This window comes from Streptomyces sp. NPDC033180, assembly GCF_055577645.1.
In genome coordinates this window covers 766095-823765 of record NZ_JBVIPU010000001.1, presented here as the reverse complement: position 1 = coordinate 823765, position 57671 = coordinate 766095, and the positions used below count along the sequence as shown (strand labels likewise).

At 70.5% G+C, this 57671-nt stretch carries 41 protein-coding genes and 1 pseudogene (2 of these 42 cut by a window edge); 19 read left to right on the top strand and 23 right to left on the bottom strand.

What is annotated here, in order from left to right:
• Positions 1–441: the final stretch of a non-ribosomal peptide synthetase gene (locus tag ACZ5WE_RS03755; protein ID WP_467687812.1), read on the top strand. 1326 nt of this gene lie to the left of the window's left edge; the window shows 441 of its 1767 coding nt (coding positions 1327–1767); its start codon lies off the left edge, out of view; its stop codon occupies positions 439–441.
• Between the two features lie 7 nt (positions 442–448).
• On the opposite strand, the gene ACZ5WE_RS03750 is transcribed toward ACZ5WE_RS03755, so the two are convergent.
• From ACZ5WE_RS03750 to ACZ5WE_RS03725, 6 genes are all read right to left on the bottom strand, one after another.
• Entirely contained in the window at positions 449–1660 is a 1212-nt protein-coding gene (locus tag ACZ5WE_RS03750; protein WP_467687814.1) for a cytochrome P450, read from the bottom strand.
• A gap of 163 nt (positions 1661–1823) precedes the next feature.
• Positions 1824–2315, bottom strand: coding sequence for a winged helix-turn-helix transcriptional regulator (locus ACZ5WE_RS03745; RefSeq protein WP_467687816.1), 492 nt, complete (start codon positions 2313–2315; stop codon positions 1824–1826).
• Positions 2312–2794 (bottom strand): flavin reductase family protein, encoded by a 483-nt coding sequence (locus ACZ5WE_RS03740; RefSeq protein ID WP_467687818.1) that lies wholly within the window; start codon positions 2792–2794, stop codon positions 2312–2314. The genes ACZ5WE_RS03745 and ACZ5WE_RS03740 overlap by 4 nt, the downstream gene beginning before the upstream one ends.
• A 72-nt stretch (positions 2795–2866) precedes the next feature.
• Positions 2867–4120, bottom strand: a complete 1254-nt coding sequence (locus tag ACZ5WE_RS03735) for a pyridoxal phosphate-dependent aminotransferase (protein ID WP_467687820.1) — start codon at positions 4118–4120, stop codon at positions 2867–2869.
• A gap of 41 nt (positions 4121–4161) precedes the next feature.
• Positions 4162–4908, bottom strand: coding sequence for an SDR family NAD(P)-dependent oxidoreductase (locus ACZ5WE_RS03730; RefSeq protein ID WP_467687822.1), 747 nt, complete (start codon positions 4906–4908; stop codon positions 4162–4164).
• Positions 4905–5672 (bottom strand): thioesterase II family protein, encoded by a 768-nt coding sequence (locus tag ACZ5WE_RS03725; RefSeq protein ID WP_467687823.1) that lies wholly within the window; start codon positions 5670–5672, stop codon positions 4905–4907. Before ACZ5WE_RS03725 ends, ACZ5WE_RS03730 begins: the two co-directional genes overlap by 4 nt.
• 119 nt (positions 5673–5791) lie before the next feature.
• On the opposite strand from ACZ5WE_RS03725, the gene ACZ5WE_RS03720 reads away from it, so the two are divergent.
• From ACZ5WE_RS03720 to ACZ5WE_RS03680, 9 genes are read left to right on the top strand one after another with little or no spacing between them, the layout of a single operon-like run.
• Positions 5792–7405, top strand: a complete 1614-nt coding sequence (locus ACZ5WE_RS03720; protein ID WP_467687825.1) for a (2,3-dihydroxybenzoyl)adenylate synthase — start codon at positions 5792–5794, stop codon at positions 7403–7405.
• Positions 7402–8100: a tryptophan 2,3-dioxygenase family protein gene (locus ACZ5WE_RS03715; RefSeq protein ID WP_467687827.1), complete on the top strand. Its 699-nt coding sequence runs from the start codon at positions 7402–7404 to the stop codon at positions 8098–8100. Before ACZ5WE_RS03720 ends, ACZ5WE_RS03715 begins: the two co-directional genes overlap by 4 nt.
• 42 nt (positions 8101–8142) lie before the next feature.
• Positions 8143–9753, top strand: coding sequence for a tryptophan halogenase family protein (locus ACZ5WE_RS03710; protein ID WP_467687829.1), 1611 nt, complete (start codon positions 8143–8145; stop codon positions 9751–9753).
• 12 nt (positions 9754–9765) lie between these two features.
• Positions 9766–14253: a non-ribosomal peptide synthetase gene (locus ACZ5WE_RS03705; RefSeq protein ID WP_467687830.1), complete on the top strand. Its 4488-nt coding sequence runs from the start codon at positions 9766–9768 to the stop codon at positions 14251–14253.
• The gene (locus ACZ5WE_RS03700) at positions 14250–18572 is read left to right on the top strand and encodes a non-ribosomal peptide synthetase (RefSeq protein ID WP_467687832.1); all 4323 of its coding nucleotides are present in this window, start codon (positions 14250–14252) and stop codon (positions 18570–18572) included. Before ACZ5WE_RS03705 ends, ACZ5WE_RS03700 begins: the two co-directional genes overlap by 4 nt.
• The gene (locus ACZ5WE_RS03695; RefSeq protein ID WP_467687834.1) at positions 18569–19585 is read left to right on the top strand and encodes a Gfo/Idh/MocA family oxidoreductase; all 1017 of its coding nucleotides are present in this window, start codon (positions 18569–18571) and stop codon (positions 19583–19585) included. The genes ACZ5WE_RS03700 and ACZ5WE_RS03695 overlap by 4 nt, the downstream gene beginning before the upstream one ends.
• 53 nt (positions 19586–19638) lie before the next feature.
• Positions 19639–21429 carry an ABC transporter ATP-binding protein gene (locus ACZ5WE_RS03690; RefSeq protein WP_467687836.1) on the top strand — a complete coding sequence of 597 codons (1791 nt, stop codon included), beginning with the start codon at positions 19639–19641 and terminating at the stop codon, positions 21427–21429.
• Entirely contained in the window at positions 21426–23141 is a 1716-nt protein-coding gene (locus ACZ5WE_RS03685; RefSeq protein WP_467687838.1) for an ABC transporter ATP-binding protein, read from the top strand. Before ACZ5WE_RS03690 ends, ACZ5WE_RS03685 begins: the two co-directional genes overlap by 4 nt.
• A gap of 6 nt (positions 23142–23147) precedes the next feature.
• A complete protein-coding gene (locus ACZ5WE_RS03680) occupies positions 23148–23948 on the top strand; it encodes a thioesterase II family protein (protein WP_467687840.1) in 801 nt (266 codons plus the stop codon).
• Between the two features lie 10 nt (positions 23949–23958).
• Here the strand turns inward: ACZ5WE_RS03680 and ACZ5WE_RS03675 are convergent, their stop codons facing one another.
• Positions 23959–24642 carry a TetR/AcrR family transcriptional regulator gene (locus ACZ5WE_RS03675; protein ID WP_467687841.1) on the bottom strand — a complete coding sequence of 228 codons (684 nt, stop codon included), beginning with the start codon at positions 24640–24642 and terminating at the stop codon, positions 23959–23961.
• 166 nt (positions 24643–24808) lie between these two features.
• On the opposite strand from ACZ5WE_RS03675, the gene asnB reads away from it, so the two are divergent.
• Entirely contained in the window at positions 24809–26653 is a 1845-nt protein-coding gene (gene asnB / locus ACZ5WE_RS03670) for an asparagine synthase (glutamine-hydrolyzing) (protein ID WP_467687843.1), read from the top strand.
• Positions 26654–26727: 74 nt separating this feature from the next.
• On the opposite strand, the gene ACZ5WE_RS03665 is transcribed toward asnB, so the two are convergent.
• A complete protein-coding gene (locus ACZ5WE_RS03665) occupies positions 26728–28038 on the bottom strand; it encodes a cation:proton antiporter domain-containing protein (protein WP_467687845.1) in 1311 nt (436 codons plus the stop codon).
• Between the two features lie 162 nt (positions 28039–28200).
• On the bottom strand, positions 28201–28806 hold the full coding sequence (locus tag ACZ5WE_RS03660) for a response regulator transcription factor (protein WP_467687847.1): 606 nt from the start codon (positions 28804–28806) through the stop codon (positions 28201–28203).
• A 601-nt stretch (positions 28807–29407) separates the two neighbouring features.
• Here ACZ5WE_RS03660 and ACZ5WE_RS03655 point away from each other — a divergent pair.
• Positions 29408–29641 (top strand): hypothetical protein, encoded by a 234-nt coding sequence (locus ACZ5WE_RS03655; protein ID WP_467687849.1) that lies wholly within the window; start codon positions 29408–29410, stop codon positions 29639–29641.
• A gap of 43 nt (positions 29642–29684) precedes the next feature.
• Here the strand turns inward: ACZ5WE_RS03655 and ACZ5WE_RS03650 are convergent, their stop codons facing one another.
• On the bottom strand, positions 29685–31283 hold the full coding sequence (locus ACZ5WE_RS03650) for a GAF domain-containing protein (RefSeq protein ID WP_467687851.1): 1599 nt from the start codon (positions 31281–31283) through the stop codon (positions 29685–29687).
• Positions 31284–31478: 195 nt separating this feature from the next.
• Positions 31479–32516, bottom strand: coding sequence for a rod shape-determining protein MreB (gene mreB, locus ACZ5WE_RS03645; protein ID WP_467687853.1), 1038 nt, complete (start codon positions 32514–32516; stop codon positions 31479–31481).
• 250 nt (positions 32517–32766) lie between these two features.
• On the opposite strand from mreB, the gene ACZ5WE_RS03640 reads away from it, so the two are divergent.
• The 3 genes and pseudogenes from ACZ5WE_RS03640 to ACZ5WE_RS03630 all read left to right on the top strand — a co-directional run.
• The gene (locus tag ACZ5WE_RS03640) at positions 32767–34029 is read left to right on the top strand and encodes an MFS transporter (RefSeq protein ID WP_467687910.1); all 1263 of its coding nucleotides are present in this window, start codon (positions 32767–32769) and stop codon (positions 34027–34029) included.
• Positions 34030–34545: 516 nt separating this feature from the next.
• Positions 34546–38268: a S8 family serine peptidase gene (locus ACZ5WE_RS03635; RefSeq protein WP_467687855.1), complete on the top strand. Its 3723-nt coding sequence runs from the start codon at positions 34546–34548 to the stop codon at positions 38266–38268.
• A gap of 332 nt (positions 38269–38600) precedes the next feature.
• Positions 38601–38858 (top strand): annotated as a pseudogene (locus tag ACZ5WE_RS03630) (DUF488 domain-containing protein); the annotation flags it as partial.
• On the opposite strand, the gene ACZ5WE_RS03625 reads toward ACZ5WE_RS03630, so the two are convergent.
• The gene (locus ACZ5WE_RS03625) at positions 38851–40545 is read right to left on the bottom strand and encodes a serine/threonine-protein kinase (protein WP_467690899.1); all 1695 of its coding nucleotides are present in this window, start codon (positions 40543–40545) and stop codon (positions 38851–38853) included. The pseudogene ACZ5WE_RS03630 and the gene ACZ5WE_RS03625 overlap by 8 nt on opposite strands.
• A 220-nt stretch (positions 40546–40765) precedes the next feature.
• On the opposite strand from ACZ5WE_RS03625, the gene ACZ5WE_RS03620 reads away from it, so the two are divergent.
• Entirely contained in the window at positions 40766–41062 is a 297-nt protein-coding gene (locus tag ACZ5WE_RS03620; RefSeq protein WP_467690898.1) for a hypothetical protein, read from the top strand.
• 142 nt (positions 41063–41204) lie between these two features.
• Here the strand turns inward: ACZ5WE_RS03620 and ACZ5WE_RS03615 are convergent, their stop codons facing one another.
• Positions 41205–42353, bottom strand: coding sequence for an epoxide hydrolase family protein (locus ACZ5WE_RS03615; RefSeq protein ID WP_467690896.1), 1149 nt, complete (start codon positions 42351–42353; stop codon positions 41205–41207).
• Between the two features lie 63 nt (positions 42354–42416).
• Here ACZ5WE_RS03615 and ACZ5WE_RS03610 point away from each other — a divergent pair, with 63 nt between their 5' ends.
• The 3 genes from ACZ5WE_RS03610 (at position 42417) to ACZ5WE_RS03600 (ending at position 46011) form a co-directional block, all read left to right on the top strand.
• A complete protein-coding gene (locus ACZ5WE_RS03610; RefSeq protein ID WP_467690895.1) occupies positions 42417–43397 on the top strand; it encodes a helix-turn-helix transcriptional regulator in 981 nt (326 codons plus the stop codon).
• Between the two features lie 204 nt (positions 43398–43601).
• Complete coding sequence (locus ACZ5WE_RS03605; protein ID WP_467690894.1) at positions 43602–44486, top strand: ATP-grasp domain-containing protein; 885 nt, start codon at positions 43602–43604, stop codon at positions 44484–44486.
• A gap of 316 nt (positions 44487–44802) precedes the next feature.
• On the top strand, positions 44803–46011 hold the full coding sequence (locus ACZ5WE_RS03600) for a Cmx/CmrA family chloramphenicol efflux MFS transporter (protein ID WP_467690892.1): 1209 nt from the start codon (positions 44803–44805) through the stop codon (positions 46009–46011).
• Here ACZ5WE_RS03600 and ACZ5WE_RS03595 read toward each other — a convergent pair.
• The 10 genes from ACZ5WE_RS03595 to pgfA form a co-directional block, all read right to left on the bottom strand.
• Positions 45939–46562 (bottom strand): hypothetical protein, encoded by a 624-nt coding sequence (locus ACZ5WE_RS03595; RefSeq protein ID WP_467690891.1) that lies wholly within the window; start codon positions 46560–46562, stop codon positions 45939–45941. The genes ACZ5WE_RS03600 and ACZ5WE_RS03595 overlap by 73 nt on opposite strands.
• The gene (locus tag ACZ5WE_RS03590) at positions 46543–47397 is read right to left on the bottom strand and encodes an FkbM family methyltransferase (protein ID WP_467690890.1); all 855 of its coding nucleotides are present in this window, start codon (positions 47395–47397) and stop codon (positions 46543–46545) included. The genes ACZ5WE_RS03595 and ACZ5WE_RS03590 overlap by 20 nt, the downstream gene beginning before the upstream one ends.
• Complete coding sequence (locus tag ACZ5WE_RS03585; RefSeq protein WP_160504877.1) at positions 47394–47621, bottom strand: Trm112 family protein; 228 nt, start codon at positions 47619–47621, stop codon at positions 47394–47396. The genes ACZ5WE_RS03590 and ACZ5WE_RS03585 overlap by 4 nt, the downstream gene beginning before the upstream one ends.
• Complete coding sequence (locus ACZ5WE_RS03580) at positions 47621–48526, bottom strand: hypothetical protein (protein ID WP_467690889.1); 906 nt, start codon at positions 48524–48526, stop codon at positions 47621–47623. Before ACZ5WE_RS03580 ends, ACZ5WE_RS03585 begins: the two co-directional genes overlap by 1 nt.
• A 15-nt stretch (positions 48527–48541) precedes the next feature.
• The gene (locus ACZ5WE_RS03575; RefSeq protein WP_467690888.1) at positions 48542–49300 is read right to left on the bottom strand and encodes a class I SAM-dependent methyltransferase; all 759 of its coding nucleotides are present in this window, start codon (positions 49298–49300) and stop codon (positions 48542–48544) included.
• The gene (locus ACZ5WE_RS03570; RefSeq protein ID WP_467690887.1) at positions 49297–50943 is read right to left on the bottom strand and encodes a condensation protein; all 1647 of its coding nucleotides are present in this window, start codon (positions 50941–50943) and stop codon (positions 49297–49299) included. The genes ACZ5WE_RS03575 and ACZ5WE_RS03570 overlap by 4 nt, the downstream gene beginning before the upstream one ends.
• Positions 50940–55469, bottom strand: a complete 4530-nt coding sequence (locus tag ACZ5WE_RS03565) for an alpha-(1->3)-arabinofuranosyltransferase domain-containing protein (protein ID WP_467690885.1) — start codon at positions 55467–55469, stop codon at positions 50940–50942. The genes ACZ5WE_RS03570 and ACZ5WE_RS03565 overlap by 4 nt, the downstream gene beginning before the upstream one ends.
• Positions 55466–56185 (bottom strand): class I SAM-dependent methyltransferase, encoded by a 720-nt coding sequence (locus ACZ5WE_RS03560; RefSeq protein WP_467690884.1) that lies wholly within the window; start codon positions 56183–56185, stop codon positions 55466–55468. The genes ACZ5WE_RS03565 and ACZ5WE_RS03560 overlap by 4 nt, the downstream gene beginning before the upstream one ends.
• Positions 56182–57348: a glycosyltransferase family 4 protein gene (locus tag ACZ5WE_RS03555; RefSeq protein ID WP_467690883.1), complete on the bottom strand. Its 1167-nt coding sequence runs from the start codon at positions 57346–57348 to the stop codon at positions 56182–56184. The genes ACZ5WE_RS03560 and ACZ5WE_RS03555 overlap by 4 nt, the downstream gene beginning before the upstream one ends.
• Before the next feature lie 219 nt (positions 57349–57567).
• On the bottom strand, positions 57568–57671 hold the end of the coding sequence (gene pgfA / locus ACZ5WE_RS03550; protein WP_467690881.1) for a cell envelope lipid trafficking protein PgfA. Its footprint extends 940 nt past the window's final position; the window shows 104 of its 1044 coding nt (coding positions 941–1044); its start codon lies off the right edge, out of view — the gene reads right to left on this strand; the stop codon is at positions 57568–57570.

The window sequence follows — 57671 nt, the reverse complement described above, 5'->3', positions numbered from 1 at the left end:
TACGTCAAGCCCTCGGAGCGTCACGAGGTGACGGAGGAGCAGCTGCGCGAGCATGCTCGCGGCGCCCTCCCCGAGCACATGGTCCCGTCGGCCATCGTCCTGCTCGACCGGTTCCCGACCCTGCTGAACGGGAAGATCGATCGCAGGGAACTCGAGGATCGGGCGGCGCGCACCGCGCCCGACACCGAGGCGCCCGTCGCTGCGGGGGAGGGGGGATCGTACGAGCAGATCCTCTGCGCCATGGTGAGGGAGACGCTGAAGGTCGGTGAAGTGACACCCGAGGACAACTTCTTCGATCTGGGCGGCTACTCGGTGCTCGCCGCGAAGCTGGTCAGGCGGGTGCGCAAGGAGCTCGGGGTGGTCGTGCCGATGCGGGACATGCTCGCGGCCGAGAGCATCGCGGAGCTGGCGAAGATCATGGAGCGGGCCGAGCGCGCCTGATCCGGCGTCAGCGGCCTTCGAAGCGGACCGGCAGGTCGTCGTAGCCGTTGAGGAAGTTCGAATAGATCGGCCGGGGCGTGCCGCACAGCTCCATCCGGTCGACGTGGGCCACCAGGGCGGTCAGCAGCATCCTCAACTCCGCGCGGGCGAGGAACGCACCCAGGCAGTAGTGCGGGCCGTGGCCGAACGAGAGGTGCTTGTTGGGCGAGCGGGACAGCGTGAACCGGCGCGGCTCGTCGAAGACCGCCTCGTCGTTGTTGGCGGAGACGGTCCACAGCGTGACGATGTCGCCGGCGCGTACCTCGTTGCCGTTGATCTCCATGTCCCGTACGGCGGTGCGGGCCAGGTGGAAGGAAGGCGTCGACCAGCGAAGGACCTCCTCCACGGCCGACTCGACGGAGACCTCGCCCGTTCGCAGGGCCTGCCACTGGCCGGGATTGTCGATCAGGGCGCGTACCGCGCAGATCGCCGAGACCCGGGACGTCTCGTCGCCACCGAGGATCAGGCTGTAGCAGTTGACCGCGAGTTCCTCGTCGGTGAGCGGGCGGCCCTCGATCTCGGCGGCGGCGAGCAGGCTGATGACGTCGGAGCCGGGGTCGTCCCGGCGCTCCTGCGCCAGATCCATGAAATAGAGCACGATCTCGTTGCGGGCGCCGAGCGCGTCGAGCTCATCGTGCTCGGCGTGGACCGACGAGAGCGCCATCTTGTTCCATCGCAACAGGTCACCCCGGTCCGCCGCGGGAATGGACAGCAGATCGCAGATCGTGTTCATCGGGATCTGGTCGGCGATCTCCGCGGCGAAGTCGAACGAGCCGCGGCCGACGACCGCGGACACGAGTTCACTCGTACGCCGCCCGACCTTCTCGACGACCTCGCCGAGGACCCGCGGCGTGAACGAACTGAACATGAGATTGCGCAGGGGCCGGTGGCGCGGAGCGTCCGTGACCGCCACCATGCTCCCGCCGGCGGAGTCGTCGCCGCGCAGGACGACGTCCAGGACGTTTCCCCGAGAGGAGATCAGGGACTCGTCGGTGTACAGCCGTTGCACGTCGGCGTACCGGGACACCACCCAGAATCCCGGGTTGCGGGCCGTGGGCTCGTGCCAGTAGACGGGGTTCTGGTCCCGCACTCCACGCCAGAACTCGTGAACGTCGTTCTCCACGAACGTGGCCGGATCAGTGAGGTCCAGCGAACGTGCACCGAGATCGGTCCGGCTCATGTCTGACGATTCCTTCCCGCTGGGTGGAGCGGCTGGTGGAGTGGCTGGGGGAGTGGAGTGGGAGCCGCGCCCGCCGGCCGCACGCCGACGGCGTGCGGCCGACAGGGATGAACCACCGGCCCGCAGGGGATGCCGGGCGTGGCCGGACCGGTGGTCGTACATGTCACCGCCTCGCCGGGACCTCCGGATAGCGGGCGATGACCGGTTCGCTGGCCTTCGGGCCCCGGGCGAAGACGTAGTCGGCGGTGTCGAGCCGGTGGCCGGTCACCCGGTCGACCACGACCGGGTCCACCGCCACACCCGTCTCCTTGTCGACCAGGACGACGCTGCGGTCCTCCGGTTCCAGCCGGTGGTTTCCGAAGGCCGCCATGACCAGGAGGAGCGGGCGCAGCGAGCGGCCCAGATCGGTGGGCCGGTACGTCAGGTCACCGGGCTCGGCAGGCTCGGCAGCGTCGTCGATCTCGAGAAGGCCCTTGGCCGTCAGCACGGCGATCCGGTCCGCCAGGACGTCGGCGGGGGTCTGCAGGTTCCGGCGGATCGATGCGAGCCGGGTGTGGCCGTCGAGGACCTCGTGCAGGATCTCCAACGTCCACCACTGGTCGATCAGTTCGGCCGTGCGGGCCAGCGGGCAGTCATGGATGCGCGCCCGGGTCACCGTCCGCACCCCTCGTCCGTGGGAGCCGGCAGCGACCAGTACCGCCGCATTCCGTACAGCAGCGGGTTCACCGGCCGGGTCGCGTGGGTCGCCACCTGGAGCACCTGCCCGAAGACCACGACATGGTCCCCGACCGGCAGCGTCTCGGTGACGCGGCAGTCCGCGATGGTGTGGGCCTCCTCGATCAGGTGCGGGACGCCGGACTCCGGGTCCCGGACCCATCCGACCTTCTCGAACCGGTCCGGCGCCCCGGAGGAGAACAGCTGCGCCACCGGCTCGGCCTGATCGTGCAGGAGGTTGACGGCGAACGCCGACGTTTTCAGGAGCGCCGCCAGCGTCGGGCTCTGCGCACGCAGGCAGACCAGCAGGGTGGGTGGTTCGAGCGAGACACCGCACAACGAGGAGCAGGTCATGCCCCACGGCTCGTCATCGGGTCCCACGGTCGTCACGATCGTGACGCCTGCCAGGTGCGCCGTCATGAGGGAACGAAAGGTCGCCGGATCGACCATCTCCCGCGTTGCTGTGCCGGCCAGGGAATCCGTCACGTCCTGTCACCCCCTCTTTTCGGCGACGCACTCCTCGACGAACTCCACGATCCGCCGCACGCCGGTCTCCAGTGCCGCCGGATCGACGCAGAACGCGATCCGGACCAGGTGCCGCGCCCAGGGCGCGTAGTCGTGGGAACGGATGCGGCCCTTGTCGTCGACATCGGGGCGCATGGCGAAGCCGTTGCCCGCCACCACCGCGACGCCCTTGCGTTCGAGGAGCCGCATCGCGAACGTCTCGGCGTCCAGGCCGGACCTGGTCACGTCGAGCATCGCGTACCAGCCGCCCGCGGGCAGCTCGCTCAGCAGTCCGGCCTTGATCAGCGGCGGCAGTGCCACGTCCCGATTGCGCTGCACCAGCTTGCGGTTGGTCGCCGTCGAGTCCGCCCGGCCGTTCAACGCGGCGATGCCCGCGTGCTGCACCGGCGTCGACGTGCCGATGATGCCGGCCTCCTGGACGACCTTCATGACGTCGGCGGCGCGATCGGTGGCCGGCGCCACGTAGCCCAGCCGGTAGCCGGTCATCGCGAAGCCCTTGGAGAAGGTGAAGACGCTGTGCACGATGCGCTCGGCGACCGGGACGTCCCGCTCGAAGGAGGCGACCGAGATGTGCTCGCCCTCGTAGCAGAAGTGCTCGTAGGCCTCGTCGCTGATGACCTGCCAGTTGTTCCTGCGGGCCAGGTCCAGCAGGGTGCGGATCTCGTCGCCGTCGAGGACGGCGCCGGTCGGGTTGGCCGGCGAGTTGATCAGAAGGACCCGGGTGCGGGGCGTCGCGGCGGCCGCGATCCTGTCGGGATCGGGCCGGAAACCGGGGCCGAGCGGGTACAGGACGGGGCGGAAGCCCGCGAGCAGGCTCTGCTGCAGGTGGACCGGCCAGTGCAGCTCCGGCAGCAGGATCTCGGCGCCGGGCTCGGAGAGCGAATGCAGGAGGCCGGTCAGGCCCTGGGCCGAACCGGGTGAGATCAGAAGCCTGTTGACATCACTGTCCAACGCGTTGTCCGTACGCAGCTTCTCGGCCGCCGCCTCCCGCAGAGCGGTCAGGCCCTCGACACCGGTGTACTTGGTGTCGCCGCGCCGCACGGCATCCACGAAGGCCTGGGCGACATCGTCGGACGGATGGAAATACGGGTCGCCGACGTGCAGCTTCACCACGTCGACGCCGGTCTCCTTCTCCAGCTTCTCCGCCGCCCAGAAGATGCTGACCAGGCACGACGAAGGAATGGAGCCGGCGACGGACAAGTTCTCTGGACTCACGCTCATACCCCTTTGTTCTGCGAGAGTGTGCTGGGCTTGCGGGTCGCTCATGCCGTACGCCCACCGTCGACGGGCATCAGGGCACCGGTGACCCAGCCCGACACCTCCGAGTCGAGCAGCAGGCAGACCCACCGGCCGATCTCCCTGTCCTCCCCGAACCGCCCCATCGGGGTCGACTCGAGCAGGCCCGCCCGCAGCCGTTCGGCCCCCGCCGCGTCCAGGCCGGTCTCGTCCCACATCGGCGTCAGGACCGGTCCGGGCAGGATGGCGTTCACCCGTACGTCCGGCGCGAACTCCACCGCCAGGGAACGGGTCAGGCTGTTGACGGCCGCCTTGGTCGCACCGTAGAAAGCCCGCCCCGGCATGGACAGGACCCCGCCGACCGACGAGACGTTGACGACGCTGCCCCGGCCGGCTCGAAGATGCGGCAGGGCGCACCGGATCAGCTCGGCGGGCGCACGGACGTTGACGGCGAACATCGCGTCGAACAGCGCGGGGTCGACCGTGTCCAGGTTGCCGAACCGGGCCAGGCCCGCATTGTTGACGACGGCGTCGAGCCGACCGAACCTGTCGAGCGCCGCGGCGACGATCCGTTCGGCGGCCCCGGGCGCGGCGACGTCCTGTGCCACGACGGAAATGGCGTCCCCGTACCGCTCCGCCAGCTCCCGCAGCGGTTCCTCGCGGCGGCCGACCACCGTGATGTCGGCGCCCGCCTTCAGTACGCATTCCGTGATCCCCCGGCCGATGCCGGTGGCCGCGCCGGTGACGATGACGGACTTGCCGGCAAGGGTCATGGCAGGGTCGCCCTTTCCAGGAGGACTTCGGTGATGTCGGCGATCAGCGCAGAGGGCTCGGAGAGCAACCCGAAGTGCCCGCCGGGCCAGGCCCGCACGCTGGTGGGGCCGGTGGTGACCGTGGTCCAGGGCTCGACCCGCGCGGAGTCCACCAGCGGATCCTCGGTGTTGTAGTGGCAACGGACCTGGCAGCGAAGCGGCTCCTGATCTGCCGCGGGCCGGTAGGTCTCGTTGAGCTCGATGTACGCACGAAGGGTCGGGAGCAGCAGATCTCGTAGCTCTTGGTCGTCCGCGATCGACGGGTCGATTCCGCCGAAATCCCGCAGGGTGGACCACAGCTCCGCGTCACAGGACCGGTGCATCGTGCCGCCGTGAGCCCGCCCCGGTGCGAGCGAGCCCGAGACGACGAGGCCGTGCGCGGGGCGTCCGTCCGCCTGCAGCGCTCTCGCGGTCTCGTACGCGGCCAGCGCGCCCAGACTGTGCCCGAACAGGACGCAGCGGGCCGACTCCAGTCGCGCGAGCTCCGCCGCCACGCACGACGCGATATCGGCGATGCCGCCCGGGGGCGCCTCGCGCATCCGGTCCGCCTGGCCCGGGTACTGCACGGCGAGCAGCTGGGTGCCCGCCGGCATCGCCGATGACCAGTCGCGGTAGTTCGCGGCGGTGCCACCGGAATAGGGAAAGCAGACCAGCCGCGCCGTCGGGCGCTCCTCGCCCCCGATGACCCGCACCCAGTTCCGCCCATGAGCTCGCACTCGGTTCACGACATGAGGTTCACCAAGCCCTCGGCCTCCCTGGCCAAAACTTTCAAAGCTCTGTCGGGGGTTGATGCGGCGCCCGGGCCCCTGCCCGACTCTGAAGGCGCCGCAACCGAGGAGGACGCATGCTGGACGGGTTCGTGCCGTGGCCACCCGACTTCGCGGAGAGATACCGGCGAGTCGGCTACTGGACGGGTGTCTCCCTCCGGCAGCGGGTGGCCGACAGTGCAGAGCGACAGCCGGGCAAGGTCGCCGCGGTGGACATGAAACGCCGGGTCACCTACGCGGAGCTGCTCGACGAGGCCGACCGCATCGCGTCCGGCTTGCTGGAGCTCGGCGTCCGCAGGCACGACCGGGTCGTGCTGCACCTGCCGAACGTCATCGAGTTCCTGACCACCATGATCGGCATGTTCCACATCGGGGCCATCCCCGTGATGGCGCTGCCCGGACATCGCCGGGACGAGATCCTGCACCTGGTACGCGCCTCGGAAGCGGTGGCCTACGTCGGCCCGGACCGTTTCCAGGGGTTCGACCACCGCAAGCTGGCCCGCGAGGTGCGCGCTGACGCACCGGGGCTGCGGCACATCGTGATAGCCGGCGAGGCACAGGAGCACACGCCGCTGTCCGAGCTGGCCGCCGCGGAGCCGCGGGATCTGCCGGCGGTCGACGCGTCCGAGGTGGCGCTGCTGCTGCTGTCGGGCGGGACCACCGGGGTGCCGAAGCTGATTCCCCGGACCCACGACGACTACGCCTACAACATGCTCGCGTGCGCCGAGGCGACCGGGTTCGACGAGAACGGTGTGTACCTCGCCGCGAATCCCGTGCCGCACAACGCCGCGCTCGGCTGCCCCGGCGTGCTGGGCGCGCTGCTCGTCGGCGGAACGGCCGTCCTGGCCGCCAACCCCAGTCCCGGCCTGGTGTTCCCGCTCATCAGGAAGGAGGGCGTCACGCTCACCGCACTGGTGCCCGCGATGGCGCTGCTGTGGGCGGAAGAGGCGCTCAGCGACCCGGTCGACATGACCGGCATGACCGTTCAGGTGGGCAGCTCGAAGTTCGGGCCGGCCGCGGCGGAACGGGTCAGCAAGAACCTCGGCTGCCGGATCATGAACGTGTTCGGCACCGGTGAGGGCCTGATCACCCACACGCGGCTCGACGATCCGCAGGAGGTCGTCTTCGGCACCGAGGGCAAGCCGCTGTCGCCCGACGACGAGATCAGGATCGTCGACGCCGACGACAACGACGTCGCCCCCGGCGTGACCGGCGAGCTGCTCACCCGTGGCCCGTACACGATCCGGGGCTATTTCGCCGCGCCGGAGGCCAATCGCCGGTCGTTCACCGCTGACGGGTTCTACCGCACGGGCGACCTGGCCCGCATGACAGCGGACGGGAACATCGTCATCGAGGGCCGGCTGAAGGACATCATCCACCACCTCGGCGAGAAGGTCTCGGCCGAGGAGGTGGAGGGCCACGTGCTGACCCACCCGCTGGTCCGGGACGCCGCGGTCGTCGGCGTGCCGGACGAGGAGCGCGACGAGCGCGTCTGCGTGTTCGTCGTCCTTGCCGCGGGCGCGGACGCCGCGGCCGCACCGCTCTCGCTGCGCTCGATCAGGGAGCACATCCGCGACCGCGGCCTCGCGGCCTACAAGCTGCCGGACGACCTGGTCGTCGTGCCCGATTTCCCCCGCACTCCCGTCGGGAAGATCGACAAGAGGCTTCTGCGCGAGGGGCAGATGCAGTGAACGATCAGTCAGACACCGAGCACTGTCCGGCGTACGGGGAAAGGCTCAGGCTGGACGAGCTCCTCGAGATCGCCTGCGTGCGCGACACCCCGGAACGTGCCCTGTTCTTCGGGGCCCACCAGGCATGTGAGATCTGGTTCGCGGTCGTCCTGCGCCACCTGGAGTTCGCACGTCAGGCGCTGACCGAGGAGAAAGGTGCCGAGGCCTGCGAACATCTCGAGCGGCTGCCCCACATCATGCTGGCGGTCACTCAGCACTTCGACGTCTTCCGCGCGTTGACGCCGGATGAGTTCAACGCCATCCGCGTGACGCTCGGGACGTCGAGCGGCTTCCAGTCCGTCCAGTTCCGCGAGATCGAGTACGTCTGCGGGGCCAGGGACCGCCGGCATCTGAACATCGCCGGCCTGTCCGACCGTGACCGGGCCCGGTTGCTCGTGCGCCTCGACGAGCAGTCGCTGGACGACGCGTTCGTCGAGTACCGGGGCCGTGGCGGTGCGGACGTCGAGCGGATCCACGACGCGATGGCCGCCTACGACGCCGCGATGCGCACCTGCCGGGGGCGGCACGCCGCCGTGGCGGAGTCGCTCCTCGGCGGCGAGGCGGGCACGGCGGGCTCGTCCGGAGCCGCGTACCTGTGGCGCGCGGCCGAGCGAACCCTTTTTCCGCAACTCGTTGCGGCCGAGGAACTGGCGTAACCCGATTTTTTCGTTGACGCGTTGATGAAGGAGTACGCAGTGATGACTGGTAGTGGCGCTGACAGCCGGCAGGCGAAGGACCCGGGCAAGACGAAGCGGGTCGTGATCGTCGGTGGCGGTACGGCGGGATGGATGACGGCGTCTTACCTGACCGCCGCGTTCGGCGACCGGATCGACCTGACCGTCGTGGAATCGGCGCGGGTCGGCACCGTCGGGGTCGGCGAGGCGACGTTCAGCGACATCAGGCACTTCTTCGAGTTCCTCCGGCTGGAGGAGAAGGACTGGATGCCGGCCTGCAACGCGACCTACAAACTGGCGGTTCGGTTCGAGAACTGGCGGGAACCGGGTCATCACTTCTACCACCCGTTCGAGCAGCTCGGCTCGGTCGACGGGTTCCCGCTCAGCGACTGGTGGCTGCGCAACCCGACCACGAGCCGGTTCGACAAGGACTGCTTCGTGATGGCGTCGCTGTGCGACGCCGAGCGCTCGCCCCGCTATCTCGACGGAAAGCTGATCGACCAGGGATTCGTCGAGCACGAGCGCGAGGAGACCTCGGCCCGTTCGACGATCGTGGAGTACCAGGGGACGCAGTTCCCCTACGCCTACCACTTCGAAGCGGCCCTGCTGGCGAAGTACCTGGCGAAGTACTCCACCCAGCGCGGCGTCCGGCACATCTCCGACGACGTCACGGACATCGCGCTCGACGAGGACGGGTTCATCTCGCACGTGCAGACGGCCGAACACGGGCGGCTCGAGGGCGACCTGTTCGTGGACTGCACCGGGTTCCGCGCGCTGCTGATGAACAAGGCGCTCGATGAGCCCTTCGTGTCGTACCAGGACACGCTGCCCAACGACAGCGCGGTCGCACTCCAGGTGCCGCTGGACATGGACCGCGAGCCGATGCGGCCGTGCACCACCGCGACGGCCCAGGAGGCGGGGTGGATCTGGACCATCCCGCTGATCAGCCGCATCGGCTCCGGCTACGTCTACGCCAGCGACTACACCACGCCCGAGGAGGCGGAGCGCACGCTGCGTGAGTTCATAGGCCCCGCGGCAGCGGACGCCGAGGCGAACCACATCAAGATGCGCATCGGCCGCAGCCGCCGCTCCTGGGTGAAGAACTGCGTGGCCGTCGGTCTTTCGAGCGGGTTCGTGGAGCCGTTGGAGTCGACCGGCATCTTCTTCATCCACCACTCCATCGAGCAGATCGTCAAGTACTTCCCGGCCGGCCGCGATGACCATCACCTGCGCAATCTGTACAACGAATCGATCGAGCACGTGATGGACGGCGTCCGCGAGTTCCTGGTGCTGCACTACGTGGGCGCCAAGCGCGCCGACAACCAGTACTGGAAGGACACGAAGACGCGCACGATCCCGGACGCGCTGGCCGAGCGCATCGAGATCTGGAAGCACAAGGTGCCGGACGCGCAGACCGTTTACCCGTACTACCACGGGCTTCCGCCGTACTCGTACAACTGCATCCTGCTGGGCACCGGCGGTATCGAGGTCCGTCACTCGCCCGCACTCGACATGGCCGACGAGCGGGCGGCGCTGGGCGAGTTCGAGCGCATCCGCCTGAAGGCGGAGAAGCTCGTGCAGGAACTCCCGACCCAGAACGAGTACTTCGCGAACATGCGCGCCGGCGCGATCTGAGGGAGTTCGAAAATGGACCTGGAAGCCCTGCGCGAAGTGGTATCCGGCGTGCTCGGCATCGAGCTGACCGCGGCGGACGACGACTGCAACCTCTTTGAGCTCGGCTTGCAGTCCATGGACCTGATGCGGCTGGTGAGCCGGCTCAATCGCGCGGGGCTCGACGCCTCGTTCGCGGAGCTCGCCGACGACCCGCGACTGTCGACCTGGTCACAGATGGCGGCCCCCCTCGAGGGCGGGGAGCCGGCGCCGGAAGCCGTCGAGGAGCACGTCGAGGAGCACAACGACGAGGCGGATCGCAGCTTCCCGCTGACCGCGGTGCAGCAGGCGTATCTGATCGGCCGTGCCGAGGGCCAGCCTCTCGGCGGCGTCGGCTGTCACAACTACATGGAGTTCGATGTGGTCCGGCCGGTCGAGCCGGACCGCCTCGAGCGGGCCGTGCGGGCGCTGCTCGCACGTCATCCGATGCTCCGGGTGCGCTTCGCCGACGACGCGACCCACCATGTCCTGCCCGAATCGCCGTGGCCCGGCCTGACCGTCCACGACTTCCGCTCTCACGCGGTCGCCGAGGCCCGGGCCGCGGCGCTGGATCTCCGCAACCGGCTGTCGCACCGGGTGTTGAACGTCGATCGCGGAGAAGTCATCGACGTCCAGCTGACCCGGCTGCCCGACGGGGTCGACAGACTCCACTTCAACACCGACCTCCTGGTCGCCGACCTGGCCAGCTTCCGGCTGCTGCTCGTCGAGCTGACGGCCCTGTACGACGACCCGGAGGGCCTCGACGAGATCACCTACACGTTCGGCCGGTATCTCGCGGACCAGGCCGCGGGCCGCCGCGCGGAGAGCGAGCGGGCACGCCCGTACTGGCAGCAGCGCGTGCCGTCGCTGCCGGGCGGGCCGAAGCTGCCCCTGGCGATCGACCCCCTGGCCGTCGCCGCTCCGCGGTTCGTCCGTCGCCACTTCGATCTCACGGCGGACGAGTGGCTCACCCTGGAGGGGCGGGGGAACAAGGCGGGCCTGACACCGTCGGTGGTGCTCGCCACCGCGTACGCCATGATCCTGAGCCGGTGGTCCGGCGACGAGCGCTTCCTGCTCGGCCTGCCGCTGTTCGACCGTGACCTCGGCGCGCACCCCGAGATCGAGCGGATCGTGGGTGACTTCACGGGTCTGGTGCTGCTCGAGGTGGACCTTGCCGGATCCGGCTTCGAGGAGTGCGCCCGTGCCGTCCAGAAGCAGGTGCACGAGGACATCGGGCACGCCGCCTACAGCGGCGTCGACGTCCTGCGCGACCTCGCCCGCGCCGACCTGGACTCGCCCCGCAGCGCGCCCGTCGTGTTCTCCCTCGACCTGTCGGCGCCACTGATCCCGGACGAGTTCGCGGAGCGCTTCGGCGACGCGAGCTGGATGATCTCCCAGACGCCGCAGGTCTGGCTCGACCATCAGATCTACCGCACCCGGGACGGCGACGTGCGGATGGTGTGGGACGCCGTCGAGGAGCTGTTCCCGGACGGCGTCCTCGACACGATGATGGCGGCCTACGAGGCGCTGGTCCGCGAACTGCTCCACGGTGACTGGGAGGCCGCGCCACCGGAGATGCCGTTGCCGGCCGAGCAGCGGACGACGCGGGAGGCGGCCAACTCGCAAACCCGCGCGGTGACCGACAACCTTCTGCACACGGCGTTCTTCGAGCGGGCCGCCGAGCGCGCCGGGCAGCCCGCCCTGCTGTGGGGCGACGGTGAATCGATGCCTCACGACGAGGTCGCTCACCGTGCGCTCAGCATCGCGGGCGCGCTGGCGCGGCGCGGAGTCGGCCGCGGATCGTACGTGGCCGTGGTCGCGCCGAAGGGCGCCCAGCAGATCGCGGCGGTGCTCGGGGTGCTTGCCGCGGGCGCGGCGTACGTGCCCGTCGGCGTCGACCAGCCGGCGGAGCGACGCGCCCGCATCCTGGAGCTCAGCGGCGCCGAGATCGTTCTCGACGGCAGCGGGCTTCTGGAATCGGCCGACTCCGGTGTCGAGGTCCTCGCGATCGACACGGCGATACGCGCGCAGCCGCTGAGCGCACCGGCGCCGGCCGGACCGGAGGACACCGCGTACGTGATCTTCACCTCGGGCTCGACGGGTCTGCCCAAGGGGGTCGAGGTCAGCCACCGCGCCGCGGTCAACACCGTCGAGGACCTCAACGAGCGGTTCCGGATCGGGGGCGGCGACCGGGTCCTCGCGGTGTCCGCCCTGGACTTCGACCTCTCGGTGTGGGACATCTTCGGTTTCCTCGCGGTGGGCGGCGCCGCCGTCCTGGTGCCGGAGTCCGGGCGGCGCGACGCCACCGAGTGGCTGACGCTGTGCGCACGGCATGGGGTGACCGTCTGGAACACCGTCCCGGCCCTGCTCGAGATGCTGCTGACCGCGGCGGACGGATCCGCGCTCCCCGCTACGCTGCGCCTGGCCCTGCTCTCCGGCGACTGGATCGGGCTCGACCTGCCCGAACGGCTGGCCCGGGCGACGGACGGCCGGTGCCGGTTCATCTCACTCGGCGGCGCCACCGAGGCCGCGATCTGGTCGAACTCGTACGAGGTCACCGAGGTCCCGGCAGGCTGGCGATCGATCCCGTACGGGAAGCCGTTGCGCAACCAGAAGTTCCGGGTGGTGGACGGACGGGGCAGGGACTGCCCGGACTGGGTCCCCGGCGAACTCTGGATCGGCGGCACCGGTGTCGCTCTCGGCTACCGGGGCGATCCCGAGCTGACCGCGGCACGCTTCCCCGAGTACGAGGGCGAGCGCTGGTACCGCACCGGCGACCTCGGCCGCTACCGGCCCGACGGCAATCTGGAGTTCCTCGGGCGCCTCGACCACCAGGTGAAGATCAACGGCTTCAGGGTCGAGCTGGGCGAGGTCGAGGCCTGCCTGCAGGGGAATCCCGAGGTGGCGCAGGCCGTGGTCGTTCCGGTCACCGAAGGGCGCCGGGAACTGGTCGCCGCCGTGGTCGAGCGGTCGTCGGCGCCGGACCGGGTCCCGGGCGAGGACGCGGACCACACGAGGAACGCGTTCCTGCCGCCCGCCGCCGCGGTCGTGCCCGATCCGCATCTGCACGAGCACCAGCTGGTGGAGGTGCTGCTGGCCGAAGTCGTCGCACCGCTGATCGGAACCGACGGCGTCCACCCCTCGGTCTGCGCCGAACAGCGCCCGGTGGTGGACATCTGGCTCGAGTACCTCGCCGAACGCCGCGTCCTCGTCCGTGGTGCCGGTGAGGTGTACCTGCGCGGTGCCAGATGGGACGAAGTCACCAGTACGACGTGGATCGGACTGGCTCGTGAGGCCGCCAAGGGGACGTGCTTCGAGGCCGTCGCCGCCGCGCTGGAATGGGCCGGGCCGCTCATGTCGGCCATCATGTCCGGCGACGCCGACGCCACCGCTCTGCTGGACGATCCGGTGCTGGCCCCGGAGGCACTCAGCGATCTGATGCCGGCGACGGCCGCCTGTCTCGGCGCCCTCGCGCGGGACCTGCGGGCACGAAGCGGCGAGGCCGCTTCGTGCCCGCAGGTCGCGGAGTGGGACGTGGGCGGTGGCCGCGGCGCCGCGCGGCTGCTCGCCGAACTCGGATCCGACACGGTCGAGTACACCCTGCTCGGCTCCTCGAAACCGGCGCTGGCCAGGACCCGGACACTGCTGGAAGAGCAGGGGCACCGCACCCGGACCGCATGGCAGGCCGCTGACGCCGTCGCCGTGCAGCATCTCCACGCCTACGACACCGTCGTGGCGAACAACGCCCTGCATCGCATGCCGGACCCGGAAGTGGCCGTGGCCACCCTGGCCCTGCTGCTCGCTCCGGGCGGACGCCTCTACGTGCTCGAACGCGCGTACCCGACGCCGCTCGGGCTCGTGACCGCCCTGCCGCTGGAGGCGCGTGCGGGGAGGTTCGCGGCAGGTCGTCCCCGAACCGCCTGGCTGTACGGCTCCGACCGGTGGCAGCGAGCCTGCGCCGAGGCGGGCCTGTCCCACATCCGGGTCCTGCGTACAGAGCCCGGCGGCGAGATCCTGCTCTGCGCGGACCGGCCCGATACGGCCACCGGGTTCGACGCGGCCGGGCTGCACCGCTGGGCGGCCGACCGGCTGCCGGAACACATGGTCCCTGCCCACTTCGCCGTGCTGCCCGCGTTGCCGCTCAGCACCAACGGAAAGATCGACCGGCGGCAGGTGCAGATCATCCTCGAACAGTCCGTCGACCGTCCGCGTGACGTGGGCGATCCGCCGAGGGGCGCCACCGAGACATTCGTCGCCGAGCGGTGGACGAAGCTGGTCGGCCTGGAATCGGTGGGCCGGGACGAGAACTTCTTCAGGCTCGGCGGCGACAGCCTGATCGCGACGCGCTTCGTCGCGGAGGTACGCGGCACCTGGGGTATCGAACTGCCCATGCGCGACGTCATGCGCACACCGACCGTCGCGGGGCTGAGCGCGCTGATCGACCAGCTCCGTGCCGCTGACGATTTCGAAGAGGGTGCGGTGTGAACGCCGACGAACTGCTCGAGGAGTTCTCCAGCGCCGGGATCCGCCTGTGGCGTGAGGGCGAGCAGCTGCGATTCCGCGCTCCCCAAGGCGTCATGGACGACCGGCGGCTTGCGGAGTTGCGGCGCCACAAAGCGGAGCTGCTGGCCGTCATGGCCGACACCGGGGCGAGCCCCCAGGGCGACGCGGTGTGGCGGGCCGGACCCGAAGCACGGGAACAGCCCTTCCCGTTGACCGACATCCAGGCCGCCTACCTTTTCGGCCGCAATCCGGCCTTCGGCTACGGCGGCGTCTCCTGCCACATCTATCAGGAGCTCGACTACCCGGCCGGCCTGGAGCCGGACCGGCTGCAAGAGGCGTGGGACGGCCTGGTGCGACGCCACGACGCCCTGCGGACGGTCATCTGCGAGGACGGCACGCAACGCGTCCTGCCCGAGCTGAGCGACACCCGGATCGCGGTCGCCGACCTGCGTGGAGCGTCCGGTGACGAGGTCGAGAGGGCGCTCACCAAGGTGCGCGACGAGCTGTCGCACACCGTGCACCCCACGGGCGAGCGCCCCATGTACGAGCTGCGCCTGACCCTGGCCGCCGATCGCTGCGTCCTCCACCTGTCGGTGGATTTCATGGCTCTGGACTGGCTCAGCATGCAGCAGGTGCTGACCGAGTTGGACCGTCGCTATCAGCGGCCGGACTGCGAACTGCCCGAGATCGACGCCACCTACCGGGACTACGTTCTCGCCGAGCGCCGCCTGAGGGACACCGGCCAGTACGCGCGCGACCGCGAGTACTGGTGGAACCGCGTCGACGAGCTGCCCGGACCACCGGTGCTGCCGCTGCGCGATGACCACGATCCGGCCACGACGGCACCGCGCTTTCGCCGTCTGACGACGACGCTGGACAACGGCGTGTGGCAGGCGTTGAAGGCCCGCGCCGCCGAGCAGGGCATCACGCCGGCCAACGCGGTGCTCGCGGCGTACGTGGAGACGATCGGACGCTGGAGCGGCACCGAACGATTCTGTGTCGGGTTGCCCGTGCTCAACCGCCTGCCGTTGCACCCGCACGTGGACCGGCTGCTCGGCGACTTCACTTCGCTGAGCCTTCTCGCCGTCGACCGCGAGGACAGGACGAGCTTCGCCGAACGCGCCCGCGTACTGGGCGAGCGCGTCTTCGACGACCTCGATCACCGGCTGTACAGCGGGGTCGAAGTACTGCGTGAGATCGCCCGGCGCCGCGGGCGCGAGGAGGCGATGCTTCCGGTGGTGTTCACCGGCAGCATCGGTGTCGGGGGCGACGCGGTGTCGGTGGCGGGCAGGAAGCCGCGGCCGTCGTACGGGATCAGCCAGACGCCGCAGGTGTGGATCGACTGCCAGGTGGGCGACCAGTACGGCGGCCTGGACGCGAACTGGGACGTGCGGCAGGGGATGTTCCCCGACGGCATGGTGGACGACATGTTCGCCGCGTTCGAGTCGTTGCTGCACCGGCTCGCCGAGCGCGTCGAGCCGTGGACCGCGGTGGATCCGCAGCCGCTGCCTCAACCGCAGCGCGCCCTTCGCGCCACGGTGAACGCGACGGCGGCGCCGGCCCCGGATGGCCTGCTGCACGATCCGCTCGTCGCCTACGCGCGCGCGTTCCCCGACCGGGTCGCGGTGATCGACACGGCCGGGTCGCTGACGTACGGGCAGTGGCTGGGAGGCGCCGCCGCGGTGGCCGAGCAGCTCCGGGCCGCGGGGTGCGGCCCCGGTGACTTCGTCGGCGTTCTGATCGACAAGTGCCGGGACCAGGCCGTCGGGGTGCTCGGCGTGCTGCTCGCGGGCGGTGTGTACGTGCCGGTCGACTCCGGCCAGCCCAGGATCCGGCGCGATCGCATCCTCACCGACAGCGGCGCCGGATTCGCCGTCGTCGCCGACGCCGCGACCGGCGAACTCCCCGAGGGTGTCCGGGCGGTGGCCGTGGCGGGGGCACGGCCGCTCCCGGTGGCCGAGATCCCCGCAGGCCCCCAGGTGGCACCCGGGGAACTCGCCTACGTCATGCACACCTCCGGTTCGACCGGCGTGCCCAAGGGGGTGATGATCAGTCACCGCGCCGCCCTCAACACGGTGCTCGACATCAACCAGCGCTTCGGCGTCGGTGACTCCGATCGCGTCCTGGGGCTGGCGGCGTTGAGCTTCGACCTGTCCGTCTACGACCTGTTCGGCCCGCCGGCCGTCGGCGCCGCCCTGGTGCTGCCGGACCCCGCGCGCCGCGGCGACCCCTCGCACTGGGCCGAGATGGTGGCCGAGCACGGAGTGACGCTGTGGAACTCGGTCCCCGCGCAGCTGCAGATGCTGCTGCACTATCTCGACGCCGAACCCGCCAAGCCCGCCGGCCTCCAGAGGCTGCGGCTGGCGCTGCTGTCGGGCGACTGGATACCACTGACCCTGCCCGGCCACGCCGGACGGCACCTGCCCGACACCGAGCTGGTCAGCCTGGGCGGGGCGACGGAGGCGGCGATCTGGTCGATCTACCACCCCGTCAGGACCGTCGAACCGCACTGGCGCAGCATTCCGTACGGGATCCCCCTGGCCAACCAGCGGTTCCACGTGCTCGACACCGCGCTGCGCGACCGGCCCGACCTGGTCACCGGGGAGCTGTACATCGCGGGCATCGGCCTGGCCGCCGGCTACCTCAACGACCCGGAGCGCACCGCCGAGCGATTCGTCCAGCACCCGGAGACGAAGGAGCGGCTCTACCGCACCGGCGATCTCGGCCGCTATCTGCCGTCCGGCGAGATCGAGTTCCTCGGCCGCGCCGACCAGCAGGTCAAGATCCGCGGACATCGGATCGAACTCGGCGAGATCGAGGCGGTGCTCGGCGAGCACCCGATGGTCGGCACGTCGGTGGTACTGGCGGCGGGCAGCAGCGCGTTCGAGCGGGCTCTGGTCGCCTTCGTGATCGTGCGGCAGCAGTCCGGGTCCGTCGAGGCCGCGGAGCTCATCGGATGGGTGGCCGACCGGCTGCCGCCGCACATGGTTCCCGTGCGGGTGCGTCTCGTCGAGACGCTGCCGCTGACCCCGAACGGCAAGGTCGACCGCAAGAGGCTGCTGGCGACGGCGCCGGCGCCCACCGCGCCGCAGAACGAGGCCGCCGAGCCACCGCGTCCGGGCTTCGAGCGACGGATCGCCGAGCTGTGGGCCGAGGTGCTCGGTGCCGAGCCGCCGAGCCGCGAAGCCGGATTCTTCGACGCCGGCGGGGACTCCCTGCTGGCGGCGCAGTTCGTCGGGCGGGTACGCGAACTCGTCCCCGAGGCCGCGCACGTCACGTTCGACATGCTGCTGCGCGCTCTGCTGGACACCCCCACCGTCGCCGGCCTGGCACTGTGGCTGCAGTCCGGCGCCGCTTCGGCGCGGGCCACGGAGCCGGCCGCGGCGGCTCGGACGTCGTCGCTGATCCCGCTGGCCGGATCCGGGTCGGGACCGGTGCGGCTGCTGGTGCACGACGGATCGGGCACGCTGCTGCCGTACCGGGCGCTGATCACCGAACTCGGGGCCGACGCACCACTGCTGGGCCTCGCCGCGTCCGACAGCGATCGTTACCTCGGCCTCGCCGCACCGGACCTCATCGAGGAACTGGCCATCGGATACGCCCGCGAGGTGCGGGCCGCCGGGCACGACAGCGTCGAGATCATCGGCCACTGCCTCGGCGGCCCGGTCGCCCTGGAGCTGGCCCGCGCCCTGAGCGAGGCGGACGTGACGGTGCGGCGGCTGACCCTGGTGTCCAGCTACCGCGTTCCCTACCTGCTGCACGACGACCTGATGGTCGACTATGCCTTCACCCGGGTGATGGGCGCCGACCCGGCGGCCTTCGGCTGGCCCGCCGAGGCAGCGGTCGGCCGGGCTCTGACGACCGCGCTGGCCGGTTCGCCGACCGCCTTGGCCGACGGCGCCATCGGGAGACTGGCGGGCGATGACCAGCTCGAACCGGTCGCGGCATGGTTCCGCGCCCTCGGGCAGCGGGACGCGGCCGAACGGCGAGCGGAACTGCATCGCGCGCTGGGCGACCCCGAGCAGGTCGCCGCGATGCACGCCGTCTTCGCGCGGCTCCTCGACGCGGTGGCGAGCTACGATCCGCTCCCGTACGCGGGGGACGTCACCTTCCTGCGCCCGGTCGAACCCGCACACGTCATCCCCGGCCTGCGGGAGGACACGAGCGATTTCTGGCGCGGTGCGTGCCTGGGGGACGTGACGGTGCTCGACGTTCCGGGCGATCACTTCAGCTGCCTGCAGCCGCCGAACGTGACGCGCCTGACGGAGATTCTGACGGCGCAGCCGGTGGAGCGCCGATGACCCGCCCGATGCGCGTCGTCGTGTGCGGCACGCGTTTCGGCCAGATCTACCTCGCGGCTCTCGCCCGTGCGCCCGAGCGCTTCCGGCTCGTCGGCATCCTGGCACGGGGCAGTGCCCGCTCCGCGGCGCTCGCCGAGGAGTACGGCGTACCGCTGTACGACGCGGTCGAGCAGCTGCCCGGCGACGTCGACGCGGCCTGTGTCGTGGTCTCGACGGCGGTCGGCGGCGGGCGGGGCGCCGAACTGGCCAAGGCCCTGCTCGAACGCGGGATCCATGTGCTGCAGGAGCATCCGGTGCATCCGGACGAGCTGGCGGACTGCCTGCGGGTGGCGCGCGGGGCCGGGGCCCAGTACCTGCTGAACACCTTCTACCCGCATCTCGAACCGGTCCGACGCTTCACCTCGGCCGCTCGCAAGCTGGTCCAGCTGCGCAAGCCGGTGTTCGTCGACGCCATGTGCGCGGTGCAGGTCTCCTTCGATCTGCTCGACATCCTCGCCGAGATCTTCGACGGGCTGCGGCCATGGTCGATCGCCCCGGTCGCCGGCCATGCCGGTCGTCCGCTGGTCAGTGTGGACGCGCAGATCGCGGGTGTCCCGCTGACGCTGCGGGTGGAGAACCGGATGCAGGCGGGGGATGACAGCACCAGCCTGTTCCTGCACCGGATCACCATCGGCACCGACGCGGGCAACCTGATGCTGGCCAACACCCATGGTCCGGTGATCTGGAGCCCGGTGCTGCGCCTGCCGTCGGACGATCTCGGTCCGACCGGCGCTTACGTGGGCGCGGCCGAGACGCCCACCTGGGCGGCCGCCGTCCAGGACGTGTGGGGGGACGGGGTGCTGACCGTCATGGATGAGCTGCGCGAGCGCGTCGAGGCGGGCACCGACCCGTTGCGCGGTCAGCAGCGCCAGCTGACCGTCGCCCGTGCCTGGAAGGGGCTCACCGAGGCCCTCGGCTATCCCGAAGCAGCCGAACCGGAACCCGGGGAGAGGCTGACAATCGCCGATCTCTAGCCCGCCGGGCTCGCGGCCGAGTACAGTATTTGTACGCGTACGATTGGAGAGAGATGAGCGCGATCGACGCTGCTGGGGCGGGGGAGCCGTCCACGCCGCCGTTAGCTTCCGAGTCCGTGGGGGAGCAGACCCTGTCAAAACTGCTCCGTCCTCATATCCGGAGTTTCGTGGTCGTAGCGACCTTGCAGGTGGTCGGCGCTCTCGCGGGATTGGCACCACTGCTGGCCGTCGTCGAGCTGGGGCGCACCCTGCTGGCGCCCGGCCCGATCGATGAGGATCACGTCTGGTTGGTCGTGCTCGCGGGTGCGGCCGGTCTGTTCGTGCGGCTGTTGTTCACGGCCGCGTCCTCGGGACTCGGGCATGTGCTCGACGGCCAGGTGCAACTGACGTTCCGCCGGCAACTGGCCGCACGTCTTGGACGCGTGCCGATCGGCTGGTTCTCCCGGCGCCGGACCGGCGAACTGGCCAAGGTGGTGGGGGAGGACGTGAGTGCCGTGCACCCCCTCATCGCCCACGCGCCCGGCGAGCTCGTCTCCGCGTTCGTCGTACCGCTGGCGTCGCTGATCTACCTGTTCACCATCGACTGGCGGCTGACGCTGATCACACTGATCCCGGTGGTGATGGCCATCGCGCTGGTCCCGCTGCTGATGCTCCCCGCGAGGACGCGCGAGCAGGAGGAGTTCGACGCGGCCATGGGACGGATCGCGAGCTCCGTCGTGGAGTTCGTGCAAGGCATCTCGGTGGTCAAGGCGTTCGGTGGCTCCGAGCGGGCCCACGGAAAGTTCCTCACCGCCGTGGACGACTTCGTCAGTACCTTCTTCCGGTGGGTGCGCGGCATGTCCCTTGTCGCCGCCGGGATGCAGCTGGCGCTGTCACCGCCGTTCGTGCTGCTGGTCGTCCTGATCGGAGGTACGTCTCTGATCACGTCCGGGAGCCTGGCCCCGGCCGACCTGCTGCCCTTCCTGCTGCTCGGCCTGGGACTGACCGCTCCGGTGGCGGCCCTGGGCCACGGCTTCGACGACATGCAGGCCGCGGGCCGCGCGGTCGGCCGGATCGAGGAAGTCCTCGCGGTCGACTCGCTGCCGGAGCCTGCGCATCCGGTGGCGCCCCAGGGGCACCGGGTGGAACTGCGTGACGTCCGCTTCGGCTACGAGGACGATCGCGAGGTGCTGTGCGGGATCGACCTGGTGCTCGAACCGGGCACCTTCACGGCGGTCGTCGGGCCGTCAGGAAGCGGCAAGTCAACGCTGGTCCAGCTGCTGCCGCGGTTCTTCGACCCGGACCACGGCTCGGTCGTCCTTGGCGGTGTCGATCTGCGCGAGCTCGGCAGCCGGCAGCTCTACCGCATGGTCTCCTTCGTCTTCCAGGACGTCCGCCTGCTGCGCGCGTCGGTCGCGGACAACATCGCGCTGGCGGTGCCGCACGCCGAGCGCGACGACGTGGAGCGTGCTGCCAGGCTCGCGCATATTCATGACCGGATTCTCGAACTGCCGCATGGCTACGAGACGGTGATCGGTGAGGGCGTCAAGCTGTCGGGCGGCGAGGCTCAGCGGATCTCTCTCGCCCGCGCGCTGCTGGCCGACACGCCCGTCCTGGTGCTCGACGAGGCGACTGCCTTCGCCGACCCGCAGACCGAACAGGCGATCCGCCAGGCTCTTGCGACGCTGGGCGGCGACCGGACGATCATGGTCATCGCCCATCGTCTGGAAACGGTCGCGGACGCCGACACCGTCGTGATGCTGGAGAACGGGTCGATCGTCGAGCGCGGCAGGCCCGCCGAACTGCTGACGCGGGACGGAAAGTTCGCCGCGTTCTGGCGATCCCAAGGAGGCGAGCTCCGATGATTCGAACGCTGCTACGCGTACTCGGACCCGAGTACGCCCAGGCGATGCGCCGCACCGTGGCCCTGATGACGATCACCGCGGTGCTCGAGGGTCTTTCCTACGCGCTGCTGGTTCCGGTGCTGCGGGAACTGTTCGGCAGCACGCCCGACGACGCCGTGCCGTGGCTGATCGCGTTCGGGGCCACGGTCGCGGTCTACGCCGTGCTGCGCTACGTCAGCGATCTGTCCGGCATGCGCGTCGGAACCAAGATGTTGCACGGCATGTACTACCGCCTCGGCGAGCACCTGGCCCGGCTGCCCATCGGCTGGTACAACGCCTCGCGGGTCGGCGAGGTGTCCGTCATGGCCAGCCGCGGCCTGCTGCAGGCGATGGGCGTGGCCGCGCACCTGCTGGGACCGTTCGTCTCCGCCCTGGTGACCCCCCTGACGATCGTCGCCGTGATGATCGCCTTCAACTGGCAGCTGGGGTTGGCCGCGTTGATCGCCGCTCCCGTCGTGGCGGCGATCCAGGTGTGGACCGCCCGCTCGATGGCCGGCACCGACGCGGACCGCCACGAACGCGACAAGGAGGCCTCGGGGCGAGTCATCGAGTTCCTGCAGGCCCAGCCGGTGCTGCGAGCCGGTGGCCGGACCGGGGAACGCTTCGAGCTCCTCGACGACTCGTTGCAGGAGGTCCAGCGGGCATCTCGCCGCACCGTCCTTGCGATGCTGCCCGGTGCGGTGGGCCTGACGCTCACGGTGCAGGTGGGTTTCACCGCGGTGCTGGCTCTGGGGACTTCCCTCGCGCTCGGCGGGAGCATCGGCGCGGTGGAGGTCCTGACGATCCTGGTGCTCGCGGCTCGCTGCGCCGATCCGCTCCTTTCGCTGTCGGACATGGGCGGCAAACTCCGCGGCGCTCAGTCCGAGTTGGAGAGGCTCGACAAGGTTCTGCGCACCGAGCCGTTGCCGGAACCTCGCGAACCCGTCCAGCCGGTCCAGCACGACCTGGCGTTCGAGTCCGTCACCTTCCGGCACGGCGAACGCACGGTGTTCGACGACGTGTCGTTCACCGTCCCCCAGGGACAGCGGCTCGCTGTTGTCGGACTTTCGGGTGCGGGCAAGAGCACGCTGCTGCAGTTGCTCGCGCGGTTCTACGACGTGGACACGGGCGCGGTACGCGTGGGCGGTGTGGACGTGCGCGAGATCAACACGGAGGTGCTGATGGCGCAGATCGCCATCGTCTTCCAGGACGTCTACCTCTTCGACGGCACCATCGAGGAGAACGTGCGCCTCGGCCGTCCCGACGCCGACGAGGCCGACGTCCGGGCGGCGGCGACCGCGGCACGGCTGGACGAGGTGATCGAGCGGCTGCCCGGCGGATGGGCGGCGAACGTCGGCGAGGGCGGGGCACTGCTTTCGGGCGGTGAACGCCAGCGCGTCTCGATCGCGCGGGCGCTGCTGAAGAACGTGCCCGTCGTGCTGCTCGACGAGGTGACATCCGCCCTCGACCCGGTGAACGAGGCGGCGGTCCACGAGGGCATCGAGCGCCTGATGGCGGGGCGGACCGTGGTGACGGTCGCGCACCGGATGCGGACCGTGCAACGTGCCGACCGCGTCCTCTTCCTGGAAGGCGGCCGCATCGTGGAGGAGGGCAGCCACGACGAGCTCCTGAGCCGAAGTGGTCGCTACGCCGACTTCTGGAACATTTCCATGGCACCGGTAGCGAGTGAATGAGTGGATATGCTGATCGATCCTTTGTCGCGGGACCGGCGTTCCAGCACATTCCGTCGAATCGCGGCCCGGCCCTATGCCCGGGCCCGAGTACTGCTCTTTCCGCATGGTGGCGGAAGCGCGAGCTATTACCGGTCGTGGGCCCAGGCTGCGCCCTGGGATATCGAATTCTTCGCCGTCCAGTACCCGGGCCGGGAGGATCGATATGCCGAACCGGTGCCGGACGATATGCAACGACTCGCCGGCGTATTGGCAAAAGACCTGCCGCTCGACGGGCCGCCGATCCCGACGATCCTGTTCGGGCACAGCATGGGGGCCATCGTCGCGTATGAGATCGCCCGGCATCTCACGGCGGCGGGTGACCCGCCGATGGGTCTTGCCGTGTCCGGGCATCCGGCCCCGGCCCTGACACGGGCGGGCCGGATTCATCTCGGCAGTGACGAAGAGCTGATCGAGGAACTGCGCCGCACCGACGCGACACGGCTCGACATCCTCGACAACGCCCCGCTCGTTCAGACGTTCCTGCCCATGATCCGGAGCGACTACCGGTTGAGTGAAACGTATCGGCCGTCGCCCGGCGCGCGCCTGCGGACTCCGGTCACGGTGCTGTACGGCGATCGGGACCCCGAGATCACTTCGGTGGAAGCCCAGGGGTGGCGCGAGGTCACCGACGGAGCGTGCGAGATCCGCACTTTCGAGGGTGGCCATTTCTACCTGGACGAGCACCGCGACTCGGTCATCGAACTGCTCACGGCATACGCACGGACGGCGTCCGAGAAATTGTCGGTCCCCTGGCCGTCCGCTCCGTGAGGCTGCCGAACTACTGGTCGTCCGCGGTCTCGTCCGACCGCAGCAGTCCGTCGATGATCGCCGCCAGGCCCCGCCGGTGCGTGTCACGGGCGTTGAGTTCGGCCCATCGGTCGGCGACCGCGGTCAGCTGGGGGTGCGTGCCGCTCATCAGACCGGCGACGACCTGGTCCTCATAGGTCGGTCCTGCGGTCCGGCTGCGCCGGCGCTTGCCGTTCACGCGGATGATCAAGTCGCCGACGATCGAGTACCAGATCGTGCGGTAGATGTATACGGCCTGTTCCGGAGTGTGGCCGTAGTCCACCGTGGCGCCGATCATCTCCTCGACGAACCAGAGGGCCGACGGGGCGATCAGGTCGTCGCTGGTCAGTACCTGGACGATCCACAGCCGGTCGGCGAGCAGCTCGTAGAGCATGATCGACACCTCGATCAGCCGCTCACGGGGATCTTCCGGCAGCTCCGGGCGGGGTATGCGCCGGGCCTGCGTCTCCATCAGGAGCAGGAGCAGTTCATCCTTGTCGCGCACATGGTAATAGAGCGCCATCGGCGCGCTGTTCAATTCGGTCGCCAGGCGCCGCATCGAGAGTTTCTCGGCACCCTCGGTCTGCAGAATGCGATCCGCCGCGGCGATGATGACGTCGAGCGACAATTGAGGCGGCCGGCCGACGGCCTTGGCGCGGGGCGGTTCTGCGGGCATTCCATCCTCCATATTGGTGGCCTGATTCTAGCATTCCACCCCTGTGGAAAATCCACACCGGCCGGGGTAGAACGAACATTGTCGCGTAAAAACTTCGATGCTAGCTTGGCCGTATTCGTGCGTTCTTGCTTTATTTCAAAAGGCATCAGGAAAAAGAGGACGTGAGATGTGCGGGATTGCAGGCTGGGTTTCGTTCGAAGCCGATCTGACGCACCGGGGTGACGTGCTCGATGCGATGACCGAGACGATGGCCTGTCGCGGGCCGGACGGTCGGGGCACGTATATGCGCACACATGTCGGGCTGGGGCATCGGCGCCTCGCCGTCATCGACCTGCCCGGCGGAGCGCAGCCGATGAGCGTGAGCACACCGACCGGAGACATCGTCCTGGTCTACTCCGGGGAGATCTACAACTTCCGGGAACTACGTGATCAGCTCAAGGCGATGGGTCACCCGTTCCGGACGGAGAGCGACACCGAGGTCGTGCTCCGCAGTTACCTCCAGTGGGGCGAGAGCGTCGTCGACCACCTGGACGGGATGTACGCGTTCGCGGTCTGGGACGAGCGCGGCCAGAAGCTGCTTCTCGTGCGCGACCGCATGGGGATCAAACCGCTCTTCTACTACCCGACACCCGACGGGGTGCTGTTCGGCTCCGAACCCAAGGCGATCCTGGCGAACCCCCTGGTGCGCAAGGCGGTCCACACCGACGGGCTGAGGGAACTGGTCGCGCAGACCAAGACCCCGGGCTGGGCGCTGTGGAAGGGCATGCACGAGGTGGTGCCCGGCACTCTGATCAACGTGGACCGCGGCGGGTTGCGGGAACGGACCTACTGGCGCCTGCGCGCGGTCGAGCACACCGACAGCCGCGAGGACACCGTGGCCCGGACGAGGGAACTGCTCACCGGCATCGTCGACCGGCAGCTGATCTCGGATGTGCCGCAGTGCGTCCTGCTCTCGGGCGGTCTGGACTCCAGCGCGATCACCGGGTTGGCGGCGGAGCGGCTCGGCATGCGCGGCGAGCAAGTGCGCAGCTTCTCGGTGGACTTCGTCGGCCAGGAGAAGAACTTCGTCCCGGACGAGATGCGCGAGACCCCCGACTCGCCGTTCGTCCGTGACGTCGCGGCACATGTGGGGTCCGAGCACCGGAACGTGATGCTCGACCCCTCCGATATATCGGACCCTTGGGTGCGTCGCGCAACGGTCGGCGCCCGGGACATCCCGAACGGGTTCGGGGACCTCGACAGTTCCCTGTACCTGCTGTTCAAGGCGATCCGGGAGCATTCGACGGTGGCGCTGTCGGGCGAGTCGGCCGACGAGCTGTTCGGTGGCTACCCCTGGTTCCATCACCCGCAGGCGCTGCGCGGGGACACCTTCCCGTGGATGATGTTCATCCCTCCGATGAGTCTCGCGGCACGGACCGATCACATCGAACCCGGCCTGCGGGCGCGGCTCGACGTGGCGGCCTACACCGCCGACCAGTTCGCGACGGCGCGCGCCGAGGTCGAGCATCTCGAAGGGGAGTCCGAGCTCGACCAGCTCATGCGCATGACGACCCATCTGCATCTCACGCGATTCGTTCGTGCGCTGCTCGACCGCAAGGACCGGCTGTCGATGGCTGTCGGGCTCGAGGTGCGGGTGCCGTTCTGCAGTCATCAGCTCGTCGAGTACGTCTACAACACGCCGTGGGCGATGAAGTCCTTCGACGGCCAGGAGAAGAGCCTGCTCCGACAGGCCGCGGCGCATGTCATGCCACGGTCGGTGGTGGAGCGGGTCAAGAGCCCGTTCCCCTCGCCGCAGAATCCCGGGTACGCCGCTCATCTGCAGCAACAGCTGAAGGAGCTGGTGGCGGAACCGGACGCGCAGGTGTTCGCGCTGGTCGACCGCGCTTGGGCGCAGCAGATCGGGTCGCAGGATCCGGCGGCCATGTCGATGGCGGAACGGTCCAACCTCGAGCGCGTGCTCGACCTGCACGTCTGGCTGGATCTGCACTCACCCGAACTGTTGCTGGACTGACGGACCGATCAGCTCTGTCCGGCGCATCGCCGCCATGGCATTCATGCCATGGCGGCGATCGCCTTGTGTGCGGCTTACACCGACGGGGTCGCGGCGGCCAGCTCCTCCGAGCGGGCTCGGGAGCCGGCCTGGTCGACGCGTGCCGGAGCCTTGGGAAGGAACGGCCCGGTGAGCGCGGTCGTGAACAACGCCATCACGACCATCATGGTGAACATCCGGCTGTCCAGGACGCCGAGGCTGACGCCCGCGTTCAGGATGATCAGCTCGGTGAGGCCGCGCGTGTTCATCAGGAGGCCGAGAGTGCCGGCCTCTCTCCACGACATCCCGGCCAGTCTCCCGGGAATCGAGGCGCCGATCAGCTTGCCGGCGGAGGCGACGACGATGATGGCGGCCAGTTCGATCAGGTCACGTCCGGACAGCGCGCTGATGTCGACGTTCAGTCCGGTGACGATGAAGAAGACCGGTAGCAGCACCAGGCTGATCCCGCCGAACTGCCGTTTCGCTCCTTCGCCGAGCACGCCGCGCGGCTCGCGCGGCATGATGAAGCCGAAGGCGAACGCGCCGAATATCGCGTGGATCCCGATCCATGTCGTCGCGTACGAGGACAGGAACAGCCCGGCGACGAGTACCACGATGAGCTGCGGTGGCATCCGGTCGCGGGCCCAGCGGCGTATGAGTAGGGACAGAAGCGGGCGCACGACGAACAGCATCACCGTGATGTAGAGCACGGAGAAGATCACTGTCTGCGCGAAGTCCCCGGAACTGCCGGACGCGGTCACGATCGCCGCCACCAGGGCGAGCAGACACCAGGCGAGGACATCGTTGATGGCGGCACTGGCCAGGGCCAGTGCGCCGACCCGCGTTCCCACCATCCGATGTTCGGTCAGTATCCGGGCCAGGACAGGAAAAGCAGTGATCGACATCGCCGCGCCCATGAAAAGCGCGAACGCGGTAAAGGGAATGTGGTTTCCGTTTACGCTGTCGTGCCGGTCGTGCAGCAGCGCCGCGAGTCCGACGGCCAGGCCGAAGGAGAACACGAGCGAGACGATCGAGACCGCTGCCACGGTGCCATGCCGCCCCCGCAGCAATCTCTTGTCGAATTCCCAACCGATACAGAACATGAAGACGAGCAGCCCGACTTGTGCTATCGCCGACAGGTACGGCCGTACCTCGTTCGGGAAGATATGGGCAGGGAGATCTCCGGGCAGCAGACCGAGGAGACTCGGGCCCAGGGCGATACCGGCGATGATCTCTCCGATGACGGGCGGCTGGCGCATGTATCGGACCAGCCGGCCCATGATCGAGCCGGCGACGAGAATGATGGCGATATCGGCCATCGCGATGGCGATGATCAGGTCTGAACTCCGAGAAGAAACATCCGCCATGATCGGCCTTCCGTAAATATTGATGGGAACTCATACAGTTTCTCCGGGCGCTGCGCATCGGCGCAGGTCAGCGCGGCGCACAAAGGAGGCCCCCGAAAGTTCCCATCAATAAGCGCTGGAATGTTCTGACGTAATTACCCGTGTCGTCAGGGGATGTACATCTCAGATCCAGTGTGATTCCTGCGCGATGCGCAGTGCGTCGATCCGGTTGCGCGCACCCAACTTCGTCACCGCGGACAGGAGGTAGTTCCGCACGGTTCCGTCGGAGATGTGTAACTGCGCCGCTATTTCGCTGAGTGTGTCGCCTCGGGCGAGCTGTTCGAGCACGGAGAGTTGCCGCTTGGACAGCGGGCAGTCACTGTTTCCCAGTGCCGCCACGGTCAACTCCGCGTCGAAGACCCTTTCCCCCTGGTGCACCCGATGGACAGCTTCGAAAAAGCGGTACGGGGACGCGCTCTGCTGCACTATGCCGGCGATCTTTCCGGTGAATGCCTGGCGTACGACGGATCGGGTGAACGATTCGGCGAGCAGTAGGCATCGGCACCCCGGAAGCCCTGTGATCTTCTCGGCTATGGTGATGACGTTGCCGTCCGCGCCGTCGAAGCTGAAGATCACGACATCCGGTTGATGCGTATCGGCGTACTCGAGCGCATCGAGATTGCCCCCCACCGAGCCGACGACCTGGATTTCGTTGCCTTGTTCAAGCAGTGCGGTGAGCGCGTAACGGGACACATTCATCTTGTCAGAGACCAGTACGTTGATTCCCATTTCTTCCCCCTACTGCTGATGCTGCGGCAGAATTTCTTGACTCTGGCTGAGCACACGCATGATTCGGGGCCGGACCGGTTCCTCGAGCGGTCCAGCTAGGACACGATGGGAGCTACGCGGTGTATGGCAGGTTGAGAAAAAATGAAAGCGTCATGGACATTCACAGGCGGCGCTACGCCGTTTCCTGCTACAGCGTCCCGTCCTCGACGCCAGGACTCCCCCGTCGTGATCTCCCTGAATCCCCGTAATCAGACGATCAAACTGGAAACAGATACTACAATAGTCATTCAAAAACGCAAGGCTCAGTTTGCCGTACCGGAACGCCGCAACGTGGCTCATTCGTGGTCGGCCGCAATGGTGGATCTTCAAGGAGCGGGTAACGCCGTAGGTCACGGCCCGGAAAAGTGCCGTGTTGTCCAGTTTTGGGTGGTCCGGACCTGGGTCAGGGTCCGCGCCCGCGTGCGGCGTCCTTCTCTCCGAAGTGACCTGCGGGTGAGCTTCAGTCCCGGGATCCGGGGCAGCAGGGACTCATGAAGATACTGATCCTCCTGGTGGTCATCGGCCTGGCTGCGGCCTGGTACCTGCAATCGCGGAAGCGCCGTTGAGCGCGCACGCCGGATCCACGGCAGCCGCGCCGGTGGCCGTGCATCCGCCGGCAGGCACGGGCGGCCGGCGCGTGACCGTCCGCGGGCAGATCCTCGGCCTCGCGCACTCGGACGCGGACGTGGTCGAGTTCCTGCGGCTGGCCGGGCTGCCGGACGCCGAGGGTCTCCTTGATGATCCCGAGTGGGTGAAATGGCGCGGCGGGCGGGCGCATCAGTACGAGGCGGCGTAGGTACGCGATCGGCTTCGGACCCAGGGCGCGATCGGCCCCGGGCCTAGAGCGGGGCCTGCCAGGTGGTGGTCGTGCCCGATCCGACACCGTCCGTCGTGCCGTCGTCGTAGACCGTCAGACGCACGCCTGTCCGGCCGTCCGGCAGCGTCGCCCGAGCGTCCACCGCCACCTCGATGCGGGTGACGTCGGGGCGGCGCGAAGCCGTGGCCAGCGCTCGGCGCAGGGCGGCCAGGAGGTGGCCCGCCGCCGGCTCCGTCACGCGGGCGTCGACGGCGCCGGTGAAGTGCACCGACGGCTGGACGCCGACCACGGCCGCCGCGCCCGCCGTCTCGCGGAGCACCTTGCCGCGGAACGTGGTCGGGGCGTCGGCCGGCGGCTGCTGGAGCGCGAAGATCGCCGTGCGGACCTCCTGGATGGTGGACTCCAGCTCGTCGACGGCCTGGTCGAGCGTGGACTCCACCTGGGGCGAGCGGTCCCTGCGCCGGGTCGACTCCAGCATCATCCCGGTGGCGAAGAGCCGCTGGACGACGAGGTCGTGCAGATCGCGGGCGATGCGGTCACGGTCCTCGAACACCGCGAGGCGCTGCCGGCTCTGCTGGGCGTCCGCCAGGACGAGAGCCAGCGCGGCCTGCGAGGCGAACTGGGTGGCGAGGAGACGCTCCACGGAGGTGTAGGCGCGCTCGCCCCTGCGGCGGGGCAGCGCGAGCGTCCCGATGAGCCGTCCGCCCGCCTGCAGCGGCAACATCATGCTGGGCCCGAAGTTGGTCCGCACGTGCGTCGTCATCCGGGGGTCGGTCGCGGAGTCCTCGACGAACACCGGCTCGCCCCCGAGTAGTTGGTCGAGGACCTCGCTGCCCGGTTCGATCGTCGTACCGATGAGGTCGTTCTGGAGGTCGCGGGGGCGGGCCGTGGCCCCGCTCGGGGGCGTGGTGCCGTCCTCCTGTGTCGCCGCCGCGACGATCCGCATGCCACCCCGGTCCGTGGGCTGCAGGATCACCCCCGCGGACGCGCTCGCGAGGATGCGGGCCTGCTCGGCGACCGTCATCAGGGCGTCGGCCGCCGGCTCGCCGGTGAGCAGGGCCGTGGTGACCGCGGCAGCGCCGTCGATCCACCGCTCGCGTTGTCTGGCCGCCTCGTACAGGCGGGCGTTGCCGATCGCGATGCCCGCCTGGCTCGCCAGGACGCGCAGCAGTTGCAGGTCCTCCTCGGTGAAGCGGCCCCCGCGCTTCTCGGTGAGGTAGAGATTGCCGAACGCCTCGTCGTGGACGTGCACCGGAACGCCCAGGAAGCTGTGCATCTCCGGGTGCCCCGGCGGTACGCCGCAGGAGCGCGGGTCCTTCGTCAGGTCGTCCAGGAGAAGTGGCCATGGCTCGCGGATCAGGGTGCCGAGCAGGCCCGCGTGGCCGTCCGGGAGGCGGCCGATGCGGTCCCTCTCCGCCTGGGTCAGGCCCGCCGTGAACAGGTCGGTCAGCTTGCCGTGCCCGGGGTCGATGACGCCGAGCGCGCCGTAGCGGGCGCCGGTCAGCTCGGCCGCGCTCTCCACGATGTGCTGGAGCGTGGTGTGCAGTTCGAGGTCCGTGCCGACGCCGAGCACCGCGTCAAGGAGGGGCACCAGGGGGAGGGGCAGGTCGTCGCCGTTCATCGTGCGCCGCCCCGTGCCTTCTCGACCGGGCTCAGCAACGTGACCACCGTCCACGCCCCTCCAGAAGCAGAAACTCCCACCGCGGTTCGTGGACAGCATCACCCGCCGTGAGCCCTGACCCGACGAAGTTCGGCCAGGGGCAGGACCAGGGCCAGGGGCAGGACCAGGAGGACCAGCTGCCCGCGCCGGGCCCGGTCAGCCGGAGAGCGGGTTGAGGACCAGGGGCTGGATCTTGCCCTCCAGCATCGCCCCGAGCCCGAGCACGGCGCACACGTCGGGTCGTTCGGCGATCTGTACCGGCATCCCCGTCGCGTCCCGCAGCATCTGGTCGAGCCCTGGGAGCAGCGCGCTGCCGCCGACCATCATGATCCCGCGATCGGCCAGGTCGGCCACCAGGTCGGGCGGGCAGTCCCGCAGCACCTTGCCGATGCCGTCCAGTACGGCGGTCAGCGGGGTGTGGATCGCGTCGCGGACCGCGGCGGTGTCCACGTGCACCGACCTGGCGAGGCCCGTGGCGACATCGCGGCCGTGGATCTCGGTCGACTCGGGCCCCTGCGGAGTCAGGCCGTTGCCGCGCAGGGCGAGCTGGAGCGGACGTACCGACTGGCTCGGCAGCATCAACTCGTGGTGGTGGCGCAGGTGCTGGACGATCGCGTGGTCGATGGCCTCGCCGCCGACCGGGATCCGCTGGGCCGTGACGATCGACCCGAGGGAAAGGACCGCGACCTGCGTGGTCGCCGCCCCGCACACCAGGATCATGGTCGCTTCCGGCTGTTCCACCGGCAGCCCGCAGCCGACCGCGGCCGCGATGAGCGTGTCCACGAGCTCGACCCTGCGCGCCCCGAGCCCGACCATCGTCTCGACGGCGGCGCGCTGGGCCAGCGGGTCCGCGTCGTGCGGCGTGCAGGCGGCGGCGCGCAGCCGCGGCTTACGGCGCAGGGTGCGGCGGAGCTTCTCGCCCAGGAGATGGCGCAGCATGCGCTGGGCCATCTCGATGTCGACGACGGTGCCGCCGGATACCGGCCGTACGACCCGGATGTATCCCGGCGTCCGTCCCGTCATCTGCTCGGCGAACTGACCGACCGCGATGAGCGCGCCCGTGCGCGTGTTCACGGCGGCGGCGCTCGGTTCGTCGACGACGAGACCCGCGCCCTTCACGAACACCCGGGTCCTCGCGGCACCCAGGTCGACGGCGATGTGGCAGCGGCGCAACTGCTCCAGACTGACGGTCATGGCAGATCCTCCCGAGAGCGCGGACCGTACGGACCGTCGGACGACGGTCCCATCTCGCATCGTGCGGTGGCCGCGGGCGGCGCGCGCGCTGGGCTGAGCCGGGCGGGGTGCCGCCGCACGGGTGGTCTTGATCGCGTCCGGGACTGCGCGGTTAGCATCCCGTGTGACGCAGACGCCCCCGGAAGAAGACGAAGCCGGCGGCCCCCGGATACCGGAGGCCGCCACCCACCCCCCGCTGCCTCCGCTGCCGGTGGAGCCCGGGGGCCCCGTCGCGAAAAGGCGGATACTCGCCGACCTGACGCCTTTGCGTACGTCCGTCGACTACCGCCGCCTCTGGGCCGGCAACACCATCTCCTGGATCGGGCAGGCGATGACCGCGCTCGCGGTGTCCCTCCAGGTCTACGACATCACGCACTCCAGCTTCTCGGTCGGCCTCGTGGGGCTCTTCTCGCTGGTCCCGCTCGTGGCGTTCGGCCTGTACGGGGGCGCGATCGCGGACACGGTGGACCGGCGGAAGCTGGGCCTCTACTCGTCGCTCGGCTCGTGCGGGCTCTCGGTCGTGCTGGCCGCGGGCGCGTTCGTGGGCTTCCACCACGTGTGGTTCCTGTACTCCGTGGTCGCTCTGCAGGCGGTCTGCGGGGCGCTGAACTCACCGGCGCGCTCCTCGATGATCCCGCGGCTCCTCCCGCCGGAGCAGCTGCCGGCGGCCAACGCGCTGTCGTCGATCACGACGACAGGGGGCACGATGCTCGGCCCCATGCTGGGCGGACTCATCGTCGGCCTGTGGGGCTATCAGGCGGCGTACACGGTGGACGCGGTGGCCTTCAGCGCGTCCCTGTACGCGATGTGGCGGCTGCCGGCGATGCGGCCGGAGGGGGCGGAGGAAGGGGTGCGGGGGAAGCGGGCCTCGGTCCTCGACGGCCTGCGGTTCCTCGCCACCCGCCCGAACCTGCGGATGACCTTCTTCACGGACCTGTGCGCGATGGTGCTCGCGCATCCGCGGGCGCTGTTCCCCGCGGTGGCGGTGGTGTGGTTCGGGGGCGACGCGAAGACCGTGGGACTGCTTGTCGCGGCGCCCGCGGTGGGAGCGCTGCTCGGCGCGGTGTTCTCCGGGTGGCTGGGGCGGATTCGGCGGCACGGGCTCGCGATCCTGCTCGCGGTGGCCGGGTGGGGCACGGCGATCGCCGTCTTCGGCCTGACCCGGAATCTGTGGCTGGGGCTGTTCTTCCTCGCGGTGGCGGGCTGCGCGGACACCATCTCGATGGTGTTCAGGAGCACGATGCTGCAGGCGGCCGTGCCGGACGAGATGCGGGGGCGGTTGCAGGGGGTCTTCATCGTGGTGGTGGCGGGCGGACCTCGGCTCGGTGACTTCATCGCGGGATCGGTGGGGGATCTGGGCACGCCGGGGATCGCGGTGGTGGGAGGCGGCATGGCGTGCGTCGTCGCCGTGGGGCTACTGGCCCTGCGGTGGCGGGGGTTCGCCCGGTACGACGCGGGGGCGCCGGAGGTGTGAGGGGTCGTTCCGGCTGCGGGTGCGCGGCTGCGGTTCCGGTTCCGGTTCGTGTGTGGGTGCGGGGCCGTGCCGGTATGTCCGTCCTCGCTATCGTCCGGTGGGCGCCTTGGTACTTCGGCGAGGGAGCGCCGCGAGCCGTGCTCCGGGCGGACATACCGGCACGTCCCCTCGCGAGCGCTGCCGACTGCGGCTGTTCACTGGTCGCTGCGGGGCAATCGGGCGGGTGGGCGGGAAGGTCTGTTCGTCCAGGATCGGATGCGGGGTGATCGGGCGGGCGGGAAGGATTGTTCGTCCAGGGGAGGCTGCGGGGCAATCGGGCGGGTGGGTGGGAAAGGCCTGTTCGGGGTGTCCGGCGGAGGGGTCCATGCGTCCAAGCCCCGTGCAACGGACTGGCGGGAAGGTGCCCTGGCGGCTTCCCGCCAGCACCCGTCAACACCCCTGCAACACAAGCCCCCTGACACTTTTCGCAGCACCCGGGAACCACCCCCGCCCGGGTCCGACGAAGAGAGGGCACACATGACCCGATCACCCGCGTGGCGAAGAGCCAGCCTGCTGCCGGCCGTCGGCCTCGCGTTCGCGCTGCTGCCGGCAGGGCAGGCCGCTACCGCGGCTCCTTCCGACGTGCCGCAGGGGAGGGCCACCCCCGCCGCCCCCGCCACCCCCGCCGCCCACACGGTCACCCTCGTGACCGGCGACAAGGTCACCGTCACGGAACTCGGCGGCGGCAAGAGGACCGTCACCGTCGACCGGCCCGTCGGGGCCACCGGAGCCGTCCGGAGCGAGATAACCGGTGACCGCATCACCGTCGTACCGGACGAGGCGCGGCCCTATCTGAGCGCGGGCACCCTCGACGAGCGCCTCTTCGACGTGACGGAGCTGATACGCCAGGGGCTCGGGAAGGAGAAGGGCGGCGCCCTGCCGCTCATCGTCACGTACGAGAAGAGCGCGCGCCGCGGCAGCCTCGGCCCGGCGACTCCCCGCGGCGCCGACAAGGTGCGGTCGCTGCCCAGCGTGGGCGGCCTGGCCGTGACAGCGGCCGAGCCGGGGGCCTTCTGGGGGGACGTCACCCCGGACGTGACCCCGGACGCCGCCCGCGGCGCTCTCGCCGACGGTATCGACAAGATCTGGCTCGACGGCCGGGTCGAGGCCGACATGGCGCAGAGCAACGAGCAGATCGGCACCCCCGAGGCCTGGGAGGCCGGGCTCACCGGCAAGGGCGTGAAGGTGGCCGTCCTCGACACGGGCGTCGACGCGGGCCATCCCGGCCTCAAGGACCGGGTGGGCACGAGCAAGAGCTTCATCCCGGGCGAGGAGGTCGCCGACCGCAACGGCCACGGCACCCATGTGACCTCGACCGTAGGCGGCAGCGGCGCCGAGTCCGACGGCAACAAGGAGAAGGGTGTGGCGCCCGGCACCGAACTCTCCGTCGGCAAGGTGCTCAGCGACGAGGGCTCCGGCAGCGAATCGCAGATCATCGCCGGAATGGAGTGGGCGGCCAAGGACGTGGGCGCCAAAGTCGTGTCGATGAGCCTCGGTTCGCAGGAGGCGAGTGACGGCACCGATCCCATGGCCGCCGCCGTCAACACCCTCTCCAAGGACACCGGCGCCCTCTTCGTCATCGCCGCGGGCAACACCGGCGCCCCCTCGTCGATCGGCTCGCCCGGCGCCGCCGACGCCGCGCTGACCATCGGCGCGGTCGACTCCGCCGACAAAGCCGCGTACTTCACCAGCCAGGGCCCGCGATACGGCGACAACGCCCTCAAGCCCGACCTGTCCGCGCCCGGCGTCGACATCCTCGCCGCTCGCTCGCAACTCGTCGCCGGTGAGGGGTACTACACCGAGATGAGCGGTACGTCGATGGCGACCCCGCACATCGCCGGTGTCGCCGCCCTGCTCGCCGAGAAGCACCCGGACTGGAGCGGGGCACGGCTGAAGGACGCCCTGATGTCGACGTCCGAGCAACTCGACGCCTCTGCGTATGAGTTGGGCGCCGGTCGCGTCAGCGTCCCCGACGCCATCGACGCGGGGGTCACTGCTACCGGCAGCGCCGACCTCGGCTTCCACCCCTGGCCGTACGAGGGCAACGAGCCCGTCACGAAGACGGTGACGTACGCCAACTCATCCGACACAGCGGTGGAGTTGCGCCTCGCCACCGAGGGAGCGGCCGAGGGCGTCGCGACCCTCGCCGACCAGACGCTCACCGTTCCCGCGCACGGCACCGCGTCGACCACGGTGACCGGCGACGGCGCGAAGGCGCCCGTCGGCAACACCAGTGGGCGGATTGTCGCGAGCGCCGCGGGGAAGCCTGTCGCGCACACGGCTTTCGGCCTGGTCAAGGAGGAGGAGCGGTACACGCTCACCGTCCACGTCAAGGATCGTGACGGCACGCCGACCGGCGCCGGTCTGGTCCTCCAGCGGCTCGCCGAGCAGGTCGACCCCGCGCAGGCGGAGGTCGGCGACTCCGGGACCCTGGAGCTGCGCCTGAAGCCCGGGACGTACGCCCTCTCCTCGTTCCTCGACGTGCGCGGCAGCAAGGGCAAGGACTCCCTTGGCATCGGCTTCCTCGCCGCGCCCGAGGTCGTCCTCGACCGGGATAGTGAAGTCACCCTGGACGGGCGGAAGTTGCGCGAGGTCGGCGTGGACGTCGGCAAGCGGACGGAGACCCGCCAGCTTCTGATGGAGTACGACCGCCGGGCCAACGGGGCCCAGCTGCAGGGCGCGGTCCAGGTGCCCGTCAAGTACGACAGCGTCTTCGCGGCGCCCACCGCGAAAGTGGCCGACGGCAGCTTCGAGTACCGCACCGTCTGGCGCCTCGGCAAGCCGACCCTGGACGTGAAGGGCCTGGGCCAAGTGGTCGCGCAGCCCGGCGGCACGGTCAGCGACGGCCGTACCAAGCTGCCGATCGTGAACGTGGGCGGCGGCACGGCGGCCGAGTACGCGGGCAAGGACGTGAAGGGCAAGGCCGTCATCGTGCGGCGGCCCGACGCACGAGAGGTGACGCCCTCTCAGCTCGCGCAGGCGGCCCAGGACGCGGGCGTGAGGGCGCTGTTCGTGACGGACGACGCGCCGGGCAGGCTCAACGCCTGGTTCGGTACGGACGACAACGGGGACCGTCCGCTCCAGATCGGCACGGTTGACGCGGCGGACGGTGCGCGGCTGCTCGCGGCGGCGAAGGCGGGACGCGCCGTGGAGACCACGGCGACATCCCGCACGCCCTACGTCTACGACGTCTCGGAGGGCCACAAGGGCGCGGTGCCCCGCGGCGACCTGACGTACGAGCCGTCCAAGCGTGAACTGGCCACCCTGGACACGAAGTTCCACGCGGTGAAGCCGGTGGCGGGCGGTGAGTTCCGCTACTCGCTCACGGACACCTTCTCCGTCGGGATCGGCTTCCAGGAGAAGATCGACTACCCCGTCGAGCGGACGGACCACGCGTCCACGGGGGCCGGCCAGCTGTGGCACGAGTCGGTGTCGGTGGGGCCGGGCGCCCTGGAGGAGCGGAGCGGTCTGGTCAGCTACCGGGGCGGCAAGAGGGGTGAGCTGAACTGGTTCAAGCCCGTGTGGCACCCGTGGATGGGGACGGGCCTCGGCTGGGGCCAGCAGCGGAGGGGAAACACCCTGGAGTTCAACGTTCCCGGATGGGGCGATTCAGGACCCGACCACACCGGATTCGGCGACGTGTGGAACGAGGACTCGATGACGCAGGTCAGCGAGGTGTACGCGGACGGGGAGCTGGTCGACCGGCGGAAGAGTTCGGGGGTGTACGTGTGGGACGCGAATCCGGCGTTGACGACGTACAAGGTCGTGACGGACACGACGCTGGATCCCGAGCGGTGGCGGCTCGCCACGAAGGGCCACTCGGAGTGGACCTTCAAGTCGAAGGAGACGGCGAGCGACCGGAAGAGCTTCCTGCCCTTGCTGAACCTCGGGTTCGACGTGGACACGGATCTCGCGGGTGACGTGCGGGGCGGGCGGTCCGTGGAGGTCCAGATCTTCTCCGAGTACGTCGAGGGAGCGGTGGACACCGGTGCCATCGACGGCGGCGAGCTCGAGGTGTCGTACGACGACGGGAAGAGCTGGAAGGGCGTCGGCCTGGACCGCGACGGCCGCAAGGCCGCCTGGGACGGGAAGTTTAAGGTGCCCGGCAGTGCGGAGTTCGTTTCGCTGCGGGCCTCGGTGCGGGATGACCGGGGCGGGTCGGTCAGCCAGGAGATCATCCGCGCGGTGGGGGTGCGGTAGGGCAGGGCCCCGACACGGCGGCGCCGCCTCCCCTGGGACGGGGGAGGCGGCGCCGCTGCGGGAACTTCGGGTGACGTCAGACCAGCCAGCCGAGGAAGTGGGCGATACCGGCGACGACGTCAGTGATGATGTTCATGGTGGTGCTTCTCCTTGTGGGACTTTCTCAGGATGTTCCAACTCCCGGACCTCGTACGGGACATGGACCGGGAACGCGGCAACTACGGTCTGCAGCCCGTTGCTTGCGTTCCGTAATCATCGTCAATCACTTGCGTCACATGCAATCCCTGGCGTGACGATCACCTGTTCCAGGGAACAACTGCTCCCCTGTTCGCATCTTCGGTTCTCTCGCGGACGGCGTACGCGTCCTGGTCGACCGGCTCTGGCCGCGCGGCGTCTCGAAGGAGCGGGCGGCCGTCGACGAATGGCTCAAGGAGGTCACGCCCTCCAACGAGCTGCGGAACTGGTTCCACCAACACCACGACCAGTACGCGGAGTTCGGCCGCCGCTACCGCGCCGAGCTGGCGGGCCCCGAGCAGCAGGAGGCCATCCACCACCTGCGCGAACTCGCGGACGCCGGAACGGTCACCCTGTCCGTGCGAAGGACCGGTGCGCCTCGACGAAGTGGCTCTCGCCCTTCGCTGCCTGCCCGGCGGGCGCCGAGACCCACAGGTCGTACATCTTGCCGCCCTCGTCCCAGCTCAGGTCGTAGGTCCGGCGTGGCCCGCCGTCGCCGGAGCCGCCGTCCCAGGTGAACTCCCAGACGGCGGCGGGGTGGCCGTTGTGCGTGGTCTGCCGGACGGAACCGTCGCGGTAGCCCGGGTAGTCCGACGGGCCGTCCTTGTGCGCCTCCCGCATCACCGCCAGGGGCCCCTCCGGGTCGAGCGGCTGGGGGTGGACGCCGATGCGGAAGGCGTTGTCCGCCGAGTTGTAGTAGACGCGGGGCGGTTCGGACGAGCGGGCGAAGCCGGTGGGCGTCACCATCTTGAAGCCGGTGGGGTCAAGGACCGTCCGGTAGCCCGCGGGGGCCGGGTCGTTGCCGGCGGGCTTGTCCGGCTTGTCGGGGCCGGCCGTTCCGGCCGGGGTGGCCTTGCCGGTGCCTCCCGGGGATGGCTTGGGGGCGGCGGGGCTCTTCTTGCCGGGCTTCTTCGGCTTGTCGGCGCTCTTGGAGGGCTTCTTGCCCGGCTCCTTGATCCTCTCCCGCTTCTCGCGCACCTCGTCCGCCGGGCCGCCCTGTCCCGTTGCCTGCGTCCCCGTGCCGGGGTCGTCCCGCGTCATGATCCACGCGCCGGTGCCGCCCGCGGCGAGTGCGACGACCAGGGCGCCGGCCAGGAGGGCCGTACGGATGCGAGGGCGCGCGGCCGGTGCCGGGGCCGCCCCCAGCATGATCGCGTCGTCGGCCGGTGGCTCGGTCGCGGGCTTGCGGGCCACCGGCGAGCGAGGAACGGTGGGCATCCGCTCCTCCACCAGGAAGCCACGCAGCGCCTGCTCGGCCTCGTCGGCGCCGAGCCGCCGCTCGGGATCCCGCTCAAGGAGGCCCCGTACGACGGGAGTCAGCGGACCGGCCGAATCCGGGACCCTGATCTCGTCCATGACGACGGCGTGCAGCACTCCGGCCACCGAGTCGCGGTGGAACGGCGACTCGCCCTCGACGGCCGCGCAGAGCAGCACCCCGAGCGACCACAGGTCGGACTCCGGGCCCGTGCGCTTGCCCGCCATGCGTTCCGGGGCGGTGTACTCGGGCGAGCCGACGAACGCGCCCGTCTCCGTGAGCGTCGTCTGCCCGGCGACCTGCGCGATCCCGAAGTCGGAGAGCACCACGCGCTCCGTCCCCGCCTCCAGGAGTACGTTCGCGGGCTTGAGGTCGCGGTGCAGGACCCCGGCCGTGTGCGCGGCGCGCAGCGCGGCGAGCAGGGCGAGGCCGATGCGGGCCGCCTCGGCAGGCGGGACCGGGCCCTCCAGGGCCATCCGGTCGGCGAGCGAGCGGCCGTCGATCAGCTCCATCACGAGCCAGGGCTGCGCGTCGTGCTGGACGACGTCGTGCAGGACCAGGATGCCGGGGTGCTTCACCTGCGCGACCGAGCGCGCCTCGCGCAGCGTGCGTTCGCGCCGCCCCGCGGCGTCGACGGCCGACTGGCCCGCGTCGACGTGCAGTTCCTTCACCGCGACGGCACGGCCCAGGAGCTCGTCCTCCGCCCGCCAGACCGTGCCCATGCCGCCGCGCCCGAGCGGCGTCGTGATGCGGTAGCGCCCCGCTATGAGATCCCCGTGACTCGCCATGGCCGCATCATACGAACTCCTGTTGTAAAAGGCGCAGTTGGGCTGATGGGTGACCGTGCTGCGTGAGTGACGTGACCGAGCGGTGAAGGGAGGTGAAGGGCGCACATGCCGACGGCAGGTGCAACCGCGCGCCGGACACCCGACGCACTCGGACGACTACTGTGGGTGACTCCAGCGGAACGCCGTCGGGAGCGGTCCGCACGGTGGAGGGGATCTCAACATGAAGCGACGACGCATGGCCCTGGCCCTGGGGGCGCTCGCGGCCGCCGCGACCCTGACGGTCGCGGTGCCGGGATCGGCGTACGCGGCGGAAGGTGTCCTGATCATCAACGGCTCCGAGCACGACGACCCGAGCGGTTGCTACTCCGTCGACTGGTTCCCGTCCTCGGTGACCAACCACACCGACTCCGTCGCCGAGGTCCACTCCGGACCCGGCTGCGGCGGCCCGGTCGAGTGGCTGGTCCACCCGGGCGAGACGTATTACACGGAGACGGCCCAGAGCGTCTTCGTCCTCTGATCCCCTGCCCCGCTCCATTCCTCCCGGGGCGGGGGGAGAGGCACGCGGCGCCCGCCCCCGCGGGGCGCCGCGTGTTCACCGGCCTCCGGTGCTCGCCGGCCACCGGTGCTCAGGGCCGGTGGCCAGGGCCGGTGGTCAGTGTTCAGCGGTAGTCGGTGAAGAACTCCCGGATCTCGGTGAGCAGCAGGTCCGGGGCCTCCAGCGCCGCGAAGTGGCCGCCGCGGTCGAAGTCCGCCCACCGCACCACGTTGTTGACCTTCTCCTCGTCCCGGCGCAACGCGATGTCCTGCACGGTGAACTGTGCGATGCCCAGGGGCACCTGTGACGTCTCCTGCTCGCCCCAGGACTGACTGTCCTCGTAGTAGAGGGCGGCCGAGGAGCCCGCGGTGCCCGTCAGCCAGTAGAGGGTGACGTCGGTCAGGAGCGTGTCGCGGTCCACCGCCTCGTGGGGGAGCTCCTTGCTCAGGTCCGTCATGTCCCTGAACTTGTCGATTATCCAAGCGAGTTGGCCGACGGGCGAGTCGTTGAGGCCGTACGCGAGGGTCTGCGGACGGGTCGACTGGATGGCGATGTACCCGCCCGCCTCGCTCATGAACGTGTTCATGCGCTGCACCCTGGCCCGCTCGCGGTCGGTCAGCGTCGGATCGTCCTCATCGGCGCTGGGGTAGGTGGTGCCGCCGTTCACATGCACGGCGACGACGCTCTCCGGGGCGATCAGGCCGAGCGCCCGCGAGATGCCGCTGCCGAAGTCGCCGCCCTGCGCGCCGTAACGCTCGTAGCCGAGCCTGCGCATGAGCTCGGCCCAAGCGGCGGCGACGCGCTGCGTGGACCAGCCCGCTTCGGCGGTCGGGCCGGAGAAGCCGAAGCCCGGGATGGAGGGGATGACCAGGTGGAAGTCGCGTGACAGCGGCTCGATCAGCTCGAGGAACTCGACGACCGAGCCGGGCCAGCCGTGGGTGAGGATCAGCGGGAGGGCGTCGGGGCGGTCGCTGCGCACATGTAGGAAGTGCACGTTCTGGCCGTCGATCTCGGTGGTGAACTGCGGGTGGGCGTTCAGCCGGGCCTCCCAGGCACGCCAGTCGTAGCCGTCCGCCCAGTACGCCACGAGTTCCTTGAGATAACCGACGGGGACGCCGCGGCTCCAGCCCTGGCCCGGGATCTCGCTGGGCCAGCGGGTGCGGGCCAGGCGCTCGCGCAGATCGTCGAGCTCGGCCTGCGGGACGGCGATACGGAAGGGGTGGACCCGTTCCTGCGGCTTCGGCTGTTCCTGCGCCTTCTCGAATGTGTTCATGCTGTACACGTTAGGGACCGGTTAGGACAGGTGCGGTCCTAACCGTCGGGCAGAGTGGGGGACATGTTGGAAACCTCCGCGCGTCTTCTCAGGCTGCTCTCCCTGCTCCAGGCCCACCGTGACTGGTCCGGCGCGGATCTCGCCGAACGGCTCGGCGTCACCGTGCGCACCGTCCGGCGCGACGTGGACCGGTTGCGTGAGCTCGGCTACCCCGTCAACGCCAGCGCGGGCGTGGCCGGTTACCGGCTCGGGGCCGGGTCCGAGCTGCCGCCGCTGCTGCTCGACGACGAGGAGGCGGTGGCCGTCGCCGTGGGGCTGCGCACCGCGGCAGGCGGCACCGTCGCGGGGATCGCGGAGAGTTCGGTGCGGGCGCTCGCCAAGCTGGAACAGGTGCTGCCCTCGCGCCTGCGCCGCCGGGTGCACGCGCTGCAGACGGCCACCGTGCCGCTGGCGTCGGGCGGGCCCCCGGTGGACCCGGACACGCTCACGGCGATCGCCGCCGCCTGCCGCGACCACGAGGGCCTGCGCTTCACCTACCGCGCGCAGGACGGGGCGCAGAGCCGCCGCAGCGCCGAGCCCTATCGCCTCGTGGCGTCGGGGCAGCGCTGGTATCTCGTCGCGTACGACACCGACCGCGAGGACTGGCGCACCTTCCGCATCGACCGGCTGACCCTGCGCACCCCGGGAGGGCCCCGCTTCACCCCGCGCGAGCTGCCCGACACGGACATCGCCGGCTATGCCTCCCGCTCCATCTCCAGCGCGCCGTACCGCTACCGGGCCCGCCTTGTGATGCACGCCCCGGCGGCCGTGGTGACCGAGCGGATGCCGCCCACCGTGGCCTCGGTCGAGCCGCTCGGCACGGACAGCTGCGAATTGCGCTGCGGCTCCAACTCGCTCGACGAACTGGCCCTGTGGGTCGGCTTGTCGGGGGTGCGCTTCGAGGTACGGGAGCCGGCCGAGCTGGTGGCGCATGTGCGGGGGCTGGCGGATCGGCTGGCGGAGGCGGTGGGGGAGGCACTGGGGGAGGCGGGGCGGGCGGACTAGGTCCGACCCAGGCCATCACCGCGGAACGGCTGTGCGTCGCGAGGGAGTCGCGCGACATGGTCGCGCACAGCATCGGCGTCATTGCCCATCGCGTACGAGACGGGTCTGGTGGGGTCACCCCGCTGACCAGGGCAAGGGTCTTGTCGGGAGCACGTCGACCTGTTGTTAGCCTGCGGGGCGGATCATCGAACCCTGGAGGACCACGTGTCACCCGACCGCCCCACGATCGCCCTGGTCACCAGCAGGCCCCAGCTGGAGACCGGCCTCGACCGTGACCTCCCCGAGCTGGCGCGCTCGCTCGGCGCGGCGGGCGCCGATGTCGCCACCGTGTCCTGGGACGACCCGCGGGTCGACTGGGAAGGCTTCGACCTCGTCGTCATCCGGTCCGCCTGGGACTACAGCGAGCGCCTCACCGAGTTCCTGGCCTGGGCGGGGCGGGTCGCGCGGCTCACCGTGCTCGCCAACCCGGCGTCCGTGGTGCGCTGGAACACCGACAAGCGGTACCTGGGGGAGCTCGCGGCGGCGGGAGTGCCCGTCGTGCCTACCGTCTATCTGGCGCCCGGCGACGCGGTGGAGATACCGGACGACGGCCCGTTCGTCGTCAAGCCCGCGTACGGTGCGGGCGCGCGCTTCGCGGGCCGGTACGAGAAGGGCGAGTACGAGGCCGCCGCGGCGCACATCGAACGGATGCACGCGGAAGGGCTGACCGCGATGGTGCAGCCCTACATGCCCCGCATCGACGAGACCGGCGAACGCGCGCTCGTCTTCGTCGGCGGGCGGTTCCTGCACGCCATACAGAAGGGCGCGGTGCTCGCGCCCGGCACGGCGTACGACGACGAGAAGATGCCGCATCCCGACCTGCGCCCGTGGACGCCGACGCCTGCCGAACTCGGCGTCGCCGAGCAGGCGTTGGCCGCGGTTCCGGGCTCGCCCGAGCTGCTGTACGCGCGGGTTGACCTCGTCGATGGAGCGGACAGTGACGTGCCCTGCGTCATGGAGCTGGAACTCGTCGAGCCGAATCTCTTCCTCTTCCTGCACCGGGCCTCGCCGGCGGCCGTGACGAAGGAGATACTGGCCGCCGCGAGTTAATCGGGTGGACGTGGTGCGTGAGGCCTGATTAGCCTGCGGCCATGTCCAGTCCCGAGTCCGACAGATCCTAGCCACCGGCCCGGCATGTCCGGTGGCTGAGTAGTTCTGCCGAAGCCGAGCCCCCCGCGAACCTGGTTGTGCGCAACTGCGGGCGTGTCGTGGCTGGTCGCGCAGTTCCCCGCGCCCCTTCGGGGGGCGCTGCCTGGCCCACGTCGCTGGATCCTTTGCCGTCGCGCGGACTGACCTTCCCTTTTCCCGGCCGGCGGCCATCCGCCGCCCTGCCGGTCGATCGCTGACGTGGGTGCGGAGTTCCCTCATGCCCTTTGCTCTCTACATGCTCGGCCTTGCCGTCTTCGCGCAAGGAACCTCCGAGTTCATGCTCTCCGGTCTCGGCCCCGACATCGCCGCCGACCTCGATGTGTCCCTCTCCACCGCGGGCACCCTGACCTCGGCCTTCGCCGTCGGGATGGTCATCGGTGCGCCGGTGATGGCCGTCATCGGCCGCCGCCGGCCGCGCAGGACCGCGCTGCTCGCCTTCCTGGTCACCTTCCTGCTCGTCCATGTCGTCGGCGCGCTGACCACCAGCTTCGCCGTGCTGCTCGCGACCCGGGTCGTCGGTGCGCTCGCCAACGCCGGGTTCCTCGCGGTGGCCCTCGTCGCCGCCATCGGCATGGTCGAGCCGAACGCCAAGGGGCGGGCCACCTCGGTGCTGCTCGGCGGCGTCACTCTCGCCTGCGTCGCGGGCGTCCCGGGCGGCGCGCTGCTCGGGCAGTTCTGGGGGTGGCGGTCCGCGTTCTGGGCGGTGGCCCTCGTCTCGGTGCCCGCCGTCATCGCGATCCTGCGCTCCGTGCCCGCCGGTGCGCCCGACGCGGCAGGGGCCGACGCGCGGGCGGAGCTGCGCTCGCTGCGCGACCCGGGTCTCCTGGTCACGCTGCTTCTCGGCGCCCTGGTGAACGGTGCCACCTTCTGTACGTTCACCTATCTCTCGCCGCTGATCACCAACGTCGCCGCTTTCTCGGAGAGTTGGGTGCCCGTGCTGCTCGCGCTCTTCGGCGCGGGGTCGTTCGTCGGAGTCACGGTCGCGGGACGGTTCGCCGACGCGCGACCCGTACGGTTCCTCCTCGCGGGCGCGGTGGCGCTGCTCGCCGGGTGGGTGCTCTTCGCGCTCACCGCCAAGAACCCCGTGGCGGCGGTCGTGCTCGTCCTCGTCCAGGGCGCGCTGTCCTTCGGCGTCGGCTCCGCCCTGATCACCCGGGCGCTGTACGCGGCGACCGGCGCCCCCACCCTCGCGGGCGGCTTCGCCACGGCCGCGCTGAACGTGGGCGCCGCGATCGGTCCCGTGGGCGGCGGCCTCGCCCTCTCGGCGGGGCTCGGCCACCGCTCGCCGCTGTGGGTCAGCGCGCTGCTCGTGGCGCTGGCCCTGGTGGTCGGGGCCGTGGCACTGGGGAAGCGTCAGCCCGCGTCCGGGAACGACAGCCGCTGGAGCAGTCCCCAGGTGAACTCGGCCACGCAGCGGCGCGGCTGACCCGCACCGTCCGGCGCGGTGAAGGCGAGTCTGGCGGTACCTCCCATGCCCTTAAGGCTATGGGGGAGCGTGGGCGCCGTGCCCTCCATGGGGCGGGCCGGGGCGAACGCGCGGGCGGCCTCGTCGACCGTGCACGACCAGGGGGTGAGGTCGTCCAGGGTGCGCAGTGCGGGGCCCGGTGTGCCGGGCGCGCGGATCAGCCACTCGTTCCACACCGCGCCGTTCGGGGCGCGCAGGACCTCGAAGCGCAGGGTCGGCCAGAGCGGCACCGGCCACAGCAGGGCCTCGCACTCCAGGTCGCCGATCTGCCGGGCCGCCGTGGTCTCGGGGGCGCCGAGCACCGAGCGGTAGCGGGAGGCGGCGCCGCGCGAGCGGGGCGAACGGGACATCGCCTGCCAGCGGCGGTTGGCCTCGCGCATGTCCGCGATGGAGACGCCGAGCTCGTGACGGGCCGCCTCCACCAGGTCCGGGTTGTGGTCGGCCATGCGGCGCAACAGGACCAGCTGGAAGTCGAGCGGGGTGAACGCGGAGCTAGCGGACATGCGCTCCATGGTCGCGCACCGCCGCCGCTCCCGGGCGGCGCCCGCCGGGAAGGAACAGGACCGAGTTGACGTACCGGGGCCTGCGCGGTGTGAGCACCCGGCGAAGGAGCCCCTGCGACACGACGTACGACGTGTCGTTCTGGTGCGCCTCCAGATCGAAGCCGTCGAGCGGCACCCAGGTGTCGTGGGGGAGCACCCAGCCCCGGTAGCCGTGGTGCCGGGTGAGCAGCTCGATGATCGGCTCGATCGGCTGGATGCGGGACTCCAGCTCGATGAAGAGGGCCGGCCGGTCCCGGGTGAGCAGATCGCGGGCGCCGTGCAGGACCGGCAGTTCGTTGCCGTCCACGTCGATCTTGATGAAGTCGACGTCGCGCAGGCCGAGCCCGTCCAGGGTGAGGCAGGGCACCTCGACCGCCTTGGCGTGGATGTCCCTGCGGATGAGCGAGGAGACCCCGCGGTCCCCGCGGTCGCCCTGCGGCAGCCAGAGCCGTGCCGTGCCGGGGCGGTCGGTGGCCGCGGCCTGGATCACCCGGACGTTGCCGGGCGTGGAGGTCTCCAGGAACCTGGCCAGATGCGGTACGGGCTCCACGGTCACCACGCGGCGCGCACGCGAGGCCAGGCGGCGCGACCAGGGGCCGTACCAGCCGCCGACGTCCACCGCCGTGCCGCAGCCGCGCGGGCAGAGGTCGGCGAGGCGGGCCAGCTCCGGCTCGAAGCGGGGGTAGACGAGGCGGGCCACGGCGCCGATGAGGCGGGCGGGAAGGTGCGGGGCGAGGCGGGCCGCCACGGTCTTGTGGGGTTTGGTGTCGTGGGGCTTGGGGGCGGACCTTTCGGGGCCCGTCACGGGGAGATCCGCTTCAGGAGCTGCTCGTGCTCGTCCTCGGATATCTGCTCGCCGGACGAGGGCAGGAGCTGCGGTATGCCGTCGATGATCGGATAGCGGCGGCGCAACCGCGGGTTGTAGAGCACCTCCTCCGGTACGAGGGGCTCCGCGGGCTCCAGGAGGTGCAGCGGCCCCTTGTCCAGCGGACAGGCGAGGATCTTCAGGAGGGGGTCTTCGGGGTTCATCAGCTCGTCAACTCCTTGGTCGGCGGCGTTGGTTGAGGCGGGGCCGCGTCATGCTTGGGCATGGCGAGGAGCACGGACACCGCGAGCGCCGTGCCCGCGATCCGCAGGGCGAGCCGCAGCGGTTCCTCGGGCAGCGGCTCGCCGAAGGCCAGCGTGCCGAGTACCGCGGTGAACAGCGCGGTAACCGTCGTGCACACGGGGACGATGAGTGAGGCCCGGCAGCGCTGCAGCGCCGCCTGCGACATGACCAGGCCGAACGCGCCGGTGAACAGCAGGAGATACGGATACGGGGAGCGCAGCAGGTCGAGCAGCGCGGAGCCGAGTTCGTCCGTGGTCAGATAGCTCGACACGCCCTTGATCGCGAGCGAGCTGACGCCGTAGAGGAGTCCGACGGCGACCCCGTACTCGACGCCCGTCGTGGGCAGCCGGTGCCGGTGCTTGGCCCGCCGCTCGGCCGATCCGTACAGCAGGACCCCCGCGGCGAGCGAGGGCAGGCAGACCGTGAGGACGAGCGGGACGGGCGCGCTGCGGCTCACGGTGTCCGCCTCCTCGCTCAGCGAGAGGACGACCATGAGCAGCGCGAGGAGGATGGCCCCGACGGCGTACCGCTCACGCCCCGAAGTCCGCTCCCCGAGCAGTACGGAGGAGAGCAGCAGCAGGAGCACGAGCCCGGAGACGAAGATGCCCTGCGCGGCGGCGATCGGCAGCGTCCGGTAGACGGCGAGCTGCGCGCCGAACCCGGCGGCGAGCGCGAGCGATCCGCCGATCCACAGCGGGCTCGAGATGACCTGCCTGAGCAGCCGTGCCGGGCTGCGCACGCTGACGGAGGGCATCGCGGTGAGGGCACGTTTCTCCAGGACGAACCCAGTGCTGTAGAGGACGTTCGCAAGCAGGGCCGCGGTCACACCCCACCACATGGTCTACGACCTTCGGGCGTGCAGCAGCAGGATCGACGAGGCGCTCGGCACGGCGCAGGCGAGCCGGTCCAGGGCGCGCAGCGGACGCGGTACGCCGTGGAAGGGCGCACCGGCGACGCGCACCACCTCGAAGCCGGACGCGGCGACGAACTCCCGCAGCGCGCGGGCGGTGTAGAGCCGCAGATGCCCGACGACCTCGCTTCCCGGACGCCCGTGGATGCCGCGCAGACTGACCTCGGAGAAGACGGGCTGCACCCCCGCGAGCAGGAGCCCGCGGTTGTACCAGGCGGCGAGGTTGGGCGTGGACAGCATCAGATGCCCTCCTGGCCTGAGCACTCTCCGCAGCTCGTCGAGTGCGCTGTCGGGGTCGACGAGATGCTCGATGACCTCGCTGAAGAGCACGGCATCGGCGGAGCCGTCGCCGAACGGGAGTCCGCCGTCGGTGAGTTCACCGCGTACGACGTACGGCAGATGGGCGTGGGCCCGCTTGAGGGCGTCCTGGGACCAGTCGACGCCGACGACGCGATGCCCGGCGAGAAGCGGTGCCGCGGTCGCGGCCGCGGTGCCGTCGCCGCAGCCTATGTCGAGGACGACGGCGGTGCGGGCGGTGGCGGGGCCGAGGGCGTCGGCGAGCATCCGGGCCTGGCGGATGCTGCGGGCGTCGCCGGAGGCGACGGGGACGGAGGGGTCCTCGTAGAAGTCCCGCAGATCACGGGGAGCGGTACTGGTACTGGAACTGGTATTGGTGCTTGCACTGCTCATGACGTGGCCCCCTCCTCCGTGTGCTCCGTGTGCTCCGTGTGCTCAGTCGCGTGGAGGTAGTGCTCGAAGAGATCGCGCAGATGGGCACCGTCGCCGCTGCTGAGCAGGGACTTCGACCAGCGCAGTGCGACATGGAGACGGCCCGCGGTGGACGCCGTGGTCACGGTCAGGCCGCGGGGCAGCCGTGCGGGCGCGGAGAACCAGACGGCGTGCGCGCGACCGGCGTCACCGAAGTCCAGGGAGTACGGGACGCGCCCGATGTTGCTGAGCAGCGTGGTGGAGGTCCAGGGCGCGGCGGCTCTGCGCAGGCCGCGCGTGACGGCGGCTCTGAAGGTGACGGGCAGGACGGGTGAGGTCAGAAGGGCCGCTCCCCGGCCGAGTTGGGGCCGGGAGAGGGCCTTGAGGGCGCGGGTGCGGTCGGCGGTGCGGCGCAGGAGTGCTCCGATGTCCTCGGGCCCCCACGCCTCGGAGGTCAACTCATCAGCACTGAAGGGCACTTCCACAAGGCGCGTCCCGTTCCCGATGGGCATGTCCATGTCCCGGGTCCGGTCGTCGACGGGCATGGTGATCCGGAACGGCTTCGGCCGCGCTCCGTGCTCCCGGTTCCAGTGCGCGATCATCAGCGCGGTCGCCACCATGAGCTGATCGTTCACGGTGAACGGCGCCCCCTTGGGCCGCCGGGGCACAGGCAACTCGGCGACGAGCATGCCGTTGCCGGTAGAGGGCTCGGGCGTGCCACGCGAGACACGGGCAGGCGGAGCCCACCCCGAGGGCGCATCGCCGACGCCTTCCGCACTCTCGGGCACGGAGGCGGAGGGCGTACGCAGAGGAGGAGCGGCCGGGGAGTTGTCCTGCCCACCGTACAACTCGGCGGCGGTGGCGAGCACACGGAGGCAGGCGGGGCCGTCGAGGGCGGTGTGGTTGATGGTGAGGAAGAGGACGCTAGCACTGGCGGGGCGCCCTGAACCGGGTGACGTGACGCCCGCGTCGGGGCCGCCGACGCCCGGGAAGGGCGAGGCGCCCACGGGCTGAAGGCCCCCCACAGGGCCGGTGCCGACGAGGCCAGGGCCACTGGAGTCACCTGCGCCCCCCTCGCTGTCAGCGGCGACTGGGCTGCTGGGGGTGATGTCTACACCGGACTTGGCGTCCGCCCGGCCGTCGGCGGCGGCTTCGCCGCCGGGCGACGCCGGGGTGCCCGGTCCGCCCGTACCGTCACCCCCGCCGGAGGCGTTCGCCTCGGCGGCGATCACCTCCAAGCGGATCGGCGGGGAAGCCGACAGCGGTGGGGCTTCGGAGAGGGAGCGGGTGCGGGCCTTTTTCAGGGCGTCTCGTTCCGGGGGTGGGAACGTCACCACCTCCACGTCCGGCTCCGCCGTCAGTTCCCACTCGTAGCGGCGGCGGTACCAAGGCCCCCGCGCCTCCCGCATCAGGATGCGCGGGTGGCGGCGCAGGGCCTCGGTGAACGCGGCCTTCAGGCGGGCCGGGTCCGGGGTGCCGGGCAGGTGCACCTCGATGTGCACCGTCTCCGGCTCCTCCTCCTGGAGGCAGTGCCTTGCGACCTCGTCGACGACGGGGAACGGCACGCGCTCCGGGGGCCGTTCGGGTCCGTCCGCGTGACGTGCCGGGTGATCGAGTGCGGTCATCGGTCCGTGTCCTCCCCGGGGGCGGACGGCGCCGCGGCTCCCACCGGCCCGTCCGTCGCCCTTGGCCTGCGCCGCCTGAAGCGCGTGGTCCGCGTGGTCCGCGTACCCGGCGGCGCCGGTTCCGGCTGGGCCGACGCGGGGCCCCTGGCGGAGATGGTCGAGCTGGTCGTCGCCTGGGGAGCGCCACCGGCGTCCTGGCCACGGGAGCCCGGCCCGCTCTCGCCGCGCTTCCGGCGCGGCAGCGGAGCCGTCCCCAGGTCCCTGTCGGGGCCCGGCGGTGGCGTCGTCGGAGGAGCCACCGGAGGCGCCGGGGGCGGCGGCTGGTGCGCGGGCGGCTCCCACGGAGCGGCCTCGCCACCCCCACCGGGGGACGCGGACGTCACCGGAGCCCCTGCTGCCGCCCCCCGCACACTCACCAGCGCCGCGAACAGCGCGATGAGCGCGAGGAGTTGGGCCGCCGGGCTGAACGCGCCCTCGTCCGCCGTTGCCGGCTCACCGGCACCCACCGCCGCCGCGATCCCCGCCCCCGCCATCGCCACCAAGGCGAGCGGGACGAGCAGCGCGTGACGGCGCCAGGCAAGGAGGGCGAGCGCGGGCACGAGCAGCGCGAACCAGCCCGCGATCACCGCGGCCACCAGCGTCAGCGCCACCGTGCCGAGGATCAGCCCCGGCGCGGGCGGCGCCACGTCCGGACCGTCCGGGTTCGGCTCGCGGCGCCGGACCAGAACCAGGGCGATGAGAGCCAACACCCCGATACCGCCGCCGATCAGGCCGATCTCGTAGATCCGCGAGGGCTCGTAGGAGAGCTTGACCGTGCCGCCCTCGCCCTTGGGGACCAGGAAGCCCTGCTGCCAGCCGTCGAGGCGTACGGACGACAGCTCCTTGCCGTTCAGCGTGGCCTTCCAGCCGTCGTTGATGTTCTCGTAGGTCGAGAGGTACGAGGCCGCGCCCGCGCCCACCGACACCTCGCGCCGGTCGCCGAGCCAGTCCCTGATGTCGAGGGAGCGCGACTCCTCGTCGATCGCGCCCGGTGTCCCCTGCGTCAGCGAGACGTCCATGAGGACGAGCGGGCCGGCGTCCCCGGCCTCGACGGTGTGCTTGCCGGCGCCGAGCGACAGGGCCGTGTCCTGCGAACCGCGCGAGCAGAGCGTCACCTCGATGGGCCGCCGCTCGACCAGATCGCGTACCGAACCCTTCGCGCTCGTGGCGTGCAGCTTGCCGTCGACGGCGAGGTCCGGGCCTTCACCGCAGGCGAGCTCGAAGGTCGCCGAGGCCTTGGGCTGCTTCGTCCGGTACTTGTCGAGCGCCGGGACGTAGGCCTCGGTGAGCCCCACCGGCAGCTGCAACTCGTCGTCCGCCACCGGGTTGTGGACCGTCAGCGGCGCGGTCTCGGTGACCGTGATGGTCAGCTCGTCCGTGGTGATCGGCGGGAACCGCACGTTGCCGTTCTCGTCGACGCCGGCGATCGCCGCGCCGTCCGGCGAGCTGATCTCGACCTTTACAGGGCGCGTCGAGAGCCCGCCCGCAGCCGGCAGGACGATCTCGTCGATCGCCTCCTTGCCCTTCCACCTCAGATGGATCACGGGACTGTCGCCGGCGATCCAGGCCGTCGTCAGATCGCCGTCCGTGAGATTGCGCGGCGACAGACCGCCTCCGAGCCTGGACGTGGAGTCGGCGCTCGCGACGATCTGGTCCTTCTGCTCCGGCGCCACCTTGTACAGCAGCTTGTCGAGCTCGGACCCCGGCATGGCGACCGCGCTCGCCTTCACCTCGTACTCGGCCTCGGCCGCACTCGTGAAGCGGCGGTGCAGCCCCGACTCGGTGTTCACCGGCGACAGGGCGCTCGGGTCCGATGAGCGGTGCATCGAGTACGTCGTGGCGTCGGCGCCTGCCGCAGGCTCCCGGTTCGGGGCGAGCCCGGTGTCCGTGGGCAGCTGCAGCAGCTTCGTCACGCGCACACCCGGAACGGTGATCTCCGAGAACCCCGCGCCCGTCAGACCCGCCTTGCCGATCTCCGCGTCCAGGATGGTGACCTTGAGCCAACTCGACTCGCCCGCGGGCGCCTTGACGCTCTGGCGCATGCCGTTGGGCTGCAGCGAACTCGTGCGGCTGCCCTGCTCCGTCTCCACCCGCACCCGGGTGGGCGCGGCCCGCACACCCTCCTGCGGCAGCGGCGTGAGCCGGATCGAGGACGGGACGGACTCCTTGGACCTGAACTCGGCCTTGATCCAGGCACCGTCGGGCTTTCCGGGGCTGCCCTCGGCCCATGCCGTGGCCGGATTGCCGTCGAAGGCGTTCACGGGGTCGTACTGCGGCAGATGGAAGAGCCAGTTGCCGTAGCTCGACGCCGTCACGGACTTCGCGCCGCGCAGCTCAGCCGTCGTCTGGTGCTCGACGCCCGTGGTGGGCAGGATCTGGTGCGGCTTCTTGCCCGCGTCCTGGAGGGCCCCGCTCGCGTTGCGTTCGCCCGCTGTGTACGTGTAGGAGGTGTTGGAGTTGACCAGGCCGAAGCGCGTGTCGGCGCGGCGCAGACCGTCACCGACCGCCTGCAGGCCGGGAGTTCCGACGCCCGGGTGGTTGTCGCCCGTCAGGACGGAGGGCCGGTCCCGCATCGAGGGGTCGGCGGACAGCTGGAGCAGCGACTCGGGGCCACCGCTCACCACGGCCGTGTTCGAGACCGGCTTGATCCCGGCCTGACCGGGCCGCTCGGCTCCCGACCCGGGTGCGTAGATCTCCACGGCGCGCTGGCGCGGGTAGAGGCCCTCGACCTGGAGGGGCGTGTCGTTCGCTATCTTCCCGCCGGTCTCCGTCGGACCGAAGCCGGTGACCCGCTCGAAGCCCGACTCCTCCAGGGTCCGCTTCACGGTCGCGGTCGGTATGTTGCCGACCTGATCCGGGTCGAGGTCATTGCGTACGACGACGTAGTACAGGCCCGCGCGCGTCACGTAGTCCCGCAGTCCCGGGACCTCGCCACCGGTCGCGAGGGCCTGCTCCACCGCGTCCATCGCGCGCCGGTTGCCCGCCGTGCCGAACGGGACGTAGTCCCGCTGCGCCCAGCGCGACTCCGCGAGTACGTCGAGGGGCTGGTCGATGGGCGAGCCCCAGGTGTAGATGCCGTGCGCGGTGGCGGGCACCACGAGGGCGCGGGAGTCGGGGGAGTACTTCTTCAGCCAGTCGCCCGTCGCCTCCCAGTAGTCGGGCAGCTTCTGGAACGAGCCGGGCTGGAGGATCGAGCCGTTCAGGTAGGGGAAAGCGAGACCCGGCAGCACGAGCAGGGCCGCGATCAGCGGGGCGAACTTGCGCCCGCGCACCGGCCGCGCCCCGCGCGCCTGCGCGGCCACGCCCACGAGATGCATCAGACCGAAGACCAGCGCGAGCGCGAGGCCCGTCTGGAACTTGTAGATGTTCCGGAAGGGGACGAGCCCGCCGTTCAGCCACGACTGCACCGTCTCGTGGAAGGGCGCACCGAACGAGCCGCCGTACCCGGCGAGCGTGATCAGCGCGACCGACAGCACGGTCAGGACGAGCCAGCGCCGCTCGGGCAGATCGCGCCGCGCGAGCCCGGCGAGGCCGAGGGCTGCGGCGAGCGCCGAGCAGACCACGACGACCACGGACGTCGCGACCGTCCACCCGGCGGGCAGCCACGCCTCACCGAAGTGCAGATAGGCGACCCAGTTGCCGGCGCCGCGGAGTGTCTCCGTGGCCGACATCGTGCCGGTCGTGGTGGCCGAGTTCTCCACGTAGGGAAGGAAGTTCTCGCCGTAGATGCCGAGCATCAGGAGCGGCACCACCCACCAGGCGGTGGCGAGGATGACGCCGGGCACCCACCAGGTGATCAGCTTCCGCTTGCGCGGGCCGTTCGGCCGCGACAGGAGATACAGGCCCACCGGAAGGAGGGACGCCAGCGTCGCCGCCGCGTTCACGCCGCCCATGAAGGGGATGAAGAGCGCGGACCGCAGGGCGGCAGAGCGTGCGCTGATGCGGTCGTTCGTCAGCGGGAGCAGCACCCACGGCAGCAGAGCGCCGGGCAGCGCCGCCGCCGACGTCGACCCGACGACGACCGTGAACGTCGGCCACAGGGCGTACGCCACCGCGCCGAGCAGCCGGCTCGCACTGCTGCCGATCTGCAACCTCTCGGCCAGCCGCAGCGCACCCCAGAAGGCGGTCGCCACGATCAGTGAGAGCCACAGCCGCTCCGCGAGCCACACCGGCAGCTGGACGAGGTCCGCGAGGCCGTAGAACGGCAGCATCGGCCACGTATAGCCGACGTACTGGTCCTGGATGCCGCCGAACCCGCCCCGGTCGTGCCACAGCTGGCCCAGGTCGGAGAGGAACTGCCAGGGGTCGACGGCGACTCCCAGCTTCGTGTCGAACGTCATCCGCCCCGGCTTCACGGCCAGGAAGAGGACGAGGACCACGGCCCAGAACCCGAGCAGCCAGCGCTTCGAGCGCGGCCCTCTGCCGGGTTCGGGGGCGTCAGCCGTTGGCCGGACTGCCGCCGGGGGTGGGGCCTGGACCGTGGTCATGGACACCGCCTGAGGATGAGAAGGAGATTCCAGGTGGCGAACTCGCGTACACCCGGCACTTTGGTGATGCCACTGGCCAGGAAGGGCCAGTAGCGGGACCGTGCGGACACGACGGACACGTCGCCCCTCGCCCGCACTTGGCGCAGGGTCGGGCCGACGTGGTGGGCGAAGAGGTTCTCGCCGAGCGTGTGTTTGGCTGCCTTGCCTGTACGTCGTTCATAGCGGGCGCGGCCACGGGCGCCGCCCAGATAGTGCCAGGGCGCCCACTCGTGGCCGCCCCACGGCGAGTACCAGTTGGTGAAGGAGACGTAGATCAGACCGCCGGGCCTGGTCACCCGCACCATCTCGCTGAGGAACGTCTGCGGGTCGTCCACGTGCTCCAGGACGTTGGAGGAGAAAGCGACGTCGGCGACGCCGTCCCCCAAAGGGAGGAGGTAGCCGTCGGCGACGACTGCGCCCTCCGGCGGTTTGGCGCCCAGCTCGGCCGGGTCCGGCTCGAAGAGGAAACTCTGCGCGCCGCGCCGCCGGAACTCCTCGGTGAAATAGCCACCGCCGCCGCCGACATCGACGACGACACGGCCCTTGACCGGTCCATAGGCCTCGACCTGGTCGGCGGCGTCACGGGCGAGCAGGGTGTAACACCGCTCGGGCTCCTGCTGCTCGCGCAGAAAGGCCCGGAAGAGGGTGACGGATCGGCGCAGGGACGGGTCCTTCACGCGGACCCCTGGGCGGCCTGGTGCGTGACGATCGCCTCGGAGGCCACCGCCTGGAACTCGCGTACGGAATTGGCCCACCGGTAGCTGGTGGCCCGTTCGCCCGCCGCCTTGCCGAAGGTCTCGCGGCGCTCCGTGCTCAGCGCCAGGGTGCACCAGGCGGCGGCGAAGGAACTCTCGCCCCGGGCGAGCAGCCCCGTCACACCGTCCTCGATGGAGTCACGTACGCCCGGTACGTCGAAGCCGATCGCCGGGGTCGAGCGGGTCGCCGCCTCGGTGATGACCAGGCCCCAGCCCTCGACGGCCGAGGGGTGCAGGAGCATCCACGCCTCGCAGAGCAGCCGGTGCTTCTCCGCCTCGGAGACATGGCCCCTGAACTCGACGCCGGCTCCTGCGAGTTGTCGCAGCCGCTCGCGCTCCGGACCGTCGCCCACGATCACCAGACGTCCGCCGGTGACGGGCCTGACGCGCTCCCAGAGCCGAAGGAGCAGATCGATGCGCTTGTACTCGACGAGTCGTCCCATCGCGAGGAACATCGGCTCGTCCGAGCGGGGGTGGAGCGGGCCCGGCTCCTCTACCCCGTTGTGGACTATGCGTATGCGCTCACGCTCGACGCCTATCGCGCGCAGGGCGGTGGCCGTCGACGGCGAGACGGCCACCAGTAGATTGCCGCGCTGGGCACCGGAGAGCGACCAGTGTTCGAGTCTTCGGCCGAGCCGGGCCGCGGGGGCGAGCGCACCCTGGAAGCGCATCCCCCACAGATCGGTGTGGACGTGGTTGACCAGACACAGCGTGGGCCCGCGGTGCCACAGCGGCGCCAGATACGGCATGCCGTTGCAGACCTCGACCAGAAGGTCGCAGTCGCCGACCTGCCGGGTGAAGGCGGACCGCGAGCGCAGATAGTGCCCGAGGTCACCGCCCGCCGACACGACGCGGTAGTCACGGGAGGCGGCAGGGCCCCCGCACAGGAGGGTGACCTGATGGCCGAGCTTGCTCAGGCCGTCGGCAAGACGGTCGACGAGCAGTTCGGATCCGCCCGCGGCCGGGTTCGCGAGGTCGCGACGGGCGAGGAATACGATCCGGCGCGGCTGCGGGGGAGGTGCCGGTAGCCGTTGCGCGACCCGCGGGGTGGCGGCGCGCAGCGGAGAAGGCACGTGCTGGGGCATGCGTGCTCCAACTCGTCAGGGTGCGGAACCGTGAGGTCGCTATGGGGGGTTGCACCGTTCGGGGGTCGCTAACGGAGGTGCTGTGCTCTGACTGTGCGGGGGTGGTGCGGGGGCGGTGCGGGGACTGTGCTCGGGTGGGGTCGTTAGTTTTCGCCGCCGTGTTCGACGCGGCTACTCACCGAAGTGACAACTTTCGGGGTTTCAACAGCTGACGTCTCATCACATCGTGGTGGGTTGCAGGGCGGTTGGGGACGTATCGCTATGCGGACCGCCCGGCTCCGCCGCTGAACCGGGCCCTCCGGGCCCATCGGACCCCTGCGCCC

Bases quoted from the DNA above. Each gene is read 5' to 3' on its own strand.
- ACZ5WE_RS03750 (WP_467687814.1), bottom strand. From the start codon at position 1,660: ATGAGCCGGACCGATCTCGGTGCACGTTCGCTGGACCTCACTGATCCG.
- ACZ5WE_RS03740 (WP_467687818.1), bottom strand. From the start codon at position 2,794: ATGACGGCGCACCTGGCAGGCGTCACGATCGTGACGACCGTGGGACCC.
- ACZ5WE_RS03735 (WP_467687820.1), bottom strand. From the start codon at position 4,120: ATGAGCGTGAGTCCAGAGAACTTGTCCGTCGCCGGCTCCATTCCTTCG.
- ACZ5WE_RS03730 (WP_467687822.1), bottom strand. From the start codon at position 4,908: ATGACCCTTGCCGGCAAGTCCGTCATCGTCACCGGCGCGGCCACCGGC.
- ACZ5WE_RS03720 (WP_467687825.1), top strand. From the start codon at position 5,792: ATGCTGGACGGGTTCGTGCCGTGGCCACCCGACTTCGCGGAGAGATAC.
- ACZ5WE_RS03710 (WP_467687829.1), top strand. From the start codon at position 8,143: ATGACTGGTAGTGGCGCTGACAGCCGGCAGGCGAAGGACCCGGGCAAG.
- ACZ5WE_RS03705 (WP_467687830.1), top strand. From the start codon at position 9,766: ATGGACCTGGAAGCCCTGCGCGAAGTGGTATCCGGCGTGCTCGGCATC.
- ACZ5WE_RS03695 (WP_467687834.1), top strand. From the start codon at position 18,569: ATGACCCGCCCGATGCGCGTCGTCGTGTGCGGCACGCGTTTCGGCCAG.
- ACZ5WE_RS03690 (WP_467687836.1), top strand. From the start codon at position 19,639: ATGAGCGCGATCGACGCTGCTGGGGCGGGGGAGCCGTCCACGCCGCCG.
- ACZ5WE_RS03685 (WP_467687838.1), top strand. From the start codon at position 21,426: ATGATTCGAACGCTGCTACGCGTACTCGGACCCGAGTACGCCCAGGCG.
- ACZ5WE_RS03680 (WP_467687840.1), top strand. From the start codon at position 23,148: ATGCTGATCGATCCTTTGTCGCGGGACCGGCGTTCCAGCACATTCCGT.
- ACZ5WE_RS03675 (WP_467687841.1), bottom strand. From the start codon at position 24,642: ATGCCCGCAGAACCGCCCCGCGCCAAGGCCGTCGGCCGGCCGCCTCAA.
- asnB (WP_467687843.1), top strand. From the start codon at position 24,809: ATGTGCGGGATTGCAGGCTGGGTTTCGTTCGAAGCCGATCTGACGCAC.
- ACZ5WE_RS03665 (WP_467687845.1), bottom strand. From the start codon at position 28,038: ATGGCGGATGTTTCTTCTCGGAGTTCAGACCTGATCATCGCCATCGCG.
- ACZ5WE_RS03660 (WP_467687847.1), bottom strand. From the start codon at position 28,806: ATGGGAATCAACGTACTGGTCTCTGACAAGATGAATGTGTCCCGTTAC.
- ACZ5WE_RS03650 (WP_467687851.1), bottom strand. From the start codon at position 31,283: ATGAACGGCGACGACCTGCCCCTCCCCCTGGTGCCCCTCCTTGACGCG.
- mreB (WP_467687853.1), bottom strand. From the start codon at position 32,516: ATGACCGTCAGTCTGGAGCAGTTGCGCCGCTGCCACATCGCCGTCGAC.
- ACZ5WE_RS03635 (WP_467687855.1), top strand. From the start codon at position 34,546: ATGACCCGATCACCCGCGTGGCGAAGAGCCAGCCTGCTGCCGGCCGTC.
- ACZ5WE_RS03625 (WP_467690899.1), bottom strand. From the start codon at position 40,545: ATGGCGAGTCACGGGGATCTCATAGCGGGGCGCTACCGCATCACGACG.
- ACZ5WE_RS03620 (WP_467690898.1), top strand. From the start codon at position 40,766: ATGAAGCGACGACGCATGGCCCTGGCCCTGGGGGCGCTCGCGGCCGCC.
- ACZ5WE_RS03615 (WP_467690896.1), bottom strand. From the start codon at position 42,353: ATGAACACATTCGAGAAGGCGCAGGAACAGCCGAAGCCGCAGGAACGG.
- ACZ5WE_RS03610 (WP_467690895.1), top strand. From the start codon at position 42,417: ATGTTGGAAACCTCCGCGCGTCTTCTCAGGCTGCTCTCCCTGCTCCAG.
- ACZ5WE_RS03600 (WP_467690892.1), top strand. From the start codon at position 44,803: ATGCCCTTTGCTCTCTACATGCTCGGCCTTGCCGTCTTCGCGCAAGGA.
- ACZ5WE_RS03595 (WP_467690891.1), bottom strand. From the start codon at position 46,562: ATGGAGCGCATGTCCGCTAGCTCCGCGTTCACCCCGCTCGACTTCCAG.
- ACZ5WE_RS03585 (WP_160504877.1), bottom strand. From the start codon at position 47,621: ATGAACCCCGAAGACCCCCTCCTGAAGATCCTCGCCTGTCCGCTGGAC.
- ACZ5WE_RS03575 (WP_467690888.1), bottom strand. From the start codon at position 49,300: ATGAGCAGTGCAAGCACCAATACCAGTTCCAGTACCAGTACCGCTCCC.
- ACZ5WE_RS03570 (WP_467690887.1), bottom strand. From the start codon at position 50,943: ATGACCGCACTCGATCACCCGGCACGTCACGCGGACGGACCCGAACGG.
- ACZ5WE_RS03565 (WP_467690885.1), bottom strand. From the start codon at position 55,469: ATGACCACGGTCCAGGCCCCACCCCCGGCGGCAGTCCGGCCAACGGCT.
- ACZ5WE_RS03555 (WP_467690883.1), bottom strand. From the start codon at position 57,348: ATGCCCCAGCACGTGCCTTCTCCGCTGCGCGCCGCCACCCCGCGGGTC.